This is a genomic window from Arthrobacter sp. HS15c (assembly GCF_040812005.1).
Classification (GTDB): Bacteria; Actinomycetota; Actinomycetes; order Actinomycetales; family Micrococcaceae; genus Arthrobacter.
This window is the reverse complement of the sequence record NZ_JBFOHM010000013.1, coordinates 115,343-170,380: the sequence shown is the minus strand read 5'-3', so window position 1 is coordinate 170,380 and position 55,038 is coordinate 115,343. Positions and strand designations below refer to the sequence as shown.

The window sequence follows — 55,038 nt, the reverse complement described above, 5'->3', positions numbered from 1 at the left end:
CTTCCAGCCGGCCACCCCCACGTTCCTGAACGCCGGCAAGCGCCAGCGCGGCGAACTGGTCTCCTGCTTCCTGCTCCGCATCGAAGACAACATGGAGTCGATCGGCCGTTCCATCAACTCCGCACTGCAGCTGTCCAAGCGCGGCGGCGGCGTGGCGTTCGCGCTGACCAACATCCGCGAAGTCGGCGCCCCGATCAAGCAGATCGAGAACCAGTCCTCCGGCGTCATCCCCGTGATGAAGCTCCTCGAGGACAGCTTCTCCTACGCCAACCAGCTCGGTGCCCGCCAGGGTGCCGGCGCGGTGTACCTGCACGCACACCACCCGGACATCTACCGCTTCCTGGACACCAAGCGCGAGAACGCGGACGAGAAAATCCGCATCAAGACCCTCTCGCTGGGTGTTGTCATCCCGGACATCACGTTCGAGCTGGCCAAGAAGGACGAGGACATGTACCTGTTCTCGCCGTACGACGTCGAACGCGTCTACGGCATGCCGTTCTCCGACGTCTCGGTCACCGAGAAGTACTACGAGATGGTGGACGATTCCCGGATCAAGAAGACCAAGATCAAGGCGCGCGAGTTCTTCCAGACCCTCGCCGAGATCCAGTTCGAATCCGGCTACCCGTACATCATGTTCGAGGACACCGTGAACCGGGCCAACCCGATCGACGGCAAGATCATCATGTCCAACCTGTGCTCCGAAATCCTCCAGGTTTCCCAGCCCACCACGTACCACGATGACCTGTCCTACGACGAGACCGGCAAGGACATTTCCTGCAACCTGGGCTCGCTGAACATCGCCAAGACCATGGACAGCCCGGACTTCGGCCTGACCATTGAGACGGCCATCCGCTCGCTCTCGGCGGTGTCGGACATGTCCAACATCACCTCGGTGCCGTCCATCGCCCGCGGCAACGACCAGAGCCACGCCATCGGCCTGGGCCAGATGAACCTGCACGGGTACCTGGCCCGCGAGCGGGTCCACTACGGCTCCGAAGAGGGCCTGGACTTCACCAACATCTACTTCTACTCGGTGGTGTTCCACGCGGTCCGCGCCTCCAACCTGCTGGCCATCCAGACCGGCCAGACCTTCGGCGGCTTCGAGAAGTCCAAGTACGCCTCGGGCGAGTTCTTCGACAAGTACACGGAGCAGGAATGGGTGCCGCAGACCGAGAAGGTTGCGGAGCTGTTCAAGAACATCCACATCCCCACGCAGGATGACTGGCGCGAGCTGAAGGCTTCCGTCATGGAGCACGGCATCTACAACCAGAACCTGCAGGCCGTCCCGCCGACGGGCTCGATCTCGTACATCAACAACTCCACCTCCTCGATCCACCCGGTGGCGTCCAAGATCGAGATCCGCAAGGAAGGCAAGCTGGGCCGCGTGTACTACCCGGCTCCGTACCTGACCAACGACAACCTGGAGTACTACCAGGATGCGTACGAGCTCGGTTACGAGAAGGTCATCGACACCTACGCCGCTGCAACCCAGCACGTGGACCAGGGCCTGTCCCTGACGCTGTTCTTCAAGGACACCGCCACCACGCGCGACATCAACCGGGCCCAGATCTACGCCTGGAAGAAGGGCATCAAGACCATCTACTACATCCGTCTCCGCCAGCTCGCGCTGGAAGGGACTGAGGTGGACGGCTGCGTCAGCTGCATGCTTTAATCTTCAACTAAATCTGGACAGTACGACGGCGGGCGCCCGCCCGCCGTCGTACGCTTAACTTCAAAGAACAACCCAACTTTTAGGGGATGACATGACCGAGAAGGTCAAGCTGCTTAGCCACGTCGAAGCGATCAACTGGAACCGCATCCAGGACGATAAGGACGTAGACGTCTGGAACCGTCTGGTCAACAACTTCTGGCTGCCCGAGAAGATCCCGCTCTCCAACGACGTGCAGTCGTGGGCCACGCTGACTCCGGACGAGCAGCAGCTCACCATGCGAGTGTTCACAGGCTTGACCCTGCTGGACACCATCCAGGGCACCGTTGGCGCCGTATCGCTGATCCCGGACGCGCTCACCCCGCACGAGGAAGCCGTTTACACGAACATCGCGTTCATGGAGTCCGTGCATGCCAAGAGCTACTCCTCGATCTTCTCAACGCTGGCCTCCACCAAGGAGATCGACGAGGCATTCCGCTGGTCCACCGAGAATCAGAACCTTCAGAAGAAGGCCCAGATTGTTATGGACTACTACCAGGGCGACGACCCCCTCAAGCGCAAGGTGGCCTCCACGCTGCTGGAGTCCTTCCTGTTCTACTCGGGCTTCTACCTGCCCATGTACTGGTCCTCACGGGCCAAGCTGACGAACACGGCCGACCTGATCCGCCTGATCATCCGCGACGAGGCCGTCCACGGCTACTACATCGGCTACAAGTTCCAGAAGGGCCTTGAGGGTCTCTCCGAGGAGCGCAAGCAGGAGATTAAGGACTACACGTTCGAGCTGCTGTTCGAGCTCTACGAGAACGAAGTCCAGTACACGCACGACCTCTACGATTCCGTTGGCCTGGCCGAGGACGTCAAGAAGTTCCTGCACTACAACGCCAACAAGGCGCTGATGAACCTGGGCTACGAGGCAATGTTCCCGGCTTCCGTCACCGACGTGAACCCGGCCATCCTCTCGGCACTGTCACCGAACGCTGACGAGAACCATGACTTCTTCTCTGGGTCAGGTTCCTCGTACGTGATCGGCAAGGCCGTTAACACTGAGGATGAGGACTGGGACTTCTAGACGTCGTCGTCGGCCCCGGCGCCCCCTGAGACTGTGGCTTCGCCGCATCCTTAACTCAACAGCCCCGTACGTAGTTTGTACGGGGCTGTTGCCGCATCATTCTGGCGTTGCCGGACGGAATAAGTGAGGTTGGAATCAGCCTTAGAACAGCGGCCAGGGCACCGCGGGCATCTCACCACTCGGAGCCGGAAACTGCCTTGCCGACCGCAACCGTGTGCAGCGTGCAGTGAGCGAAGCGATTTCGTCGGCGCTGAGCAGGTCCGCCAGGTTTCGGCCCAGCCCACCGTGCAGTCCTTCGATGACACGATCGATGCCGGCAAGTTCCTCGACGGTCAGAGCGTCTCCCAGCCACCCCCACAGCACCGTGCGCAGCTTGTGGTCACGGTGAAAGGTAAGCCCGTGGTCCACACCGTGCCGGTGTCCGTCCGTGATGGCAAGGATGTGATCGCCTTTACGGTCGGCGTTGTTCACGACGACGTCGAACACCGCCATGCGTCTGAGCGCCGGAGAGTCCTCGTGTATGAGGGCGACCATCCGTCCGTTCTCATCCTGACCCTCGAGGACATGTTTCCAGCCGGTCTCCGGTACGTCGTCCGACGCAACGAGGTCCACCGCGTTCTGGTCGGGGTCTGTCTCCTGCCACAGCTGCACCATCCCATCGCCGAACGGACCATCGCGCAGCCAGGTGCGCGGCACCACATTCCAGCCGAGGACCTCCGAAACCAGGTAGGCGGCAACCTCCCGGTGGGCAAGGCAGCCGTCGGGAAAATCCCACAGCGGTTTCTCCCCGGCTATCGGCTTATAGACGACTGCAGTGTCCCCGATGCTGCCCAGGAAGGTGGCGTTCGACGCCGTTGCAATGCGCCCAGTGAGCGTCAGCTCGGCCGTAAACAGGTCGGACGCCGGCATCAGACCCCGGGCACGGTGCAGACGTGCCCGTCGGCGTCCACGGGGTAACCGCAGAGCGGGCACGCGGGACGCCCGGCGCCCACTACCTCACGCGTGCGCTTAGCGAACGCGCGGGCGGTGCCAACCGGCATCCGCACCAGCAGCATTTCGGTCACGTCAGCGCCGTCCTCCGCCAGTGATTCGACGTCATCAGCATCGACTTCGGTGATTGGGTATGCCTCTATGACCACCTGCGCGGTCGTCGGGTCCCAACCTAAGGTCATGGCCCCGGTTCGAAATTGCTCCGTGACCGCCTCGAGCTGGTCATTGTCGACGAGTTCGATGGGAGTTCCTGTGGGAACACTGAAGGGGTTGCCTTCGACGGTGATGAGCTGATCGAGGATTTCGTCAATCTTCTCGGCGAGCTGAGCCGACTGCTGCTTCTCCAGTGCGATGCTCACGATTTGCTTACCTGCGCGAACCTGCAGGTAGAACGTGCGCGACCCCGGAACGCCGATGGTGCCGATGACGACCCGGTCAGGCCAGGCAAACTCATGAACAAGTGTGGGCATGTCAGTATTTTAGGCACATGAGGTTTACTGCGCCTTCTGCCCTGCGCCGCCGCCGACCTGCGCATCGCCGGAGTTGATGCCCTTCGACAGCCAGGACAGATCGCCCGCGTCGGTGTTCGTCGCATAGACGGTCGGCCGAACAGCACCATAGTGGACGATCGAAACGGAGGCAGGGCCAACGTTGATGCGCTGAAACAGATCGAGGTGCATACCGAGCGCGTCGGCGAGGATTGATTTGATGATGTCGCCGTGAGTCACTGCCACCCACACCGCTCCCGGCCCGTCCTCGGCTTCGAACGCTGCATCGTAGCGCCTGATTGCCGCTACCGACCGAGCCTGCATCGCCGCCATGGATTCACCGCCGGGGAAAACGACTGTGGAAGGCTGCGACTGCACAGCAGCCCACAGGTCTTCGGTGGCGAGCTCATTGAGCATGCGGCCCTGCCACTGGCCGTAATCGCACTCGGTGAGATCTGGTTCGGTCGGCGCAAAAGGATTACCAGCCTGGCGATCGAGAATGAGCCGGGCGGTTTCCTGACAGCGCTCGAGGGGGCTCGATACCACCCCAGCCAGGTGCACGACCGCGAGCCGGTTCCCGGTCAAAGCTGCCTGCTCGCGCCCGAGCTGGTCCAAACTGACGCCCGCCGCCCGACCCGCCAGCAGCCCGGCGGCATTGGCCGTGGTGCGGCCATGCCGCACGAGGATAACTGTTGCCATCCACCCAGCCTAACCAGCATCCTTCGCTGAACCCTGGCGACAGCACGGTTGATGCCCGGTCGACGGCTACCGGTGTAGGTGCTCTTGCCAGTCAGCCGGTACCTTTTCTGCCGGCGCAGGTGCCGGCTGCTCCGGTGGTCTGGACTGAGGATCCGGAAGCCGCGGGCCGCGGAAAAACTTCTTCGTGGTGTGCTCGTAGAACCAGTCCTCCCCAGGTTCAAAGGACCTCACGACGGGGTGACCAACGGTGCGCGCGTGGGCACTGGCATGCTGTGAGGGTGATGAATCGCAGCATCCGATGTGTCCGCATTGGGCGCAGCGGCGAAGATGTAGCCACCATCCCGGGCCGTCACCGCTGAGGCACTCCACACACCCTGTTCCACTCGGTGTGGCGGCGAGGCTGATTCCCGGAACAGGGCGATCCTCCATGGGGTCCTCCCTTTCCATCGCTCCGGTTCCGCTCAAGTCATCCCGCGTGCCCGCCGTCGGGAGCCATTCTGGCAGAATCTCCGTGCCCTTGTCCCCGATGTCCCAGCGCGAGTATTGTGAGCGCCACCGAACCATTGAACCGGAAAGACGGCGGCCATGGATCACTCGGTCCCGATCCTGCTGATTGCTACCACAGACCCGACCTCTCGGCGCATTCTTGGAGATGAGTTGCGTCGACGCTACGGTGCCGACTACGAGGTGGTGGCCTGCGCCGACCACGCCCACGGGCGGGCGGTGCTTGAGGGGCTCCGGCGCTGGAACCGCCAGGTCGCCCTCATACTCGGGTGCTACGGACCGGATGACCGCGGTGGACTCGATTTCCCGCGGCGTGCCTATGGCTTTCACCCGGCAGCCAAGCGTGGTGTTGTGGTGACCTGGGGTGACTTTGCCAGCGCCCCCACTGTATTCCGGGCGATCGCACGGGGGTACGCCGAACTGGTGATCATACGTCCCGAACGATTGCGCGATGAAGAATTCCATGGGGCGATTACCGATGCCCTCGATGACTGGCATCTGGCCCAGGGGGTCGGGTTCGAGGCGGTCCGGCTGATCGGGGAGGTAGGCGACGAAAGGACTCACGCATTGCGCGACTCCTTGAGCCGGAACCACATCCCGGTGGGCTTCCACCCTGTCGGGTCCGATACGGCAGAACGGACGCTGGAGAGCTTGGGTCTTCGCAACCCCGTGCTGCCGGTCATGGTGCTGGAGTTCACCGCTCCACCAGTTGTCCTCGAGAACCCCAGTGACCTGGAGATCGCCGAAGCGATGGGGGTGACGCGACCGCCGCCGGCGGACAAGATCTTCGATGTGGCGGTCGTGGGAGCCGGTCCGTCCGGTCTCGCGACCGCCGTGTACGCCTCCTCCGAGGGCCTCTCCACCATGGTGGTGGAAGGAGAGGCTGTGGGCGGCCAGGCAGGCACCAGCTCGTTGATCCGCAACTACCCCGGTTTCTCCCGCGGTGTGAGCGGCGCCCACCTGGCCTACCGCTCATTTCACCAGGCCTGGACCTTGGGCACGGACTTCCTGTTCCTCAGAAAGGTGGAGGGGCTCGGCACGGACGGAGCCTTGTACACCGTGTCGATTTCCGATGGCAGTGTCGTGCGGTGCCGCGCAGTGGTGGTGGCCACCGGCGTTGACTACCGTCGCCTCGGCATAACTCCGCTAGAGGATCTGGTCGGCAGAGGTGTCTTCTATGGAGCCACTGTCTCCGAGGCGCCGGCGATGGCCGGAAAGCACGTCTGTGTGGTGGGCGGCGGCAACTCGGCCGGACAGGCGGTCCTGCACCTTGCGAAGTACGCGAAGAACGTGACGCTGCTGGTGCGCGGTCCCACCCTGGCGGTCACTATGTCGGAGTACCTGATCTCCCAACTCGAGGCGACCCGAAACGTTGCGATCCGATATAGCACGGTGCTCGTGGGGGCTCGCGACCGGGACGGATTCCTTGCCGCCGTCGAAGTCGCCGCATCCGGAGCAGCCGACGCAACCCCGAGCGAGGAAATCGAAGCGGGCGGCCTGTTCGTGCTGATCGGTTCGGTGCCGCGGACTTCCTGGCTGCCCGACACTGTAGAGCGTGACCCGGCCGGTTTTCTGCGCACAGGCGCCAGCCGGGATGTCAGTGACGCCGGGTCCGTCAGGCCGGACAGGGCACCATTGGCGCTCGAAACCAGCATGCCCGGCATTTTCGCGATCGGCGATGTGCGGGCCGGTTCGATCAAAAGAGTGGCTACCGCAGTCGGGGACGGCGCCACCGTGGTCTCGATGCTTCACACCTACCTGGCCGAGAACCCCCTGGCTGCCTCGCCCCCTGCCCGCGGTGACGAAGGCGCACCCGAGGAACTGACCGGTGATGTCCGCTTCGACTGAGGTCACACCATTGATTCCGCCGATGCGGTGGCTGCTCTACGTCGCTGCATTCCTTGTGTTTCTTGCCGGGCTCGTGCTGTTCGTTTTTCCGCTCCGGACTGATGAATTCTTCGCGTGGACAGTCAATCCGCCCATGACCGCGGTCTTCCTCGGGGCGGCATATTGGTCGGCCGCCGGCCTGGAGGTGACGGGCGCACGCTCAGCGAGTTGGGATTCAGCGAGGCTGGCAGTCTGGCCCGTGTTCATCTTCACCACGTTGACCCTCGGAGTCACCCTCCTTCATCTCGGCCGCTTCCACCTGTCGTCAGACACCGCCCCCACTGCCCAAATAGCCACCTGGGCGTGGCTGGCAATCTATGCCATCGTGCCCGTGGCGATGCTCGTCATCAGCTGGATGCAGATCCGGTCCCGGCGTCCTGCCCCAAAGTCCGTCACGGCGGGACGGCCAGTGCTGCCCCCTGCGCTCCGGCTGCTCCTCGTGGGAATCGCCGCGATACTGCTGTCGCGATACTGCTGTTATATGGCGTGGCGCTCCTGGCAGTACCCATTCCTGCCGCGAAGTGGTGGCCGTGGCCGCTGTCCGAGCTCACAGCGAGGGCGATCGGAGCGTGGCTGGTCGGTCTTGGGTGGGCTGCCGCGCAGGGCCAATCGAGCTTCGACCTCCGCACTGTCCGCCCCGTGGCCCTAACCTCCGTTGCCTTTGTCATTCTGCAGGCGCTTGCCCTGCTGCGGTATGGCAACGCCCTGACCTGGCCGAGCGCACCGGCAATCGGCTTCGTCACCGTACTGCTTGCCATTGGAGTGGCCGGCGGATGGGCACTCGCACTATCCCGTTCGCCAGCAGCCCGGCCTGAAATCACGTGAGGGACCTTCCCGCATAGGCTTGATTCTCCGGACTGGTCGGGCTCCGACCGCCCAGCGCCAAGCACCGAGAGCCTTCTGGGTGAGGTCGATGTGGTGGTACCAGGCAATAGTGAAAGCGCCGCTTTCACAATTGCCTGCACGTGGCGACCAGTCTCTTGACAGCCCTTCGATCACGGGCTCTTATCGAGTATCTACGTGAATAGGAGAGGGAGTGGTGGCCATGCCTGCCATCCAAGCTACCCCGGGGAACCAGGCCCGCCTGCGGACGGGAGCTGCACTCATGGCGCTCGCCGGGCTTGCCTTCGTTGCGTACGCCGCAGTCTTCCTGGTGCTCAACTTCACGGGAGCCTTCCTCGAGCTGGGTATCGGCCCCGATCAAGTGGACAAGGGAATGGCGGAGGTCGAGGCGTTCAGTCCTCAGCTGCATCACTACATCAGCCATCTGCACATCGCGCTCAGCGGCTTCATCGCTGCGACCGGGCTGGCCATCGCATGCCTGTCCTGGTATGGGGTGCGCCGAGGAGAACGTTGGGCCTTCGCCACAGCCGTTGTGGTCCTCACTGTCGGACTCGCAGTGGCCGTCCCCGCACATTACCCGTGGGGTCTTGCCACGCTTGGGCACCTCGGCCCGGTCTACCTCGCAGTCGTGATTTTCCTGGCTGGGGTAGTGGTGGCCTACAGCGGAATGCGCAGCCCTGCGATGAAAGACGACGACTGAGATTCCGAGCTATGCCGCTGGCGGTTCATGATCGGCGGCCTGTTCCTCAAGCATCGCGCAGCGTTCGACAAGTATTCCGGAAGGATTCAGCGCAAGCCAGGATTACCATCGTCAAACGAACGCATTCAGATCTAGACTCTGGTCCATGCCCCACCAAATGGACCTGCCATGACCGCCGACCCTGCACAAATGCTCCTGGACGGTCGGGTACCCGCCCAGGCTGTGATCGAGGAACTGTTGGCGCGCCAGAGCTTCGTGCGGCCCCGAACCTGGATCCAACGGGTCTTCGGCGTCAGCCCGATCGGACCGGACAGCTGGCCCTGGTACAAAGGAGCTTTGGGTGAAATCGCCGTCGGCCGGATCCTTGAGGGGCTGGGCCCCGAGTGGCTGGTGCTGCATGCCATTCCCGTGGGAAAGGGCGATACGGACATCGACCACCTGCTGGTCGGCCCGGCCGGGGTCTTTACGCTCAACACGAAGAACCACTCCGGCCAATCCGTGTGGGTGGCCGGCCGGACTCTCATGGTGGCTGGAAAGAAGACGCGACACCTCTACAACGCTGCCTATGAAGCAGCAAGGGCGTCAAAGCTACTCAGCGCAGCAGTGGGATCCGCCGTGAACGTCACCGGCATGGTGGTGGTCGTGGATCCCAAGGGCATGACGATCAGGTCGCAGCCCGATCAGGTTGTAGTGCTCAGGGAGGTGCAGCTCCTTGGCTGGCTCAAACGCTGTAGGCGTGTGCTGGGACCGGCTGAGGTGGGCCAAATCGCCGCGGCGGCTACGCTGGCGCGGACCTGGCATCGGAATCCGGTCGCGCCGGGCAACGGGGATACGCTCCAGGTCCACTTCAACGCCCTGCGGCTGCTCGTGGAGCAGGCACGACGGCGGCGGGCAGCTTGGGTGCTGGGCGTGCCGGCAGCGGGGTTCCTGATGCTGGCTAACGGGGCCCAGACGCTGGCAGCTATTGCGCTGTCGCTCAGCGGGCGGTAAATAGCTGTGGAGAGCCAGACCTAGATGGGTTCCTTGGCCAGCGCCTTGGTCTTGGCCGGGGTTTCACGGCCGAGCCGCTGATCGAGCGTGACCCGCAACCTGGCTGCTGCCACCTGGACTCGATGCTCGGCCGGGGTGGGTTTCTTATTGGCCGGCGTTGCGGGCGTGGTCCGGGGAGTATGGACGAATCGGTGTTCAGATGACGCTGCGCTCATGGTCCAACCTCCTTGGATTTGTCCTCATCGGTCGTTCCATTGTCGCCCAAGTGTTCATCGGAGTCCACGGGCGCGATCTCCTCGCCGGAGTCGTCCTCCTGCTCGCTTTCGTAGCCGTTCTCATCACCTGAGACGTTTTTCCAGGCAATGTCGAACAACTCAAGCTCCTCTTCCCGGGCCAGTTCGCTGCGAGCCAGAACATCCAAGGTTGCCAGCCCCAAGGCCTTTGTTCCTTCGTCCTCGTCCAATGCCCGGTCCAGCGCCCACTGGGTCCGCCTCCACCATTCGGCCCGGCTGTCCGCTTCAGTTTTCTGCCTGAGGGCCTGGGCGTCCGCTTCCCTTTTCTGCTCCAGCGCAGTCTTGTCGGCCGCCGTGCGCTGCTTGAGGGTGCGCCAGTTGATGTAGAAGGCCAGGAGGGCCGCGGTGAGTACGGCCAATGGTCCTAGCCCGGCGAGGATTACCCACCAGTCGGCCGGCCCCGAATGGACTATGACGTCAAGGGGGCTGGGTGATGGGGCAGGAGTCACTCGACCAGCATAAACGGCGGCAAGGACGTCAGCGATACGGCCCCTCAGGCGGAAAGTGTGCGATCAGGGCATCGGTGCGGGTGGGAGGTTCTTGGCGGCTGGCCCTTGGATAACGGTGCCGTCGGTGGTGAACCGGGAGCCGTGGCAGGGGCAGTCCCAAGTGCCCTCGGCGGTGTTGAAACCGACGGTGCAGCCCAGATGGGTACAGGTGGCGGATACAGCGTGAACGTGCCCGTCTTCGTCTTTGTAGACGGCGGTGCTCCCGCCGTTAGCTTTGATTACCGTCCCCTCTCCCGGCAGCAGGTCCGCCTGGCCAGGCCGGCCGCGGACCTTACCGGCCACGACAGCCGCCAAGGTCCTGATGTTCTCCTTGACGAACCGTCCCGCGCTGGCTGCCGGAGTAATCCGGTTGCTGTTGAACACCGGGGCCCATGGGTTCTCCCGGCCGGTGAGGGTGCCAGCGAGAATGAGGGCGGCTGCAGTTCCGTTGGACAGGCCCCATTTGCGCAGACCGGTGATGACGTAAACGTGCTTGGCGGTGGGGGACATGAGCCCGGCGTAGGGGAGCCCGTCGAGCGGCATGCCGTCCTGTGTTGACCATCGGTAGGCGACCTTGTCCACGCCGAGGCGGTCATGGGCGAAGGCCGTGAGCCTGCGGTACCGCGCGGCTGTGTCGCCGGACTCGGATACGCGGTGGCCCTCGCCGCCGGTGAGCACATAACTTGTGCCGTTGACGCTGGCGGTCAGAATGGATCGCATCGGTCGGTCGGCACTGATGAACGTGGCGTCCAGCGGTGGCGTGTCCACACGCCCGGCCACGATGTACGAGCGGTGTGGATGAGACCGCAGGTAGAACAGGCCCTGGCCGCCCCACGGCACATTCGTGGCCACGATGATGTCGCGGGCCCGGACGGTGCCGTTTTCGGTATCGACGACGGCCGGGGAACCATCGTGGACGTTCTGGACCCGGGTCTCCTCGAAGACGAAGCTGCCATCACCCTGTACCGCGCGGCCGAGACCCTGGACGTATTTCACGGCATGGATTTGCGCCTGGCCGTCGAACCGGATGGCACCCCTGACCGGGAAGGGCAGCGGCACTTCGGCGGTGAACGTGGCGGGAAGGCCCAGGCGGGCAGCAAGGCTGGCTTCCGCGCGCACGAGTTCCAGCGCGTCATCACTTTCGGCGTAGGTGTAATTGGCGACGCGGCGGAAGTCGCAGTCGATGGCTTCGTCGGCCACCAGCTGCGCGACGTGTTCTACCGCGGCCTGGTTGGCCTGCCCGTACACGCGGGCAGTGCCCGTGCCGTGGCCGCGTGCAAGCCCGGTGTACGCGAGGCGGTGGAGGGAGGTGACCTTGCCGGTGGTGTGGCCCGTGACGCCGGTACCCACACGTGCGGTCTCCAGGACCGCGACGGTACGGCCGGCCCGTTTGAGGGCCAGCGCGGCGGTCATCCCGGCGATGCCCGCCCCGATGACCGCGACGTCGACCTCAAGATCCCCGCGCAGGGCGGGATAATCGGTGGTTCCGGCGGTGGCAACCCAAAGGGAGACGGGTTCACCTTCGGGCCGTCCACCGTTCGCTGCGGCATTCACCGCATCACCTCAGGATCCGGTTCTCCACTAACCGGTCGCTACATAGCGGTTCCCTTTTTCTCCATGGCATCCCGGCCGAGCCAGAGGCCCAGGCCCACCATGCCCACGCCGAGAACCAGATGCAGCCAGTTGTCGGCAATGTTGAACGGGACGAAGTTGGCGGCCGCGTTCATGTCGATGACCAGGCCGTAGATCCACAGCAGCAGGTACACAACGCCGCCGCCAAGGAGGAACCAGCGGGCCATCGGGTTTGTCCGGGCCATGGCAATGCCGGCCGCGCCAAACAGCAGATGCACGATGTTGTGCAGCACCGACACTTGGAAGACCCCAAGCAGCATGGCCCCGGACTCATGTCCGGCGAAGGTCATGGCGCCGTAATTGGTGGTGATTCCGGGGACGAATCCGAGGACTCCAACCAGCAGGAAAACCGCACCAATAATCAGGGCAGTGTTGTGAAGCGTCAACCCCATCATGTGGTGCTGGGCGGGGTGTGAGGCGGTAGTCATTGGTCTCCCTTTCACGCAAACTGCCGGGTCTTCAGGTGGAGAACCGGCGTGGCGGCGAGGAGTCGCAGGAATCCTGCCGACGGCCATATTTTACTCCCGAAAACCGCGTGTGGGCAGGGGAAACAGGCCCGTGACATGCTTGTGGAGTGACAACGCTTTCGACGCAACCACGCCGTACCGCGCTCACTTGGAAGCTCGTGCCGGCGGTCCTGCTCTCCGCATCCGGGGTGCTGCTCTTCGGCGTCGAGAATGACCCCGTTGGCTACAGCATGCTCGCCACGAGCCTGGTCACGGCGGCACTGATCGACCGCGCGTTCCTGCGGCACCTGATGCTGGTCGCGGCGGGAATGGTCATCATCAGCCTGGTTCCCCTCAACGCTGATTTGAGCATCACGCACATGACGCTCATGGGTGGAGCCCTTGCCTTGGCCGTGCTCGTGCCCTGGCTGGTGTCGCGGTTCGCCTACCGCGAGAACATCATCAGATTTCCGGTGAACACCGGCCGTAAATGGCCGTTGAGCGCGAAGCTGTACCTGATGGGTGTTGTCGCTCTTGGCTACTTCATTCTCCCGGTGTACCTGATCCGCACAGGGGTCTACCAGAACTGGCCGGATGCCTCAGACCCCACCATCTTCTGGCGGCTTTTCCTCGGGGTGAACGCTGTAGGCATCTGGGACGAGCTGTTCTTTATCTGCACCACTTTCACCCTGCTGCGGCAGCACTTTCCGGACTGGCTCGCCAACATCCTGCAAGCCGTTGTCTTCTCGTCCTTCCTGTGGGAGATCGGCTATATGGCATGGGGTCCGCTGCTGACGTTCCCCTTCGCGCTGCTGCAGGGCTACACCTTCAAACTGACAAAGTCGTTTACCTACGTTGTGTCAGTGCACCTGCTTTTCGACTTCGTTCTCTTCCTCGCGCTGGTGCACGCGCATAACCGCGACTGGCTGCCGATCTTCCTTTACTGAGCCCTGAAGCGCTCTGTTTGCTGGCCCAAACTTACGCCACCAGCCGCAGCGGACGCTCACCCAGTTGGACCGTGATTTCCTGGCCCCAGGACGCTGTGAGACGGTCGCCTTCCATGCCGTCGCCGAACACCACGAGCTGGTCAGAGCCAACACTTACGCGAAGCGTTTCGCCAGCCTCCAACAAACCCTCAGTCAATGAGGCTCCGGTGATGGGGGAGGGCCATGCTTCGCGGACGAACCAAGCCAGCCGGGAATCCGTCGGCCCCGGCAGGGGGCGTCCTCCGCGTTCGAGGGCAATCGATGCGCACCAGCCCGTGGCGCCGGTGCCGGTGGAGACGATCAGGCCGGAGGAGGACTGGCGCTCGGCCCGCCCGTCCGGCGCTGTCAGCCGGTACCGGGCCGACTGGTGTGAGGCGTGTCCGATAAAAATCTCGTTGAGTCCTGAGAGTTCCTGGCCGTCGTCGAGCCGCGCGGTCACCGTGGTGAGTTCATGGCACCGCAGCCGCTCCGCCGCCCCGGCCAGGGCCGCGTCCTGCAGGAGCCTGGCCGCAGCACGGGGCGAGTGCCGGACCAGGACCCCCGGGTTCATTCCAGGTTCAGGGTCGATGCCGATGACGGGCTGGCCCTTGAGATATTTCGCCGCGTTGGCTACCAGCCCGTCCTGGCCCACCACGGCGATGATGTCCTCCGGTGTGAGCAGGAAGCGGCTGAGGTCCGCGCGTTCCACTTCGGCGTGCCGCCATTCGGCGGGAACTGCGGCCCGGAGGGAGGCCAGGGCTGCGGTGAGCCTGTCGTGCCGCTCCTGAACGTCCTGGATGCTGCGGCCCCTGGTGCGGAGGAAGAATTCGGCCTGGCCGCGTGTGGCGTGCCGGTCCAGCAGCTCCTGGAGCTCGGTCCGCCGGTGGACGATGACTATGCGCGGGGTTGCCATGGTGCGTCCTTACTTGGCGATGGCGGTCGGCGTCACGGCTGACGGGGCCTCCCTGAACAGCCCGGCCAGCGCCCCGCTCAGGAGGTCCGGGGTGATGGTGAGGTTGCCGATGTTGGGCAGCGATCCTGCTGCCTCGCGCAGCGCCAGAGCCAGCAGCGTGGCTTGCTCCATGCCCCGGTAGACCTCCATGGTGGCTGCTTCGCGTGCCGCGGCCGCTTCGCCCACCAGCCGGATCTGGTTTGCTTCGGCCGAGGTGGTGATGCCTTGGCGTTCAGCCGAAGCCTGTGCCTCGATCAGGCCGGCGGCGGCCTTTTCCTCGGCCTGGCGCCGCGCGTTGGCGCCCTCCTGGGCGACCAGGTGTTCGCGCCGGGTGGCCAGTTCAATCTGGCTCGCCATTTCGTTTTCGGAGATGGTCCGTTCACGTTCGACGGCGACCGCCCGGCGTTCGTACACGGCCCGGTCCGCCTCGGACTGGAGTTGTTCGCGGACGGGTGTCTGGAGCGCCCGCTCGACGTCGGACTCCGGCCGGACCGCCAGGACCTGGACGCCGAGGATCTCGATGCCGGTGGACAGGAGCCGCGCGTCACTTCGGAGAGCTTCGGTGAGGACAGTGCGGAGTTGGCTGACGCCGCGCTCGAGGGCTTCGGCGAGTGTGGTGGTGGCGATCTGGTCGATCGCGTGGCTCTGGCACAGCTGGCCGATGATCGTGGCCACCTGTTCGCGTCCCGTGGCCGGAGCTGAACCGGCTGGCTGGAGGCCGAAGTCGAGCCGGCTGGACACTGACACTGGGTCAATGAAGCGGTAGGTCACGTTTGCCTGGATGCTCACGTCCTGGTGGTCACGGGTGATGGCGTGGAACAGTGTGGGCAGTTCCTGGTCATCCACGGGGACCTCGCTGAGCACGGAGTTCGCCGGCCGGAACCAGAATGCCTGGCCCACCCCCTGGTGCCTGACCTGGCCTTGCTGCAGGTGGACGACGTACCCCGTAGGGCTGCCCAGGAAGTGGCTGATCCAGGGGTAGCGCTTGATGCTTGCCATGAGCTTCTCCTTCAGTTTCTTTTCGTCATTCTGACGATAACTAGACTGTAGGATCACCGCGACTTATTGTCAAGGTGACGATAACTACCTAGGATTGCTTCATGACCGAACCTCACCCGCTGCCTGCGCGCTTCCCGGTGACCGTCGACGTCGTCGCCCTCACCGTTCGCGACGGCGCGCTGAACGTTTTGCTGATCACCCGCCTGATTGATCCCTTCCGCGGTCAGCTCGCCCTGCCGGGCGGTTTCGTCCTGGCCGGCGAGGAGTTGCTTACGGCCGCGAGCCGGGAGCTTGCGGAGGAGACCGGCGTCGGACATCTTCCAGGGCATTTGGAGCAGCTGGGCAGTTATGGCCCCAAAGGACGGGACCCGCGCGGGGACGTGCTCACCGTGGCCCACCTGCTGCTCGCTCCCGACTTTCCGGTTTTGGCGGCAGGGAGCGACGCCGCGCACGCGGCCTGGTACCCCGTCAGGCAGGTCATTAATGGCGAAATGCGGCTCGCCTTTGATCACGAGCAGATCCTCAGTGACGCCTTGGAGCGGGCGAAGTCAAAACTCGAATACTCGCCGTTGGGGGCGGCTTTTTGCGGGGTGGAGTTCACCATAGCCCAGCTCCGCGCCGTCTATGAGGCCGTGTGGGGCACCCGCCTTGACCCCCGCAACTTCCACCGCAAGGCCACAGGAACGCCTGATTTCCTGGAAGATACCGGGCGGACGACGGCCGGTGACGCCGGCCGTCCTGCCGCCCTTTACCGGCTGGCTGAGGCTGCCAGGCCGGCTGCGGGACAGCCGGCGCGTGCCGTACTCAATCCACCGCTGATGCGACCGCGTGACTGATTTTCGCCGGGGAAAGGGGCTGCCCGGGTCAGTACCAATTGTTTGCAGCGCGGAATTCCAGGGCTTTTGCCGGAGAGCCATAGCTTTCCTTGATGTAGCCCAACCCCCGGTCCACCTGGCTGGGGCGCCACTTTGTTGACGTGTCCCACAGCGCGTTCAGGGCATTCATCTGTTCCGCCCCCATCCATAGGACGCCAGGCGGCCGCTGGCATACGAGCGGGTTTCGACTGCTTCTTCGGTGGTGCCGTCCCCTTCATCGGAAGGTGCAGAGGTACCAGTGGGCGAGGGAGCGGGTGACGCGCCGACCGGTGTCGGTGTCGGTGTGGGTGTGGTCGCCGGAGGCGTCGTCGTGGGCGCCGGTGTGGCCGCCGCCGCAGACGCTGGCGGAGCAGGTGTCGCCGATGTAATAACCGGTGGCTGCAGGATCACGGTGGGCGTCGGTGAGGGCGGAACCGCGGCGGGGGAGTCAGCCAGGATTCCGGCCAGGGTAGGAGCGTCCACCGGCATGGGGAGGTCGGCGACGGCTGGCACGGAAGAGGCAGTGGGATCCGTAGCAGCGGGCACATTATCGGTGCCTGGGGCGGCCTGTGCCGGGGCAGCGCCCGGTGTGCCCGGGGCAGTGGTGGCGCCGGGCCGGGGAGTCACGCGTCCATTAGTGCCGGTGGGCTGTGTTCCCGACGTGGCGCCGGTCGTGTCCGTTGCACCGGGAGCATCCTGGGCGGACGACTCCTTGCCGAAGAAGGGCAGCTCGGTGGCTTGGCTGGCCGTGCCGACGGCAAGCAGCACGGCAAGGGAGCCTGCGACTATGGCCATCCGATGACCAACAACACGAACCGACGCGGCTCTCTTCAGGATGGCCCGGGCGTCGGAACTGAAGGCAGCGGCTACCTGGGGGCTCATGCCTGACGCTGGCTGGCTGCCTCGGCCTACAGCTCTCCGTGGGCTTCCCGGAGCGGAACCTATGGGGGCTATTGCCGGAAGGGCTTCGGTTGCAGGAGATGCAGTTTCCGAGGGACGTCCTGGTTCCGGGGCGGGGGGTATATCGAGGGACGGGCGCCTGTCCCTGCGTCGCCGCAGCGGGGCGGACGCCGGTTCGGTGGAACCATGCCCGGGATGAGGAACGTCTGCGTCGGAACTCGTGGGGGTGAGTGGAGTGGTGATGACAGGCGCAGCAGCTGCGCGGTGTCGCCCGGCCCGAAAAGGGCGCGACTGATCAAGCGAACGGGACATGATGGTTGCCTCTCAACGCCTGCGGAGTTAGCTGTCGGGTTCGGTGGAGGTCAACCGGCCGGCACGTTAAACGTGACGGCTTCACCCCAAGGACCGCTGGGCAGCGGCCCGAAGACTGTGGGTCCCCCGTCTCTGCCTTAATGTGTTGGGAGTCCGGGATGTGGCAGAGCTCGGCGTCAGCCCGGACGCAGCCCGATCCAGATGGGCCACCCCAAGACCGTACACGAACCCGTCCGTTAAGTCACGTTTAGGTAACAGGAATGACCCGGACCGCGAGTTACCTTGTGTCCGCCTGCGATTGCGCCTGCGTGCGGGCTGACCAACCCTGGCGCCGCGGTAAGCCCGCCGAGCCTTGGAGCACCAATGGCACGTAAGGTTTGATGGAAGGCACCCGGTCCGATGGGGGACGTCGCCGGGTTGTTTCAGCAATGCCGCGTCCCCCATGGCGCCGGGGTCCAAGGATCGGCGACAACCATGGCGATCTGACACATCAATAGGGGGAACTATGACAGTAATGCTGATCGGCGGGGGCGCACTTGCCCTCCTGCTCATCGCGGGATTCATCTTCTACACTTCGAGCATCCGGTTTGCTAAGCCGAATGAGGCCATGCTCATCACCGGCAAGAGCGATCCGAACACCACCGATGAAACCTCCGATGACCAGTCCCGTGTCATCATCAACAATCGGGCGTTCGTTAACCCGATCACCGAGCGCGTGAGCCACATCTCGCTGTCATCGCGTCAGGTTGAAGTCACCATCGAAGCGATCTCCAACAACGGCATCCAGCTCAAGCTGGCCGGCGTTGCCCAGGTAAAGGTCGGCGGCGACAAGATCTCTGTCCGCAAGGCAGCCCAGCGTTTCCTTGACCAGCAGGACGCCATTGATCACTACACGCAGGAGACCCTGTCGGGTTCACTGCGTTCCATCGTGGGCACCCTGAGCGTTGACGCGATCATCAAGGACCGCGCGCAGTTTGCGGCCTCCGTCAAGGAAGAAGCCGAGCATTCGATGACCAACCAGGGTCTGGTCATCGACACGTTCCAGATCAAGTCTGTGGACGACGCCGGCGGCTACCTGAAGAACCTTGGCCGCCCCGAGGCTGCCCTGGTGGCACGGAACGCCAGTATTGCTGAAGCGAACTCCCAGCGGGAAGCCGCGGAAGCGAAGGCGCTCGCGGACCAGAAAACGGCTGAAGCCGAGCAGAAGCTGGCCCTCCGGCGCGCTGAACTGAAGCAGGAAACGGATGCCCGCCAGGCAGAGGCTGACGCCGCGGGCCCCCTCGCCCATGCCGACCAGCAGCAAGCGATTATCCTAAAGAACCAGCAGGTTGTGGCACGCCAGGCAGAGCTTCGCGAAAAGGAACTCGACATCGAGGTCCGCAAACCCGCAGACGCTGCCAAGTACAAGGTTGAAACCGAAGCAGCTGCCGACCTCGCACGCCGTACCCGGATCTCGGAGGCTACGAAGGTTGAAGCCGCCGCTGAACTCGAAACCCGCAAGCTCAAGGCTGCCGGCAACGAGGTCGAAGCAAAGGCCCTGGCAGCAGCCAACACCGCCAAGGGCAACGCCGAGACCGAGATCAACAAGACCCGCGGCCTTGCCGAGGCCGAAGTGACCAAGACCAAAGGCATCGCCGAAGCTGATGTCATTGGCCTTCGTGGCACGGCTGAAGCAGGAGCCATCGAGGCCCAGGCCAAGGCGTACAGCGAGTTCAACGAGGCAGCAATCCTCAACAAGCTCCTGGAAGTGCTGCCTTCCATAGCCCGGGAAATCGCCGCGCCGATGAGCGCCATCAGCAATATGACCGTCATTTCCAACGACGGCGCAGGTCAGGTCAGCAAGAATGTTTCCTCGGGCGTGCAGCAGACTGCTCAGATGCTCAAGGACACTACCGGGTTTGACGTGATCGAAATGCTCAAAGGCTTCGGCAAATCAACCCCCGTCGCAGGCCCCAGGGCCTCCGGAAACGGCGCCGTCAAAGAAGAATCCGGAGCGCAGTGACCGTGCCGGCCTGAGGGACGCACCGGCCGGCTAAACTCCGGACAGAATCAACAAAACGCCGCGGAACCAGGACTGGTCCGCGGCGTTTTGGCGTCCACGCCGGGCGGCAAGACCTCCGCGCATCGGCCAACACAATGGGACACTCGATTCCATGCGTGAACTCGTCATCCTAGGCACTGCCTCCCAGGTGCCGACCCGCACCCGGAACCACAACGGCTACCTGCTGCGGTGGGACGGCGAGGGCCTGCTCTTTGACCCCGGTGAGGGAACGCAGCGCCAAATGCTCCACGCCGGGGTATCGGCCACCCAGATCACCCGCATCTGCCTCACCCACGTGCACGGTGACCACTGCTTTGGCCTGCCCGGAGTGCTGTCGCGGATGGCTTTGGACGGCGTGCCCCATCCGGTCCACCTGCACTATCCGGCGTCGGGGGAGGAGACGGTCCGCGCCCTGGTGGCCGTCAGTTCTCCCGGGATCGACCTGCGGCTTCACCCGCACGGCGCCGCCGGAACGGTCGCGCCTGGCCTGGAGGTGCACCCGCTGAAGCACCGCATCGAAACCTACGGCTACAGGCTCACCGAACCCGACGGCCACACCTTCCTTCCGGACCGGCTCGCCGCGGCGGGGATCACGGGAGCCGACGTCGGCCGCCTGCAGCGTGACGGCCGCCTGGGACGCGTCCGCGTTGAGGACGTGAGTACTCCCCGTCCCGGCCAGCGCTTCGCCTTTGTGATGGACACGGCACCCTGCGCCGGCGCGGAGGAACTGGCCGTCAGTGCGGATCTGCTCGTGGCGGAGTCAACGTTCAGCAACGACGACGCCGGACTGGCCGCGGAGTACCGGCACCTCACCGCCGGGCAGGCAGGGGAGCTGGCGGCCAGCGCCGCCGTCGGCACCCTTGTCCTCACGCACTTCTCCTCCCGATATGGCGACGACGTCACACCGCTCGCGGAGCAGGCACGCGAACGTGCCGGTACGGCGACGGTTGTGGCGGCCAATGACCTGGACCGGATCACCTTTCCCAAGCGACGGCCGCCGCGTTAAGCGAGACCAGGGAGGCCTTGCCCGGTCCAGGCCATCGGAGGAGGATGTTGGGCATCTTCAGGAGGCTCCCATGATCCAGCTTGGCAAGTTTGAGAAGTACCTGATCGAGGAATTCTTCGACGATTACCGCGCCGGCGACATGACCCACCGCACCTTTACCCGCCGGGTCGCATTCATCACCGGAAGCATGGCCGCGACCTCGGCCGCGATGCTGCTTGTCGGGTGTACCCCCGAAGAAGTCCCGCGCAGCAGCGACCCCATGCCCACGCCCGCCCCGTCGTCGTCGTCGACGGCGGGCAACGGCACCGCGGCGGCCGGTGCAGTCCCTGGCGCCAGGAGCCCCCTGTCCGTTCCCGAGGGCGCGGCGGGACTGACGACGTCGACAGTCACGTTCCCCTCCAACAGCACCGGGATCAGCGGCTACCTTGCCCGGCCGGGCGGGGGAGCGGCCGGTCCGGCGGTGCTGGTCTGCCATGAGAACCGCGGGCTCACCCCTCATATCCAGGACGTGGCACGGCGTTTCGCCAAAGCCGGATACAGCGCGCTGGCTCTGGACCTCCTGAGCAGGGAGGGCGGGACGGCAGCCTTGGATGCCGATGCCGTTCCGGGTGCGCTGACCAGTGCGGGGGCCGCACGGCATGTGGCCGATTTCGCTGCCGCCTTCGACTACCTCGCGGCACAGGACTTCGTGGACGCCGCCCGGATCGCCATGAACGGGTACTGCTTCGGCGGCGGGATCACCTGGCAGGCGGCGACGGAACTCAGCGGGCTCGCAGCAACGGCCGCTTTCTACGGACCGGCGCCGGACCTGAACAAGGTCCCGGCCATCAAGGCGGCCGTCTTTGGTGTCTACGCGGAGCTGGACCAGCGGATCACCGGGGCCATGCCGGCTCTGAAGGACGCGCTGGCGGCCAGCAACGTGACGCACCAGCTCACGGTGTACCCGGGCGTGGACCACGCCTTCCACAACGACACCGGCGGCCGCTACAACGAGGCCCAGGCCACGGCGGCCTGGAACGACACGCTGGCGTGGTTCAAGCAGCACGTCTGAGCGGTCAAGCGGGCGTCATCCGATGGGATGCCCGTGATCGCACGTGGTTTGCCCGTCCGGAATCTCGTGTCCCTGGATGCACGTCACAGTGGGCGGCTGGGGAAGGTCGTGGGCCAGGAAGAACAGGCTGCTCCGCCCGTGCTCAAACCCTGCGTCCTCCCGTTTCAGCCAGGACCGATGGCTTCGGTGAGCTGAATCAGCCGACCTTTCGTGTTCCTGCTGATGATGCCCGAAGGGATTCTTGACCATGGCGACCGCGACCTTTCCATGACCGTCACTGCCCTGGGCAGCGATGAACCGGTACCGAAATTTTACGCCGCCTGCGCCGCCGTCGGCACGGGTAGTCTTGAAACATGAGCACCACAACCCCAGCAACGCTCACCTTTGACGGCCGCTTCGCCCGGGAATTCGAGGAGCTTGCTGTTCCGTGGCAGGCCGAGGAGGCGCCGGCGCCGGAGCTCCTTGTCCTGAATGACGCCCTGGCCAGTGAGCTGGGCATGGATCCGTCGTACTTTCGGACGCCCGAGGGGACGCTGATGCTGATCGGCAACCGGATCCCGGAAGGCGCCACCCCGGTGGCCCAGGCCTACGCCGGGCACCAGTTCGGCGGGTACTCACCGCTGCTCGGCGACGGACGCGCCCTCCTGCTCGGCGAGGTCACCGACGTTCACGGGCGACTGCTCGATGTCCACCTCAAGGGCTCCGGCCGTACGCCGTTCGCCCGCGCCGGTGACGGCCTCGCCGTCGTCGGTCCGATGCTGCGCGAATACATTGTCAGTGAAGCCATGCACGCCATGGGCATCCCCACCACGCGTTCACTCGCCGTCGTGGCCACAGGACGCCCGGTCCGCCGCGAAACCATGCTTCCCGGGGCTGTGCTCACCCGCGTCGCGGGCAGCCACCTGCGCGTAGGCAGCTTCCAGTTCGCCCGCGTCAACGGTGACACCGAACTCCTCCGCCGCCTGGCCGACCACGCGATCAGCCGCCACCATCCGGACGCTGGGCAGGCAGAGCAGCCCTATCTGGCATTGTTCGATGCCGTCATCGCCGCCCAGGCGTCGCTGGTGGCACAGTGGATGCTCGTGGGATTCGTCCATGGGGTAATGAACACGGACAACATGACCATCTCAGGCGAGACCATCGACTACGGACCCTGCGCGTTCATGGATGCCTTCAACCCCGAAGCGGTCTACAGCTCCATCGACGCGGGCGGACGCTACGCTTACGCGAACCAGCCGCGCATTGCGGAATGGAACCTCACCCGGCTGGCCGAGGCGCTGCTGCCCCTGCTCCATGAGGACCAGGAGCAGGCCGTTGCGCTCGCAGTGGAGTCCCTGGGCGGGTTCCGGAAGCTATACAGCGCGGCATGGTCCGCCGGGATGACATCCAAACTTGGGCTGGACGCGGACGACGACGCAGTATCCCCGCTGGTGAACGACCTGCTGGGACTGCTTGAGGAGGGACAGGTTGATTACACCTCGTTCTTCCGGAGCCTCGGTTCGGCAGCCCGGGGCACGCCTGACGCTGTCCGGGCCATGTTCGCGGACCCGGGAGCATTCGATGCATGGGCCAAACGATGGCTCGCCCTGGAACCGGACGCGGGCATGATGGATCGGGTGAACCCCGCCTACATCCCCAGGAACCACCTGGTGGAAGAGGCCCTCGCCGCCGCTACTGCAGGCGACCTGGACCCGTTCCGCCGCCTGGTGGACGTCCTGGCGAACCCATACACCGAGCGTCCCGGCCTGGAACGCTACGCCGGTCCCGCCCCTGCTGACTTCGGGAGCTACCGGACCTTCTGCGGGACCTGAGCGAACACCAGGGATGGACGACGGCGGCGCGCGGCTGGGTGCCGCCCGCCGCCGTCGGGCATGGCCGGATCACGCTACGCGGACGAAGGATGCCCCCGCGAGCCAGCTGAGGGAGTGGACTTCGGTCTTGTAACCGTCCACGCCACCGCTGACGACCTGGCCGTTTCCGGCGTAGACGCCCACATGGCCGGCCGTGATGACCAGGTCACCGGCGGCAGGAGTACCCACCACCGTGCCGTACGCGAAGAACTGGGTTGGCGCCAGGTCTCCCACGCTCTTGCCAACCGAGCGAAGTGCCTTCTCCACCATGGCGGTGCAGTCCTGCTGGACGCCGAGCTGAGAATAGGCTGACCCGAGGATGGCCGCGCCGAGTGAGCCGGACGGGGCCTGGACTACCGGTGCGGACGTGGAGGCCAGCTGGACGCCTGTGTTGGCCGGAGCCGTGGGGGCTGCTGCTGCCTTCGCCACGGGAGCCGGTGCGGTGTAGCCTGCGCCCGGGATCTGGATCTGGTCGCCGGGATAGATGATGGTGGTCATCGTCAGGCCGTTGACCGACAGGACGTCGTTGAGGGCAACGCCGTAGGACGCGGAAATGGCGCCCAGGGTGTCGCCGGACACGACGGTGTAGACGGTTGCAGCCGCTGCCGGAGCAGGGGCCGCTGCAGGCGCAGCCACGGGAGCTGCTACCGGAGCGCTGGACTGGCCCTGAACATTGACGGTCCCGGAAGTGTCGGGTCCGTGGACGCCGGCCTGTGCGGGGGTGCCGACGCTGAAAAGCAGGCCGGATGCCGCAACAGCAACAAGTGCAGGCCGGCCGAACGCCAGTGCGCGGGCTTTGGCTGTTGAAGACGTGCCGACGAGGGCTGTGGGGCGGATAGCAGTCGCACGATGGCGTGCGGCAGTGAAGTTCTTGGACATGGATGATCGCCTCTCCCATGCCTGCGGGGTGAGCTGTCGGGTTCGGGTCGGAGACACCCGGCCGGTTACGGCTCCGCACGGGACGGAGCGATACCGACTTAACCCCAAGGCTTCGAAAGAAGCCGTGGAAACGTGGTTCCCCCGTCCCTGCCAGTGGAATGCGCTGGGGTCCCGGGTCAGTGGCAGGGCTCGGCATACTGACCGGAATGTCCCGGCTTGGGCCGGGGCACTGCACGACCATAACCAGCGCAGGATAGGAATGTCACATTCCGATAACGGAATGTAGAGTGCAAGGCCACCTGATGATTTCGCCGGTTCCAGCGGCTCGGGAGATAGGCGCCGCAGGTCAGGCTCGAATCCGTATATGCCGGAAGGGCTCATCCGGGTGTGTCGTGATTCACAAACAAAAAATAGGCTTGGGCGGTGATTGTGACGCAACAATTCGACGAAGCCGTGATATAGGACATTTCGAGCCTGCGTGCAGGGCCATGTTGATGACGCCCTGATACTTCCGGCTCACGGCCCGGTGAACCGGGATCTCTGCTGGGTAACAATGTTTGACCGTGAACGACTTATTGGGCGTTTTGCCCGGTAAGCTCACCAACTATGTCCCGGTTTGCTCACAGAATGAGGCTGCCCGCCCTCGCGGGGGTGCTGGCCGTCGCCCTGATGGGGTCGGCTGCCTTGCTTCCTTCATACGCCGCCGACGACGCACCGCCGGGTGGCTACCCCTCCTGGCAGGACGTGCAGAACGCCAAGCAAAGCGAGGCCGGCAAGGCCGCAGAGGTCACCAGGATCAACGATCTGCTGGGCGGGCTGCAGACACAGGCCGAAGCGCTGGGCAGCGCGGCCGTAACCTCCGCCGCCGAGTACGCCGTAGCGGAGGCTGCGCTCCAGTCAGCCAGTGCCAGGGTGGATGTCCTCACCGCCCAGACAGCACGGGCAACTGCCGAACTTGGACAGTACAAAAGGGAAATCGGTGCGCTGGCAGCGCAGTCGTACAAGACTGGCGGCACCAACATGGGATTCTTCGTTGCCTTGGATGCCGTCCAGACCAACAGCATCCAGGGCCTCAACATCGTCCAGATCGTCAGCGACAAGACAGCAGCCCTGGTCAACAAATCCGCGGCCGCCGAACGGGTCTCCAGCGCCTTGGCGGGTCAGGAGCAGGCAGCGAGGGCAGAACGCGAGCGACTGTCAGGGGAAGCAAAGGACAAGCTCGACGCCGCCCAGGCCGCCCAGCAGGCGATGTCGCGGCAGATTGCGGAGCAAGAGGAGCACAGCCAGGAACTGACCGCGCAGCTGGCGTCCCTCAAAGACACCACCGCCGCGGTCGAGGGTGAGTTCCGCCAGGGCCAGGCCGCCCTGGCCGCCTACGAGGCGGCGCAGGCCGCCAAACGCGCCGCTGCGCAGGAGCAGGCGCGCCAGCAGGCCGAGGCCGCAGCCAAGGCCGCGGCCCTCGCCGCCGCGCAAAAACCCCAAAACCCGGCCCCGGCCGCACCAGCTGCACCGGCGGCGCCCGCCCCGGCTCCTGCCCCGGTTCCGACGCCGACCCCGCCACCCGTCGTCGTCGTACCCATAGTTCCGGGCGGCGCGGTCAACGATCCAGCCGGTGCAAAGAGCTACGCTTCCGGCCGGTTGTCCGCCTATGGCTGGGGCCAGGACCAGTTCCAGTGCCTGGCGCAGCTGTGGACCAAGGAATCCAACTGGCTGACCACAGCCACCAACCCGTACTCCGGTGCGTACGGCATCGCCCAGGCACTGCCCGCCGGGAAGTACGCCAGCGCAGGCAGCGACTGGCTCACCAGCTTCAGGACCCAGATCGAGTGGGGGCTTGGCTACATCAGGGACCGCTACGGTTCACCCTGCGGAGCCTGGAACCACTCCATTCAGTACAACTGGTACTGACCGGCGTTGCCCGCAGCCGCCCAAACCCCGGGCTAGGCGGAGTCTTGCGGCGGTTTGGCGAATTCCGCGGCGCTGACAAACTCAATCCCGACGAAGGCCTGGTCGCCGTCAACCCAGGCATCATGTCCGGGCGGAATGGTGTAGGAATCGCCTGCGGAGATGCTGATGCTGTTTCCGTCGGTGGTTTCCACCGAGAGTGCACCGGAAACGCAGTATCCGATGTGGTTGACCTGGCATGACTCGGTGTGGACCACGGGCTTGATGCAGTCGGACCAGCGCCAGCCGGGCTCGAAAGTGAACCGTCCAACGGTGTAGTCGCCCAGATGGACGACGTCCACTTCGGTCTTGTCCGGACGGCGTTTTTCGTCCGGTGAATTGTGCGACTTGACCGCCAGCTGGGTAACAACATTTGTGGGCATGGCACGCGGGCTTTCTCTGCGGAATTCGGTGTCCGTCAGCTGTCTGTCCCTGGCCGCCAGACGGCATCTGAGGCGCTTACGAGTGCCAGCATCCTCCGTTGCGCGCGGCTTGTCGAGTCCCCCAGAGCAGCGGCGGCGTTAGGCTTTTCCCATGGCTGACTTTGAGCGGTTCCGGATCCTCCTGGAGGAAGAGCGGGCCCGGAAACTTGCCCTGCTCCCGGCGCTCCGGGCGGATATCTCGTCAGCCAGCGCTGCGCGGCTGGACTCCAACGTCGACGACGAGCACGACCCCGAAGGCGCCACCATAGCCTTTGAACTGTCCCAGGCCTCGGCCCTGCTGAACCAGAGCAGCGCCGGGCTTGCCGAGGTTGAAGCGGCACTGAAGCGGATCTCGGACGGCAGCTACGGAGCCTGCAGTGTGTGCGGCCGGCCCATTGCCGAAGGCCGCCTGGAGGCCCGGCCCTGGACGCCGTACTGCATTGAGCACGCCTCCACCGGCCGCGGCGGGCGGTAGGCCTGTGAACCAGACCGTACTGGACGCCGCCGCCTTCATCGACACCACCCTGCAGAACGAAGGCGCCTGGTACCGGGCGGACGATGTGGAGTCCCGGGTGGGCGGGACCATGAGCTCCTACGGGTCATCGGTAGGAGCAGTGCGGGGGACCGTCCGCGACGCCGGCAGGAAGTTCAAGGAGCTTGCCCACGACGACGTGACGGCCCTGGCATCCTTGCTCTGGGGCCAGCCGCATCCAGGCAGGAGACCGGTGTATGAACGGCGCCTCGCCGCCGTCGTGCTGCTGCAGTCCCGTGTTGGCCTGCTGCGGCACACCGACCTGACCCGGCTCGAGGGCTTCATCAGGTCCGCGCACTCACGTGAGCTGGTGGATCCGCTGATCAGCGACGTTGTGGTTCCGCTGCTGACTCTACTCGAGGGACAGGACCGGCAGCGCGCCGACGTCGTGATGACCCGTTGGCGGCTTGACCCCGACGATTGGATCCGCCGGGCCGCATCCCTGACCGCGGAAATAGGCGGCAACACCTGAAAGAAGGAGACTGACATGAGCGATCCCCACCACCTGGAACGGTTTGTTGAGGCCCAGGACAGCGGCGGCACGTACAGCCAGGCGCTTGCTGAACTGCAGCTCGGCCGGAAGACCGGCCACTGGATGTGGTTCGTCTTCCCGCAGATAGCCGGGCTTGGCAGCAGTCCGACGTCCGTCAGGTACGCCATCAGCACGCTGGCAGAAGCGCAGGCCTACCTCAAGCATGACGTCCTGGGGCCGCGGCTGCTCGAGTCCGCAGCAGCCATTGATACCCATGCCGGCCAGCCCGCCGTCGACATCCTGGGCGGCATCGACGCCAGGAAGCTCCAGTCGTCCATGACCTTGTTCCTGCGTGCCGCGCCGGGGGAGACCATCTTCAAAACAGTGCTGGCAGACTTTTTTGACGGCCAGCCGGATCCAGCCACTGACTCGCTGCTCGCGGCGGACAGGGACTGACTGACGTGCGGATGATCAACCAGCAACAGCTCTGGGACCACGAGGCTGCGCAGCAGTACGACACGCCCGGCGAGGGAATGTTCTCTCCCGAGGTACTGGCGCCCACTGTAGAGGCACTGTCGGAGCTCGCGGGCGACGGTCCGGCGGTTGAGTTCGCCATTGGCACGGGCCGGGTCGCCATCCCGCTCTCAGAGGCCGGGGTCCAGGTCAGCGGCATTGAGCTGTCCCACGCGATGATCTCCCGGCTGCGGGAGAAAGTGGGAGAGGACCGCGTTCCCGTCGTCCAGGGCGACATGTGCGAGGCCGTGGCGGGGGAGAACTTTTCGCTGGCGTTCCTGGTATTCAACACCATCGCCAACCTCCTGACGCAGGACGAACAGGTCCGGTGTTTCCAAAACGCTGCCCGTCACCTGGCGCCGGGCGGGCGCTTTGTCGTTGAGCTGTGGGTGCCGCAACTGCGGTCGCTGCCACCCGGACATGGCGGAACCGTGGAGGTGAGCCGGCCTGGTTACCTCCTGGTCGATACCTATGACGTGCTGCACCAGCACGTCATCTCCCATCACGTACAGTTCGGTCCGGACCTGGCGGATGGGCGGGAGGCGCGGATCGGGCGGACACCCCACCGGTACATCTGGCCCAGCGAACTCGACCTGATGGCGCGGCTTGCCGGGTTTGAGCTGGAATCCAGGTGGGCGGACTGGGACCGCAGCGAATTCACCGAAGATTCCCGCAGCCACGTTTCCGTGTACCGGTTCACGGCAGTGTGAGCCGGCAGGCCAAGCAGGGCACGAAATACGCGCCGGACAACTCTGCTCAACGGCACCCTGTTGCCGCCTGCCGTTGAGTCGTACTCTGGGGCTGGGAGGTGGTTGCCATGGAGGCAGCGCAGGGTGACAGGATCATCGTCAGGGGAAGGACCGTCGGTTCAACCGACCGGCACGGGGTGATCCTGGAAGTGAAAGGACAGGAAGGCCACCCGCCATACCTTGTCCGCTTTGACGACGGCCACGAGACCGTTATGTATCCCGGCGGTGATTTCGCCGTCGACAAGACGCACGGCGGCTGAGGCCGTCTTATATTGCGTGCCGCCAGCGGGGCACCTGTCAGACTGGAGCCATGGATCATTCCGTGACCGCGAGGCAGGCCGACGCCGGGAGCTCCCGCCAGCCCGCGCAAGACCCCTACCTTCAGCACCCTCCTGCCAGGACGGGCCCACGGGATCCCGGCGATGCCTGGGTGGAAGGGGACCGGGGGCGTTTCTGGGGCAGGTTCGGCGCAGCCGGAGTGCTTGCCTACGACCCGGCGAGGGGCGTGCTCCTGCAGCACCGCGCGGAGTGGAGCCACAACGGCGGAACCTGGGGCCTCCCCGGCGGAGCCCTGCACCAGGGCGAGGACGCAGTGACGGGCGCGCTGCGGGAAGCCCATGAAGAAGCCGCGGTGCCGGGCGAGAGCGTCAGCGTCCTGTTCACCTCTGTCCTGGACTTCGGCTACTGGTCCTACACCACCGTGGTCCTACTGGTCACTGATCCCTTTGAGCCGGTGATCAGCGACCCCGAAAGTATCGAACTCCTGTGGGTGCCGCTGGCCGACGTCGACGCCAGGGAACTGCACCCGGGGTTTGCCGCCGCCTGGCCCGGACTGCGGACCCGCATGCTGTCGCTGGCGGAAGCCAGCCGTTAGCGGCACCTGCCGGGGAAACGGCCCTCAGGTGTCCTGACCGTATTCCGCGGTGACAAGGATGGGAAGGTGGTCGGACTTGCCGCGGGGCAGCGTTTCTACACTTTCAATGTCCAGGCCCAGGGACGTGGCGAAATCGAAGTGTCCCTTGAAGACTTTGTAGCGGGTGTAGGTGCGCCGGTCGCTGAGGGACAGGGCATAACCGGAGTCCTTCATGTGTGCGTGCAGGTTCTTGGTGAAGAACGGGTAGTTGAAGTCACCCACCATCAGCGTCATAAGCCCGCTGCCCATGCTCAGAAGCTCGGCGTGGGCGGCATGGATCTGCGTCCGGCGCAGCGAGTTGGACGCGGTGAGCGGTGCGGCATGGAAGGAGCCGATCACCAGTTCGTGCTGGGTTTCGTTATCCACCACCCGGGTGCCGATCAGGCGCTCATGGGCAGGCGCCAGCACCCGGTCATGCATGGACTTCTTCAGCGCGAACGATTGGGTGTTCACGGCCGTAAAGCGGCTGCTCCGGTAATAGATGGCCAGACCCAGCCTGTTGCCTTTGGTGGAGTCTGCCAGGTGCAGCGGCCCGAGGGTTTCCGGCAGATCGGCCGAATCCACCTCCTGCAGGCACAGCGCATCGATGTCAAAGTTCCGGGCGAGGGCAAGGAGTTCTCCGCTCGCCTTGTGCTTCCGCAGGTTGTAACTAATGACGCGCATCGGACACCTCTTTTCGAGGGTTGCTGACAGGACCAGTTCCTGAGTCTAGCCGGATCGCCTTCCTCCGGCGCCAACATTTCGCCGCGTCGGGGCAAAGCGTCGTGGCCAAGCCGATAGAGTTAGTGGCGATTCACCCAAAACCACGGGAAGGGCCAACGTTGACCAGAGATCTGCCCGAACTTGCCGACGGCAACTTCTATTACCAGGCATTGGGTGGCGGCCGATTCCGCTCCACCATCCACGCCCAGGGGGCCTGGAACGAGCACGAGCAGCACATGGCCCCAGCCTCCGGGCTCATGGCCGACAGCCTGGAACGGCACTCGCCCCGGGCGGACATGCGGATGGCCCGCCTCAGCTACGAAATCCTGGGGCTGATTCCCGGCGGTGAATTCCAGATCGAGACCACTACGCTCCGGCCGGGCAGGACCATCGAGCTGCTCCAGGCCGAGCTCATCGCCAACGGCCGCGTGGCCATCCGCGCCACGGCCTGGCGGCTGGTCACCAGCGACACCAGCGCCGTCGCAGCCGTCGAGGACACCGCCATCCCCGCGCCGGACGAATGCAAGCCGTACGACGGCGCCAGCGTCTGGCCGGGCGGGTATATCCGTTCCCTGGAGATGCGGGTCGCCGAGGGCCACCGGCCGGGCGCCGGCACGGTCTGGCTGCGGACCGGGCACCCGTTGACCGACGCTGCCGACAGCGGCGACCTGGCCCGGCTGATGGGGCTCGTGGATACCGCAAACGGGATCGCGGCCCGCGTCCCTCCGGGCAAGGACAGCTACGCCTTCCCGAACCTGGACCTGCAGATCCACATGTACCGGCGGCCGGAGGGTGAATGGCTGGGCCTGGACAATGCGGTGTCATTCGGGGCGGACGGAATTGGCCTCACCTCCACGGTGCTGCACGACCTTGCCGGCCCCTTCGGGCGTGCAGAACAGATCCTGACGCTGCGGAAGTCCTGACCGCGGCCGGGAGCTGCGCCTGCTACGCGGTGGCCGCGTTCGCCTTGTAGGCGCCCACGGCGGCGTCGATCGTGGGGTAGAAGTGGTCCGGCGTGAACCGTGCACTGGCTCCGAACCGGACCAGCCGGTCCTTGATGGGGCCCTTCAGCTCGGCAAAGACCAGGCTGGTGCCACCCCGGGCCAGTTCGTCGTCGAGCTGGGCAACCTCATCCAGTGCCGTCGTATCGAGATCAGTTATGGGTTCGGCGGCGATGATGACCCAATTGACGGGCCAGGGGGCGCCGTCAACGACGCTGCGGACATGGTCTGCGAACACTTCGCCGTTGGCAAAGAACAGCGGCGCATCGAAGCGCACAATCACCAGCCCTTCGACCCGCTGGCCTTCGGGATGCCGGTCAAGGTCGTGGAAGCCCGGAACGCCCTCAACGCTGGCGAGCTCCGTGCGGTAGGGATCCCAGGCGCGCCGGACGAACGCCATCAGGGACAGTCCGATCGCCACCACGATTCCCTCCAGCACTCCGACGAAGGCGACGCCGAGGAACGCGACCACGAGGAGGAGGGCCTCCGTCCGGCTCGTCCCCATGAGCCGGAAAAGCGTCTTCACGTCCACCAGCGATGCCGCCGCCACGATCACCACGGCGGCGAGCGTGGCCGTGGGAAGGAAAGCCGTCAGCCCCGGAACGGCAACCATAAACAGGATCACAAGCAAGGCTGCCACCACGGCGCTGAGCTGCGTCCGCGCCCCTGCGTCGAGCACTATCGGAGTGCGTGAGGAGCTCCCGGACACGGGAAAGCCGCCGAACATGCCGGTCGCGACGTTGGCGATGCCCAGCGCACCCATTTCCTCATTGCCGTTGACCCGGTCCCCGCGGCGCGCTGCCAGGCTCTTGGACAACGTGGAAGTATCCGCAAAAGCAATCAGCGCAATACCGGCTGCGGGGCCGGCGAGCGACAGGACATCGCCCACGCCGATGCCTCCCAGCGCAGGGGCCGGAAGTCCTTGGGGCAGGGATCCGACCACCGGCAACTCCCCGGCCAGGTCCAGTGCCGCCACAACGGCAATGGACCCGGCCACGGCAAACAGGACGCTGGGGACGTTCCACGGCAGAAAGCGTCCCGCAATAATGACGGCCAGGCTTCCTGCGCCCACGGCGAGGGCAGCAGGATTGATGCCGCCGCTGACGACTGCGTCAGCCAGGGACGCGAGCCGCTCCACGAGGCTGTCGCCAGAGACGGAGATCCCGAGCAGCCGCGGAAGCTGGCTGACAGTGACGGCCAGCGCAATGCCGTTCAGGTAACCCACACGGATGGGGCGGGACAGCAGTCCCGTCACAAATCCCAGCTTGAAGACGCGCCCGGCTATCAGGAATAGACCGATCAGGATGGCCAATACGCCGGCCATGGGCACCGCCTGCTCCGGGTCCCGCCCGGCCAGCGGAAGAATGGCGGCAGCGATCATGGGAGCCAGAGACGAATCCGGCCCCACGATGACCACCCGGGAAGGCCCAAAAATGGCGTAGAAGATCATCGGCACTACCGAGGCGTACAGGCCGTTGACTGCGGGAAGCCCGCTGGCTTCGGCATAAGCCATTCCGGCCGGCACCAGTGCGGCGCTCAATGCCACCCCGGCAACGATGTCTGCTTTCAGCCAGGAGCGCCGGTAGCTCCGCGCGGCGCCGAGTCCCGGCACGGCCTTCAGGATCCAGTCGCGGCGCATTTTTTCCTCCGGTAGCAACGGTCAGGATGGGGAAAATCGGAGCACCCAGCGGACACCCCCGCGTCAGCTGGTCCGGAACACCAGCCAGCCAGCCAATGTGGCGAGGCCTGTCAGCACGGCTCCCCAAAGCATGTCCACCACGATCAGCTGCAGCGGCCAGGTCTTGAGGGTCGCGGCGTTGGTCAGGTCATAGGTGGCATAGGCGAAGGCGCCCAGCGCCGCGCCGTAGCCGACGGCAGTCAGCCAGGTGCCGCCGTCGAGCGCCGGACGCAGCGCGAAGAAGACAATTCCCGCGATGTAAATGACATAGAAGGCCACGGCGTACCCTAGGTGTGGTTTGTTCGCCAGCAGCTCGCCGATGTTGCTCCGGTAGAACGGGTTCATCAGCTTTAGCCACACGGCGTCGATGACTGCGAACGCGGCGGCGACAACGAGGAATTGCAATATGACCATAAGGGAGCTTAGCAACATGCAGGATGCCGGAACGGGAGGGCGGGAGCTCACCGTGGTGCGCCAGGAACGGTCGCTGGGAGCCGCAGAAGACCTGGATCTTGCGCTGGAACTGCTGGCCAGGGCCAAGACGGGCCGGATCGGGCCCACCCTCCGGCTGTACCGTCCCGCCCCCACGGTGGCCTTCGGCCAGCGGGACACCCGCCTGCCCGGATTCGAGGCGGCCGCGCAGGCATGCCGCGACCGGGGGTTCGAACCCCTCGTGCGGAAGGCGGGAGGGCGTGCCGCAGCGTACCACCAGGGCACCCTCGTGGTGGACCACATCGAGCCCCATGCCGACGCCATCGCAGGATCCAAGACCCGGTTCGGTTTCTTCGGGGAACTGCTGGCGCAGGCCCTGCGGGGCGCTGGCGTGCAGGCGGCCGTGGGCGAAATTCCGGGGGAGTACTGCCCCGGCGAATACAGCGTGCACGGCACTGACCCTGCCGACCCGGCCCACCAGGTCAAGCTCGTGGGCACGGCCCAGCGCGTGGTGTCCGGCGGCTGGCTCTTCAGCTCCGTGATTGTGGTGGAGGATTCCGCCCCGATCCGGGGCGTGCTGACGGACAGCTATGCCGCGCTGGGGCTCGAGTGGGATCCGGCGACTGCCGGTGCTGCCAACGACCTCGTTCCGGGACTCGACGTCCAGGCGGTCGAGGACGCCCTGCTTTCCACGTATGCGGGCTACGCGTCCCTCAGCTTTGCCGACTTCGGCAGCTATGCCGGGTTGGACGGCGGAAAGGCGTAGCCCGCAAGGGTTAGCCGTGGCTCAGTGGCCCCGGGCGATCCATTCGTCCAGGTGCGGCGCCTCGGCGCCGATGGTGGTGGAGTCGCCATGGCCGGTCCGCACCACTGTCGCCTCCGGCAGCGGCAGCAGCCACGACCGGATGGAATCGATGATGGTGGGGAAGTCGCTGTAGGACCTGCCCGTTGCGCCGGGACCGCCCTGGAACAGTGTGTCGCCGGTGAAGACAGTGCCTTCGCCGTCGGGCCCGTCCGCCAGGTAGAACGACACCGATCCCGGCGAGTGCCCGGGCGTGTGGAGGGCCTTCAGCTTCGCCCCGCCCACCTCGAAGACGTCGCCGTGGCTGATGTCGACGTCGGGATCCACCTCCGGGTAGACGCTCCGCCAGAGCATCCAATCGCCCTGGTGGAGGTGGATGGGCGCCTGCACCAGGTCCCAGAAGTCACCGACCGACCCGATGTGGTCATCATGGCCGTGGGTGAGCAGGATGGCCTTCAGCGTCCGTCCGCCCACTGCGGCGGCTACTGCCTTGGCGTCGTGGGCCGGGTCGATGACGATGCATTCCTCGTCATTGCCCACAATCCAGACGTTGTTGTCCACGTCCCACGTGCCGCCGTCGAGCGAAAACGTCCCGGACGTCACCAGGCGGTCGATCCGGAGGCTCACAGCTCCACCACCGAACGCAGGACCGAACCGGCGTGCATTTTGTCGAAGGCTTCCTCCACCTGGTCGATGGTGATGCGCTCGGTGACGAAGGCGTCCAGGTCCAGCTTGCCCTGCTTGTAGAGGCTGATAAGCATGGGGAAGTCGCGGGAGGGCAAGCAGTCGCCGTACCAGGAGGACTTCAGGGAGCCGCCGCGGCCGAAGACGTCGAGCAGGGGCAGTTCCAGCGTCATGTCCGGGGTGGGCACGCCCACCAGGACAACGGTGCCGGCGAGGTCCCGGGCGTAGAACGCCTGCTTGTAGGTTTCGGGGCGGCCGACGGCGTCAATCACCACGTCTGCGCCGAAGCCGCCGGTAAGCTCGCGGATTCTCTCCACGGGATCGGTTTCCGACGAATCAACAGTGTGGGTGGCGCCGAGCTCTTTGGCGCGCTCCAGCTTCTTCGCGTCGATGTCGACGGCGATGACCGTGGTGGCACCGGCGAGCGCCGCTCCTGCGATGGCAGCCACGCCCACTCCGCCGCAGCCGATCACGGCTACCGAGTCGCCGCGCTTGACGCCGCCGGTGTTGATCGCGGCGCCCAGCCCCGCCATCACGCCGCAGCCGAGCAGGCCGATGGCGGCAGCATCGGCGTCGGGATCAACCTTGGTGCACTGCCCGGCGGCAACCAGGGTCTTTTCGGTGAAAGCGCCGATGCCCAGGGCGGCGGACAGTTCAGTGCCGTCCTCCAGGGTCATTTTCTGGGTGGCGTTGTGCGTGTTGAAACAGTACTGAGCCTCGCCGCGGTTGCAGGCGCGGCAGTTGCCGCAGACGGCACGCCAGTTCAGCACCACCCGGTCTCCGGGTGCCACATCAGTAACGTCCGGGCCGACGGCGCTGACCACCCCGGTGGCCTCGTGGCCCAGGAGGAACGGGAAGTCGTCGCTGATGCCGCCGAGCTTGTAATGCAGGTCGGTGTGGCAGACGCCGCTGGTCAGGATGTCCACCAGGGCCTCGCCCGGCCCCGGATCCGGGACCAGGATGGTCTCCAGCGTGACGGGGGCGCCCTTGGAACGGGCTACAACACCTTTGACTTTATGGACCACGGAAGGCTCCCTTAATGCAGATAGACAGAACGGGACCAACAGCGAATGTTGGTCCCGTTCTGTTTATCACATGGGTCCGGAGGCCCGGTCCGGGTGTTATGCGGCCAGGCGGCTCTTGACCTCGGCTGCTGAGGGGTTGGTGGCTGCGGTGCCGTCCGGGAACAGCACGGTGGGGACGGTGCGGTTGCCGCCGTTGAGCTGCTCCACGAGTTCGGCCGTGCCATCAACCTCTTCGATGTTGATTTCCGTGTAGCCGATGCCCTGCGCGTCCAGCTGCTTCTTCAGCCGGTTGCAGTAGCCGCACCAGGTGGTGGAAAACATGGTGATGGTGCCGTTCTCGGGGGTAAAGTCCACGGAGCTCTCCTAAATCAGTGGGGGGGTTCGTTCCCATCAACGGTAACCCGCGGCCCGCTATTCCCCGGAGCCGGTGGCCCCGGATGACACTGCATAACAGGGATGGCATGCTGGTGCCATGTGTGGACGCTATGTGATGGCACGTGCCGTGGGGGACCTGCTGGCCGAATTCGATGCCCAGCTCGAGGAGAACGTGGAGCTGCCGCCGTCGTGGAACGTTGCGCCCACCGATGACGTGCCCATAGTCCTGGAACGCCTGATTGACGACTCCGCCGTCCGTCAGTTGCACGTGGCCCGCTGGGGCCTGGTGCCGTCCTGGGCCAAGGATCCCGGCATCGGATCCAAAATGATCAACGCCCGGAGCGAGACGGTCCTGGAGAAGCCCGCCTTCCGCAAGGCCATCCAGTCGCGCCGCTGTGCCGTGCCGGCGGACGGCTATTACGAGTGGAAACAGGGGACGGGAAAGGCGAGGCAGCCCTACTACGTCCACCCCGGCGAAGGCAGCGGCCTGGTTTTCGCCGGCGTGTACGAATGGTGGAAGGACCCGTCCAAGGCGGAGGGCGAGCCTGGCCGGTGGCTGCTCTCCACCTCCATCCTGACGGCCGACACGCCGCCGCCTGGATCGGAGTCAACTGTCTTCGGCAAGCTCACCGCCCTGCACGACCGGGTACCGCTGCCCATGGACCGGGCCACGATGGAGTCCTGGATCGACCCGCAGATCGACGACGCCGCCTTCCTGGTGGACCTGGTCCGCGCCCACGTGAAGGATGTTGCAGCGGACTGGCACGTGGATTCCGTGGGCCGGGAGGTGGGAAACGTGCGCAACAATTCCCCCGAGCTCATCCGCCCCGTGGAGGCGCTGTTCTGAGGCGTTTCATCCGCTGACCCGGGCGACTGAGGAGGTGCCTGACCCCTAAACGGTGACCTCGCCGGCGTCGTCCACTGCCCACGTGGGGTTGTAGGCAATCTCCCAGCGGAAGCCGTCCGGGTCCGCGAAATAGCCGGTGTATCCGCCCCACGGCTGGGTGACCGGCTCTGCAACTACTTTTGCCCCGGCTGCGGCGGCTTCGGCCATGACCCGGTCCACGTCCGCTGTGCTGGGGAGGTTGTGGCTGAGCGTGATGCAGGGGACTTGTCCCGGCGCATCAACTCCGGCTTCGGCCTGCATCTGGCCGGCGTTCCACAGGGAGAGGATCAGCCCGTGGTTGACCTGGATGAACACCACGTCGTCGGGGAATTCCTTGTGGACGGGCCAGCCGAGGCCCTCTGCGTAGAAGCGGCGGGAGGCCGCTACGCTGCGTACACCTAGTGAGATGAAGTCGACTCTGGGCTGCATGCTTCGATACTGTCAGATGATGGCGACAATTCAAGGAAACGACAGGGACGCGCTGGCCGACAAGGAACAGCTCGCCGCCGTGCGGATTGCAGTCGACGAGGTTGATGACCAGATCGTCACCCTCATTGCCCGGCGTGAGCGGCTGATCCGGATCGCCGGAACCCTGAAGGGTGACGACGCCGAAGTCCGGGCCCCGGGCCGGGTGGAGCGGGTCATTGAGCACGTCCGCTCCGCGGCGGAGAAGAAGGACATCGATCCGGACATCGTGGAATCCACGTACCGGGCCATGATCTCGGGCTTTATCGAACTCGAGCTGAAAGTCCACAAAGAAAACAGCTGAGGCTGTTCGACATCCATACCAAGGCGCCCTGCAGCCGGACACGTATCCGGCTTCAGGGCGCCTTTTTTGGTACGCCTGGTTACAGTGCTTCGTCGACGGTGATGCCGGACTGAAATTCCCGGCCGTCAGCCTCGCTGAACGCCGACATGATGTGACCCTTGCCGAGCCCGTGGATGGCGGCCAAAGGGAAGTTTCCTGTGATGGAGTTGCCGGAGTGCGAGACTCCGCTGAGGTCGAAGTTTTCCTCAGTGCCCTGTTCGTGGCTGAACGAGTAGAAGGCGATTGCCTCCCCGTTCATGAATTCAATGCCCAACCGTCTTTGTGATGAGTAGTCAGGGCTGGCCGCGACGAGCCCCACTACGTACGCACCCGCTCCCGGGATGTTGCCGTCGATATCAAAGGTTGCCACGAGCGTTGTGTCCTGGGCCTTGATGCTTACGTGCTTGAGGAGTGCGTCATTGGTGCTCATGCCACAATCCTGCTCCCTGCCGTCCCTTCCGTCCACCCCTGTCTAGGTTTTGTGTTGGCTCCGGCGTAGACTGGATTCATTCGAACATGTATTCGAATAAGCGTGTTCGAAACCCCGGGATGGACCTTCCTGGGCCACAGTTCCAGTTCAGTTCCGGGAGGCGCCCATGGGCATGTTCAGCGAATCCGTTGACGTCGCCTGCAGCGCTGCCGGCCAGCCAGTGGCCCTCCAATGGGCCGGGCGGCATTACACCGTATGCGCTGAACCGGTGCGGTGGTTTGAACGCAGGCAGTGGTGGGCCGAGGAAAGCCGCGCACCGCTGGGAAGCGGGCCCGGGCTCGTTGACCACGAAATCTGGCGGGTCCAGGTGCAGGCAGACCCGCAGGACGAACCCCTCACCCTGGACCTGAGCCGGCACCTCGGAAGCGGCCGCTGGCGGCTGCTCCGGATCCATGACGCCCTCCAACCCAGAACAGCATGACTTTCACGCATCTCCACGCTTCCACTGCCTTCAGCGCCCACTATGGGGTGTCCTGGCCGGACGAGCTCGCCCAGGTTGCCGCCGCTGACGGTGCCACCGCGCTCGCCTGCACTGACCGGGACGGCCTGTACGGCACGGTCAAGCATCTCAAGGCCTGCATGGCCTCCGGTATTGACCCCATCGTGGGGGTTGACCTTGCGGTGTTCGACGACGACGGCGACCACCGCACCCAACTCGCTGGACGCGTGGTGGTCCTCGCCCGCGGCCATAACAGCGGCGCGGGCTACCGTGCCCTGTGCAGGCTGGTGTCAGATGCCCATGCCAGGACCTCCGGCAAAGCCGGGGGAGCCGTGCCGGTGGCAGTCACCCGCGCCGAACTCGCCTCCCGGACACTTGACCCGAAAACCCTGAAGCCGGTCCTGATGGTCCTGATCGGACCAGATTCCGACGTCGGACGGGCCATGGGCGGGCGGCGGTACCTGCGACCCCGCACCCTCTTCAAACGCTGGCTGGATGCCATGCCGCAGGGGACCATGGTGGCCGAAGTGGTTTCCCAGCTCAGCTCACCAGGCTCACCGCTGAGCACCGCCCACGCAGTGCGGATGCTCAAACTCGCGGAGGAACACCAGGTCCCTGCCGTGCTCACCAACGCTGTCCGGTACTGCGCCGAGGACGGAGCCGCCACGGCAGACGTCCTGGATTCGGCCCGCACGCTGAAGTCCCTGCCCGAACTCGCCGCCGAACCCCTGCTCCAGCCCAACGGCCAGGCCTGGCTGAAATCGTCAGCACAGATGCTCCAGCTGGGCAAGGAAATCATCGGCACTGCAGGATACGGGGCGGCGGACCTCAAACAGCTCATGGCCCAGACCGAGGCGCTCGCCGACCTCTGCCGGATCGACCCCGTCACTGACATGGGATGGAAGCAGCCGGTGGTCCCCGAAGCCTCAGTCATCGGCATCAGCCAGGACCCGCACGTGGAGCTGGTCCAGCGCTGCGAAGCCGGGATCGGCAGGAGGTTCCCTGGCATCACCGGCGCCGCCGAAAAGGAAATGCGCTCGCGGCTGGAGCACGAACTGGGGATCATCATGAACCTCGGGTTCTCCTCCTACTTCCTGACAGTCGCCGAAGTGTCCCGGATGATCCTGGACATGGGGGTCCGCGCCGCCGCCCGGGGGTCCGGAGCGTCCAGCCTGGTCAACTACCTCATCGACGTCAGCCAGGTAAACCCCCTGCAGCATGACCTGATCTTCGAACGGTTCCTGTCCCAGGACCGGGCCACCCTGCCGGACATTGACATCGATGTTGAAAGCGCTGAACGGCACAATGTCTACCGGCGGATCTTTGACCGTTTCGGTGCCGAACGCGTGACGCTCATGAGCATGCAGAACGGATACCGGGCGCGTGGCGCCGTCAGGGACGCAGGCATGGCCCTGGGCATGGACGACGGCGACGTCGGCGAGATCGCCAAGCAGCTGTGGCGCTTTTCGGCCCGCAAGTTCCGGGAGGCGCTGGTGGAGAAACCCGAACTGCGCGAGTTCGCCGACCGGGTGGAGCGCAGTGACTTTGCCGAAAACCAGCAGCTTGATCTTCTGGTGGACCTCACGGAACGGCTGGACCGGCTTCCCCGGCATATTTCCATGCACCCCTGCGGGGTGATCCTGGGCGATGCCACACTGCTGGACCGCACCCCCGTACAGCCCAGCGGCCTGGGATTGCCCATGAGCCAGTTCGACAAACACGACATGGATCCCATGGGGATGCTGAAGCTCGACGTCCTGGGTGTCAGGATGCAGAGCGCCATGGCCTTCGCCGTCCGCGAGGTCATCCGGCTCCACCCTTCCAAGGCCGAAGTGGTGGCTGCGGGGGCGCACCCCCAGGGTGAGGACGGGACAGGCCCGGACTACATCGCCGACAACGGCCACATCGACCTCAACGCCGTTCCGCTGGACGACGAACCAACCTATGAGCTGATCCGAAGCACCCACACCCTGGGCTGCTTCCAGATCGAGTCGCCGGGCCAGCGGGAGCTGATCGGCAAAATGGCGCCGCGCGAATTCAATGACCTCATCATCGACATTTCGCTGTTCCGGCCGGGGCCGATGAAATCAGACATGGTGCGGCCGTTCCTGGAGCACAGGCACGGCTTCGCGCCTGAGGTGTACCCCCACCCGGACCTTAAGCCGGTGCTGCAGGAAACCCACGGGGTCACCGTCTTCCACGAACAGATCCTGAAAACCTTTGATGTGATGACCGGCTGCGGCCTTGCCCGCGCGGACGAATTCCGGCGCGCCCTGGGCAACGAGCTGCTCGAACCGAAGGTGGAGGAGTTCTTCCGGAAGGAAGCCAGGGCCAGAAACTATTCACCGGACGTGGTGGACAAGGTGTGGGGAACCCTGAAGGCCTTTGGCAGCTTCGGTTTCTGCAAGGCCCACGGCGCCGCTTTTGCCGTGCCCACGTACCAGTCGGCTTGGCTGAAGGCGCACCACCCTGAGGCGTTCCTGGCCGGGCTGTGGGAACACGATCCCGGCATGTACCCCAAGCGGCTCCTGGTGGCTGAAGCCCGCAGGCTGGGCATCCCCATCCTTCCCCTGGACATCAACCGCAGCCATGCCGAATACCGGGTTGAGCCGGTGGAGCACGGGCCGGACCGCGGAAAACTGGGGATCAGGCTGAGCCTGAAGGGCATCTACGGGCTGTCCGGCGCAGAGCTTAAGCGCATCGTGGCCGGGCAGCCTTATGACTCGCTGGCTGATCTTCGGGCGCGGTCCCGGCTGAGCAAACCCAACATCAAACGGCTGGCCCAGCTGGGTGCCTTTGATTCACTGCACCAGGAGTCGGGCGGGGCCGCCAACCGGGCAGACCTCGTCCAGCACCTGCAAAGAATGCAGTCGGCAGGAAGCGCGCGGAAGGGTATCGAGGTCATTGAAGGGCAGCTTTCCCTGCCCCTGGGCGACGTGGAACTTCGGAACGTCAAACCCGGACTGCCAGCGCCCACGCTGGTGGAAAATGTCCGGGCTGAACTGGATTTGATGGCCATTGATGTCAGCGGGCACCTGATGGACAGCCACCGTCCCATGCTCGACAGGCTCGGCGTCACCACGGCGGACAAGCTGCTGGGCCTGCGCAACGGCTCTGAAGTGCTGGTGGCCGGGGTGCGCATCGCCACCCAGACCCCTCCCATGCGTGGCGGGCGCCGCGTGGTGTTCATCAGCATCGACGACGGCACCGGATGCATCGACTCTGTCTTCTTCCACGAAGCGCAGGAGCAGGCCGGGCTGCTGCTGTTCGGCACCAGGCTTTTGCTCATCCGGGGCACCACCCGGCGGACGGGGCCCAGGGGCATCAGCCTGAGCGCCAGCATGGCGTGGGACCTGAGCCGGGTGGAGACCCTGCCGTTCCCGGCGTCCCGGCCCGAAACCACCGACATTCCGCATCCCCTGGACGGAATCAGCCGCAGCCTGGCCATCACCGGAATGGGTGGCTGAACCCCGCCATCCCGGCCAGATCTGGCCTCCGGGGCCCGCGGGTCCCGTTGGTCGGCCTCCTGGGAAACCGATAGCATTGACGATGGCTGGCTGTGGTCCCCGTACGCCACAAGCTATGAAGCCTTAACTTTGAATAGGAGACACCCGTGTCAGATGCCCAGCAGATCACCCTCATCGTCGATGGCGAAGAGACCAAGGTGACTACCGGGACAACCGGTGCGGAACTCTTCTTTGAGCGCCGCGATGTTGTTGTTGCCCGCGTCAATGGCGAGCTGAAGGACCTGGACCAGGAACTGCCGGAGGGCGCCGACGTCGAAGGCGTCACCATCGAGTCCCCGGACGGACTCAACGTCCTCCGCCACTCCACCGCCCACGTCATGGCCCAGGCCGTGCAGCAGCTCCGCCCGGACGCCAAGCTGGGCATTGGCCCCTACATCACCGACGGCTTCTACTTCGACTTCGACGTCGCCGAACCGTTCACCCCCGAGGACCTCAAGACCCTCGAAAAGATGATGCTCAAGATCATCAACCAGAACCAGAAATTCGTCCGCCGCGTCGTCTCCGAAGACGAGGCCCGCGAAGCCATGAAGGACGAGCCCTACAAGCTCGAACTGCTGGGCAAAAAGAACGACGCCGCCGAAGCCGGTGAAGGCGTCAACGTCGAGGTGGGCGCCGGCGACATCACCATCTACGACAACGTCGAGCGCAAGGAAGGGACCACCGTCTGGTGCGACCTCTGCCGTGGCCCGCACCTGCCCAACACCAAGCTCATCTCCAACGCCTTCGCGCTCACCCGGTCCTCCTCTGCATACTGGCTGGGCAACCAGAAGAACCAGCAGCTGCAGCGCATCTACGGCACCGCCTGGCCCACCAAGGACGCCCTGAAGGCCTACCAGGAGCGCATCGCCGAAGCCGAACGGCGCGACCACCGCAAGCTCGGCGTCGAACTTGACCTCTTCTCGTTCCCGGACGAGCTGGGCTCCGGCCTGCCCGTGTTCCACCCCAAGGGCGGCATCATCCGCAAGGAGATGGAGGACTACTCGCGGCAGCGCCACGTCGACGCCGGTTACGAGTTCGTCTACACCCCGCACATCACCAAGGGCCACCTGTACGAAGTCTCGGGCCACCTGGACTGGTACAAGGAGGGCATGTTCCCGGCGATGCACGTGGACGCCGAACTCAACGAGGACGGCACTGTCCGCAAGCCCGGCCAGGACTACTACCTGAAGCCGATGAACTGCCCCATGCATAACCTGATCTTCCGCTCCCGCGGACGGTCCTACCGCGAACTGCCGCTGCGGCTGTTCGAATTCGGTTCCGTGTACCGCTACGAGAAGTCCGGCGTGGTCCACGGGCTGACCCGCGTCCGTGGCATGACCCAGGACGACGCCCACATCTACTGCACCCGCGAGCAGATGAAGGACGAACTCACCAAGACCCTGACGTTCGTGCTGGACCTGCTCAAGGACTACGGCCTGAACGACTTCTACCTGGAGCTCTCCACCAAGGACCCGGAGAAGTACGTCGGCGAGGACGCCGCCTGGGAAGAAGCCACCCGGACCCTCGCCGAAGTGGCAGAGGAATCCGGCCTGGAACTGGTTGCGGATCCGGGTGGAGCGGCCTTCTACGGCCCGAAGATCTCCGTCCAGGCCAAGGACGCCCTCGGCCGCACCTGGCAGATGTCCACCATCCAGCTGGACTTCAACCTGCCCGAACGCTTCGAGCTGGAATTCCAGGCCGCCGACGGCACCCGCCAGCGGCCCGTAATGATCCACCGCGCCCTCTTCGGTTCCATTGAGCGGTTCATGGGTGTGCTCACCGAGCACTACGCCGGCGCCTTCCCGGCATGGCTTTCCCCGGTGCAGGTGGTGGGCATCCCCGTCGCCGAAACGTTCAACGAATACATGTTCGACGTCGTTGACCAGCTCAAGGCGGCGGGCATCCGCGCCGAGGTGGATACGTCGTCGGACCGGTTCCCCAAGAAGATCCGCACAGCCAGCAAGGACAAGATCCCGTTTGTCCTCATTGCCGGCGGCGACGACGCCGAGGCCGGCGCGGTGTCCTTCCGCTTCCGGGACGGCAGCCAGGACAACGGAGTGCCCGTGGCCGAGGCCGTCAAGCGGATCACCGAAGCCGTCCGTAGCCGGACCAGCTAGCGAAACGGACAAGAAACGGTGCAGGAGAACACAGGCGCAGGATATCCAGGCGATGCCGGCGTGACCGACGACTTTGACCTCGCCGGTGTCCCGGATGCCTTCCAGCGCCTGTGGACTCCGCACCGGATGGCCTACATCAAGGGCGGCCAGCACCAGTTCAAGAATGAGAACGACTGCCCGTTCTGCGTGGGTCCCGGCAGGACCGATGAGGAGGCACTCATCGTTTACCGGGGGAAGACCTGCTACGTGGTGCTGAACCTGTTCCCGTACAACCCGGGCCATCTGCTCGTCTGCCCCTACCGGCACGTGCCGGACTACACCGACCTGACCCTGGAGGAGACCGCCGAGTTCGCCGATCTGACGCAGACCGCCATGAAGGTGCTGCGCAAAGTGTCGAACCCGGGTGGCTTCAACCTGGGCATGAACCAGGGCGTGGTAGGCGGCGCGGGAATCGCGGCGCACCTGCACCAGCACATTGTTCCGCGGTGGGGCGGCGACGGTAATTTCTTCCCGATCATCGCGCAGACCAAAGCCATCACCCAGACCCTCGACGAGGTCCGCCGCCAGGTGGCCGAGGCGTGGCCCGGGGAGACGGATGCTGAATAGGCACGCGCGCGGTTTCTTCACCGCGCTGTTTACCCCGCTTGCCCGCTGGCTCCTGAAAATCGGTATTTCGCCCGACGCCGTCACGGTAGTCGGGACCCTTGGCGTCGTAGCCGGCGCCCTGGTCTTCTACCCGCTGGGCCAGCTGTGGTGGGGAACGCTGTTCATTACTGCCTTCATCTTTTCCGATGTGCTGGACGGCATCATGGCCAGGATGCGGGACACCGGCGGCCGGTGGGGGAACTTCCTGGACTCCACGCTGGACCGGGTCGCCGACGGCGCACTCTTTGCGGGCCTCGCCATCTGGTTCTTCGCCGGCGGCGACGACGTGGTGATCGCGGTTGGCGCGATGGTCTGCCTGGTCTTGGGCATGGTGGTCTCCTACGCGCGGGCCAAAGCGGAATCCCTCGGCTTCACCGCCAACGTGGGAATTGCCGAGCGTGCCGAACGGCTGGTCTCGGTGCTCGTGGTTACCGGATTCACCGGCCTGGGACTGCCCCATATCGTCCTCCAGGTGACGCTCGCGCTCCTGGCCACGGCCAGCCTGGTCACGATTATCCAGCGTGTGGCCACCGTGCGCCGCCAGTCCCTGGCGGAGTCCGCAGCCTCTGATTAAGGCTGATTAAGCCCGCCGCCTGCCGTGGGACTAGTATTGTGACTGCCCGGTCAATGGACCCGGCAACCCGGTGCGTGTACTTTCGGCTCCGTGCCGCCCTCACGCCCGGCGAAGATCATCTATCTACCCATAGGGGTTTTTGTGTCTACACCTGATGTAAGCAGCGAAGCCGGTTCGTCCGCGAACAGCGTCACGGGCAGCAACCGCGTCAAGCGCGGCATGGCTGAGATGCTCAAGGGCGGCGTCATCATGGACGTCGTCAACGTCGAACAGGCCCGCATCGCCGAAGACGCCGGTGCCGTGGCCGTCATGGCGCTGGAACGCGTTCCGGCCGATATCCGTGCCCAGGGCGGCGTGTCCCGCATGTCGGACCCGGACATGATCGACAAGATCATCGAAGCCGTATCCGTGCCGGTCATGGCCAAGGCCCGGATCGGCCACTTCGTTGAGGCCCAGGTCCTGCAGTCCCTGGGCGTGGACTACATTGACGAGTCCGAGGTCCTGACCCCGGCCGACTATGTCAACCACATCGATAAGTGGAACTTCAAGGTTCCCTTCGTCTGTGGCGCCACCAACCTGGGTGAGGCGCTGCGCCGCATCAACGAGGGCGCGGCGATGATCCGGTCCAAGGGCGAGGCCGGCACCGGCGATGTCTCCAACGCCACCGGCCACATGCGCCAGATCCGTTCCGAGATCGCCAAGCTTGCCGCCCTGCCCGAGGATGAGCTCTACGTCGCGGCCAAGGAACTGCAGGCCCCGTACGAGCTGGTCAAGGAAGTTGCCGCGGCCGGCAAGCTTCCGGTGGTGCTGTTCACCGCCGGTGGCATCGCCACCCCGGCGGACGCTGCGATGATGATGCAGCTCGGCGCCGACGGCGTGTTCGTCGGTTCCGGCATCTTCAAGTCCGGCAACCCGGCCCAGCGTGCCGCCGCCGTCGTGAAGGCCACCACCTTCTTCGATGACCCCGATGTCATCGCCAAGGCCTCCCGCGGTCTGGGTGAAGCCATGGTGGGCATCAACGTGGACGAGATCCCGCAGCCGCACCGCCTTGCTGAGCGCGGCTGGTAGTCCTCTGCCTCTAGGCAGGTACTGGGGGCGGCGCCTGACGGCGCGATCCTCTGCGTGCTATTCCCCTCGCCCTGCTAGGCCGCTTCGCGGCGAGCTGGGCGCGGGGCCCCTTTTACGCACGCTGCCGGACCGCTCCGCCCGTCGCCTTGCGCTTCTGTCTTACGACGCCGGTTCCTCACCTTTCTTGGGTGGGGGACCGGCGTCGTTGTTTAAGAGGTGGAGTTGGTTACTCGAGGCCGCGGCGTTTCAGGAGGGGTTCCAGTTGGGCGTCGCGGCCGCGGAGGGTGCGGAACGATTCCAGCGGGTCCCGGCTGTTGCCGCGGGCGAGCAGCTCCTGGCGGAACCGTTCGCCGTTGGCACGGGTCAAGCCGCCGTTCTCGGTGAACCAGTCCACCGTCTCGGCGTCCAGCACCTCGCTCCAGATGTAGGAGTAGTAGCCGGCGGCGTAGCCTGCCCCGGCGAAGATGTGCTGGAAATAGCCGGTGCGGTAGCGCGGCGGGATCAGTGCGTGGGCCACTCCGGCGGCCGCGAGGGACTTCGCCTCGAAGGCCAGGACGTCGTCGGGGATTCCTGTTTCGTCCAGCACATGCCACGCCAGGTCAAGCAGAGCGGCACCCAGGTACTCGGTGGTGGCGAACCCCTCGCCCCACAGCCGTGACCCGTTGAGCCTGTCCACAACGTCCTGGGGGAGCGGCTCGCCGGTGGCGTGGTGCCGCGCGTAGTTGGCCAGCACCTCCGGCCACAGGATCCACATCTCGTTGACCTGCGACGGGTACTCCACGAAGTCGCGCGGCACGGCCGTGCCGGCGAACCGCGGGTACGTCACGTTGGAGAACAGCCCGTGCAGCGCGTGGCCGAATTCATGGAACGTGGTGCGCAGCTCATCCAAAGTCAGGAGGGTGGGTTCCCCGGCCGGCGGCTTGGTGATGTTCAGGTTGTTGATCACCACGGCCTTGGTCCCCAGCAGGGCGGACTGCTCCACCAGGGAGTTCATCCACGCCCCTCCACGTTTGGACTCGCGGGTGTAGTAGTCGCCCAGGAACAGTCCCAGGCCGCTGCCGTCTTCGTTCCGGACCTCCCACACGCGGACGTCCGGATGGTAGCCGGCCAGGTCCGTCCGTTCGTGGAAGGTGATCCCAAAAAGCGCCGTGGCTGCGTGGAACACCCCGTCCTTGAGCACCCTGTCCAGCTCGAAGTAGGGACGGAGCGCCTGCTCGTCAACGGAGTACTTCTCGCGCCGGACCCTGGCAGAATAGAATGCCCAGTCCCAGGCCTCCAGCGGATGGCCGGCAACGTCAGCCAGCGCCGCGGCCTCTGCATCCGCGTTCCGCACCGCGGCCGGCGCAAGCCGGTTCAGCATGGCCTGGATGGCCTCGAAATCGGGCGCAGTCTGCCGGTCCACCACCAATTCGGCGTAGTTCGCGAAGCCAAGAAGCCTTGCCTTTTCGGCGCGCAGCGTGGCCATCGAACGCACGAGTTCCCGGACGTCCAGGCTGCCGCCGTCGCTGCCGCGGCCAAGGGAAGCTTCAAACAGCCGACGGCGGACGTCCCGGTTTTCGAGGACGGCCATAGCCGGCTGGTTGCTCGGCTGGATCAGGGTCAGCAGGAACTTGCCTTCGTGCCCCGCCGTGCGGGCTGCTTCGGCCGCGCCGGCGACGTCGTCGGCGGGCATACCGGCCAGTTCCTCCTCGTCGTCCAGCAGGAGGGCTGCCGACTTCATGGCTTCCTTGACCCGCTGGCCGAAGTCCGTGCCGAGCCGGGAGAGTTCGGCGTTGACGGCCCTCAGCCGCTCCTGGTCCGCAGCATCCAGCTGGATTCCCGACTGCCGGAACTCCTTCAGGTATTCCTCCACGAGCCGAACAGCCTCGGGGTCCAGTCCCGCGGTGTCGATGGCGGCGAAGCGGTCGAACAGGGCGCGGTTCAGGTAGACCTCGTCCTGATGTGCGGTGAGCAGCGGCGTCAGCTCCGTTTCGAGGTCGCGGATCTCGTCCGAGGCGTCGGCTGAAACCAGGGTGAAGAAGGACGCAGCTGCCCGTTCCAGCAGCCGGCCCGCCTGCTCCATGGCGACGGCGGTGTTCGCAAACGACGCAGGCCCGGTGTTGTCCACGATGGTTTGGATTTCGGCCAGATGCCCGGCCAGGCCTGCATGGACGGCCTCCGCGTAGTGGGGGACCGAGATCCCGGCAAACGGCGGCAACTCGTAGGGCAACGGACTGGGGCTGAAGAGCGGATTGGTCATGAAGTAAAGCTTTCACATCCCGGCGCTGTTCTCAATGAGCCAAATGCGCGATTCCGATCGCATCGAAACCTAGAATTACGCCCATGGGGAACAGAAGTGGCGGCATTGCCGTCCGCGCCGGCGCAGCCATGGCTGCAGCCATACTTGTGAGCGCCATCGCCGGCTGTGGCCTGATAGCCGAACAGGCCAGCCGGCCGGCCAGCGCCGGGACCACTCCGGGGCCCGGGGCGGGCCAGCCGAGTGCCACGCCGACGCCCACCCCTACCCCCACGCCCACCCCGGGTGCCGGGCCGGCGTGCCCGACCCTGCGCTGTACCTCTGTCCTGGTCACCGGCGACATGCTGGTCCACACCCAGCTCTGGCAGCAGGCCCAGCAGGATGCCGTCGCGGCGGGGAAACCCGGACTGGACTTCACGCCACTCCTTGAAGGCCAGCGCCGTTACATCCAGGCCAGCGACCTCGCCATCTGCCACCAGGAGACACCCGTGGCCGGCCCGGAGGGGCCCTTCTCGGCCTACCCCTCGTTCAATGTCCCGCCGCAGATCATCACAGCATCCAAGGCGGTCGGATACCAGGCCTGCACCACCGCCAGCAACCACACGATCGACCGGAGCACGGACGGTCTGCTGCGGACCTTGGACGCCCTGGACGCTGCAGGGCTGAAGCACACCGGCTCCTACCGCACAGAAGCTGAGTCCCAGGGCATCCTGATCCTGCAGACACCTGCCGCCAGGATCGCCATCATCCAGGGGACCTACGGCCTCAACGGCCAATACCCCGAATACCCCTGGCAGGTCGACATGCTGGACGCACCGTCCATGATCGCCAAAGCCGTCAAGGCGCGGGCACTCGGGGCAGACATCGTGCTGGGCGCCATGCATGCCGGGGACGAGTACGCCAGTGAAGCCAACGCGCAGCAGCAGGAGGTGGCCCACGCCCTCGTGGACAGCGGCCAGTTCTCCATGATCTATGGCCACCACACGCACTCCGTGCTGCCGATCGAGAATTACAAGGGCACCTGGATCGTCTACGGGCTGGGCAACGGCGTCACCGAGCTTTCACCCTGGTATGTCGTTAACAATGAGGGCCTGCTGGTGCGGGCCCAGTTCAGCCAGGACGCGTCCGGCAAATGGTCCCCCTCAGACCTCGCCTGGGCACCATCGGTCATCGTCCGAGATCCCTACCGCTGGTGCTCCGTGGCAACGGACGCACCCCAGGGTGTGTGCGCCACGCCCGAGGCGGACGCCGCCACCCGGCTGCGGACTGTCTCCGTAGTGGAATCCATGGGCGCCGCCGCGGCGGGCGCGCACGAACTCCTCATCACGAAGCAGCCCTGACCCGCCACTGCAGTCAGGCTTTGCGGGCAGCAGGTCAGCGCGGGCGCCGCGCGGCGTGTTCCCGGGCCAGGGCTGCGTAGCTGTCATCCGGGTTACCGGGAACAAAAACCCCGAACTTGCGCTCGGCGGCGGTGCGGATGAGGAAGTCTGCGATGGCGGGGTTCTTGGGCAGCAGGGATCCGTGCAGGTAGCTGGCCACGATGTTCTTGTAGCGTGCCCCTTCCTGGCCGTCGGTGCTGTTGTTGCCGGTTCCCTTGGCAACGGTACCCAGCGGGCGGACGCCGTCGCCCAGCGTTGTCTGGCCGCTGTGGTTCTCGTAGCCCAGGACGTCGCCGAATTCGGCTGTGGCCACCTTGACGTTGCCGATCAGGCGTTCCTCGGTGCCGTGGGTTTCCACGTCCAGGATGCCGATGCCCGGAATGACCGAGCCGGAGCGGGTTTTGAAGAACCGGCCGAACAGCTGGTACAGGCCGCAGATGACCAGCATCGGGGCGCCGTCCTCGGCCAGCCCCGTGAGGACGCCGGCCCGCGACTGCAGGTCATCCTGGATGACCAGCTGCCCGCTGTCCTGCCCGCCGCCGCCCACAATAAGGTCCACGCCGTCCGGAAAGTCGTCGCCGACGTTGTACTCGAGCAGTTCGGGCGTGTAGCCGTGCCAGCTGATCCGCTGCTTGAGGACCAGGGCATTGCCCCAGTCGCCGTAGATGTTCATGTCCCGCGGGTAGAGCTGCAGCACGCGGATGGTGCCCTTGCTTCCCTGCAGGTCCTGGGTGTCCGGGCTCATGAGACCACCTCGACTGTGGTGATTTTGGACAGCTCGCGGCGGATGGCCAGCATCGCTGTGTAAGTGCAGAAAATCCTCTTTGGCTTGCCCTTGGCATCGCGGATGAACGCGGCCAGCGCTGGCGTAATGTCCGGCTGGACGGCGCCAATGCGGACGTCGTCGTACTGCAGGCGCAGTGCCATGTCGTAGGCGCGGGACCCCGTGAGCTGGTCCACGCCGCCCTCGCGGAGCGAATCGAACTCCACGTCCCAGAGCCAGGACATGTCCCGGCCGTCGGCGTAGTTGTCGTTGATGGCGATCATGGTGGCGTAGCCGCCCGCCGGGAAAGACTTTAGCCCCAGCCGGAAACCGCTGGGGTTCTTGACCAGCACCAGATCCAGGGGCTGGCCATCGACCGTCAGGCTTTCACCGCGCCCAAATGCGGGCGCCACCTGCGACAAGGCGGTGAGGAGGGTGCCGTGGTCCGCCGTCGCCGCGCCGCCGCCGCAGATACTGCGGGCCAGTGTCAGCGCCGCCGCGGCATTAAAGATGTTATAGACACCACGAAGCTTCATCCCGGTGGTGACCGTGACGCCGTCGTACTCAAAGTCCGCGGTGTCCGGCCCCACTTTCCGGAGGACGACGTCGGCCGGCGGCTTCTGGGGAAGGGCTGCGGGCGCGGGGCTGCCGGGCGCAGCCCGCATGTCGTCGTCGTTGGGAAAGGTGCTGAGGAGGGAGTCGTCCAGGCCGAAGTACTGGACGTCCTGGCCGGTGAGGGTGTCGGCAATCCGGGCCACCCGCGGGTCCTCCCGATTGAGGACCACCGTGCCGGTGGTTTTCGCGGCGATGTGCTGCAGGAGCTGTGCCGTCTTGTCGATCTCGCCGAAACGGTCCAGCTGGTCCCGCAGGACATTAAGGAGGAGGCTGTAGCGCGGCGGCACCCGGTTCACGAAGTGCACGGCGTGGGCTTCGTCCAGCTCCAGGACGGCGACGTCGGCGGTGAGCCGGCCGCGCCAGTCCACCTCGCCCAGCAGCGCGGCGGCCACACCCCGCGTGAAGTTGCTGCCGGTGCGGTTGGTGAAAACCTTCAGGCCCTGGCTTTCCAGGAGTTCCACCACCATTTTGGTGGTGGTGGTCTTGCCGTTGGTTCCGCTCACGACGGCAACGCCGTGGGGGAGGGTGGCGAGCGTCCGCTGCATAAAGCCGGGGTCGATTTTCTCGACCACCAGCCCGGGCAGGGCGGACCCGCCACCCCTAAGCCGGGACACCCGGCGGACCAGCTTGCCGAGCGGAACACTGATGTAAAGCATGCTCTGTAATATATCCCAGCAACGGCATAGAACCCCGCCCGGGACGGGCTCCGGGCGGCGGCCCGGGCAGTTCGCGCATTATGCTGAATGGATGACAAACCCCCTTTCGGCAGCTTCTGCACGCGTGGGCTCGGGCCTGCGGATCGGCGTCCTGGCGCTCCAGGGCGACTTCCGCGAGCACCTGAAGGCCGTGGAGGCCGCCGGTGCCGCCGGAATCGGAATCCGCCGGCCCAAAGAACTGGACGGCCTGGACGGCCTCATCATTCCCGGCGGCGAATCCACCGCCATCGACAAGCTGGCCCGCGCCTTCGAACTCGCCGGGCCGATCAAGGACCGCATCGGCGAGGGCCTGCCGGTCTACGGCTCCTGCGCCGGCATGATCCTGTTGGCCGACGAGATCGCCGACCCGGCCACCGACCTGGCCGGAAACCCGCAGCAGACCTTCGGCGGCCTGGACATCACCGTGCGGCGCAACGCCTTCGGGCGCCAGCGCGAATCGTTTGAAACGGACCTGGACTTCAAGGGCCTGGAGTTCAGCGCCACGGAATCCGGCGTGGCCCCCGTGCACGCCGTATTTATCCGCGGCCCCTGGGTGGAACGCGTCGGCGCCGGCGTCGAGGTCCTCGCCCAGGTGGAGCCCGCAGACCCCGAACACGCATCCCACGCGGCAAGCCTGCCCGGGACAGCTAGAATTGTTGCAGTGCGTTCAGGCCACCTGCTGGCCACCTCCTTCCACCCGGAAGTGACTGGGGAGAAACGCGTACACGAACTTTTTATCCGCATGATCAGAGGAGAAGCGTAAAGCATGTCAGGCCACTCCAAATGGGCAACGACCAAGCACAAGAAGGCCATCCTCGATAGCCGCCGCGCAAAATCGTTCGCCAAGCTGATCAAGAACATCGAAGTCGCCGCACGCATGGGCGGCCCGGACCTCGCCGGCAACCCGAGCCTCGAACTCGCAGTCACCAAGGCCAAGAAGACCTCCGTTCCCGCGGACAACATCGACCGCGCCATCAAGCGCGGCGCCGGCCTCACCGGTGAAGTGGTCGACTACACCGAGATCATGTACGAATGCCGCGGCCCGCAGGGCTCGGCCCTGCTCATCGAGTGCCTCACGGACAACAAGAACCGCGCCGCCTCGGAAGTCCGCCTCGCCATTTCCCGCAACGGCGGCACCATCGCCGATCCGGGTTCGGTCAGCTACCTCTTCAGCCGCAAGGGTGTGGTCACGCTGCCCAAGAACGGGCTCACCGAGGACGACGTCCTGATGGCCGTACTCGACGCCGGCGCCGAGGAAGTCAAGGACAACGGCGACACCTTCGAGATCCACTCGGACCCGAAGGACCTCCAGGCAGTCCGGGACGCCCTCAAGGAGGCCGGCATCGAGTACGACACCGATGAAGCCGAGTTTGTGCCTTCCATGGAGGTTTCCCTCGACCTCGAAGCCGCCAAGAAGTTCATGAAGCTCGTTGACGCCCTGGAAGACCTCGACGACGTCCAGAACGTCTACAGCAACGCCGACCTCAGCGACGAAGTCCAGGCCGCCCTGGAATCCGAGTGACCCACCGCGTTGCGGCCTAAGGCGGTTGTCCCGGGGTGACGCTGCGCGTACTGGGCGTTGACCCTGGACTTACCCGCTGCGGCATCGGCGTCGTTGACGTCGAGCGGAACCGGCGGGCCACGATGGTGGCCGTCGGGGTGGTGGGCACCTCCCCGGAGGAAACCCTGGACCAGCGGCTGCTGGTCATTGCCCTGGCCATCGACGAGTGGCTGGACCGCTACGAACCGCACGTCCTCGCCGTCGAGCGCGTCTTCTCGCAGCTGAACGTCAGCACGGTGATGGGCGTGGCACAGGCGTCCGGCGTGGTGATCGCCGCCGCAGCCAGGCGCGGGATTCCGGTGGCCCTGCACACGCCGTCGGAAGTCAAAGCCGCCGTCACCGGCAGCGGAAACTCCAACAAGGAGGCCGTGACTAAGCTGGTCACGAAGATCCTCCGGCTGGATGCGCCGCCGCGCCCGGCGGACGCAGCTGATGCCCTGGCGCTGGCCATCACCCACGCCTGGCGGGCAGGCAGCGGCGCCGCCGTAGCCACCACCGGTCCCGG

The 55,038-nt window shown here is 65.4% G+C and carries 58 protein-coding genes and 2 riboswitches (2 of these 60 only partly in view); of the genes, 34 read left to right on the top strand and 24 right to left on the bottom strand.

Going from position 1 to position 55,038, the window contains the following annotated elements; translation table 11 throughout:
- Positions 1-1,672 carry the 3' portion of a class 1b ribonucleoside-diphosphate reductase subunit alpha gene (gene nrdE, locus ABV518_RS20720; protein ID WP_367771087.1) on the top strand. The gene continues 449 nt to the left of window position 1, outside the view, so the window shows 1,672 of its 2,121 coding nt (coding positions 450-2,121); the start codon falls outside the window, past its left edge; it ends in the stop codon at positions 1,670-1,672.
- A 91-nt stretch (positions 1,673-1,763) separates the two neighbouring features.
- Positions 1,764-2,738, top strand: a complete 975-nt coding sequence (nrdF, locus tag ABV518_RS20715; RefSeq protein ID WP_310163541.1) for a class 1b ribonucleoside-diphosphate reductase subunit beta — start codon at positions 1,764-1,766, stop codon at positions 2,736-2,738.
- A 141-nt stretch (positions 2,739-2,879) separates the two neighbouring features.
- On the opposite strand, the gene ABV518_RS20710 is transcribed toward nrdF, so the two are convergent.
- The 4 genes from ABV518_RS20710 to ABV518_RS20695 form a co-directional block, all read right to left on the bottom strand.
- Entirely contained in the window at positions 2,880-3,647 is a 768-nt protein-coding gene (locus tag ABV518_RS20710) for an SCO1664 family protein (protein WP_367770988.1), read from the bottom strand.
- A complete protein-coding gene (locus ABV518_RS20705; protein ID WP_367770985.1) occupies positions 3,647-4,198 on the bottom strand; it encodes a DUF3090 domain-containing protein in 552 nt (183 codons plus the stop codon). The genes ABV518_RS20710 and ABV518_RS20705 overlap by 1 nt, the downstream gene beginning before the upstream one ends.
- A 24-nt stretch (positions 4,199-4,222) precedes the next feature.
- Positions 4,223-4,915, bottom strand: a complete 693-nt coding sequence (locus tag ABV518_RS20700) for an MSMEG_4193 family putative phosphomutase (RefSeq protein WP_367770983.1) — start codon at positions 4,913-4,915, stop codon at positions 4,223-4,225.
- A gap of 66 nt (positions 4,916-4,981) precedes the next feature.
- The gene (locus ABV518_RS20695) at positions 4,982-5,344 is read right to left on the bottom strand and encodes a UBP-type zinc finger domain-containing protein (protein ID WP_367770981.1); all 363 of its coding nucleotides are present in this window, start codon (positions 5,342-5,344) and stop codon (positions 4,982-4,984) included.
- A 156-nt stretch (positions 5,345-5,500) separates the two neighbouring features.
- Between ABV518_RS20695 and ABV518_RS20690 the strand changes: the two genes are divergently transcribed.
- From ABV518_RS20690 to ABV518_RS20675, 4 genes are all read left to right on the top strand, one after another.
- Complete coding sequence (locus tag ABV518_RS20690; RefSeq protein WP_367770978.1) at positions 5,501-7,267, top strand: FAD-dependent oxidoreductase; 1,767 nt, start codon at positions 5,501-5,503, stop codon at positions 7,265-7,267.
- Positions 7,268-7,792: 525 nt separating this feature from the next.
- The gene (locus tag ABV518_RS20685) at positions 7,793-8,131 is read left to right on the top strand and encodes a hypothetical protein (protein ID WP_367770976.1); all 339 of its coding nucleotides are present in this window, start codon (positions 7,793-7,795) and stop codon (positions 8,129-8,131) included.
- A gap of 220 nt (positions 8,132-8,351) precedes the next feature.
- A complete protein-coding gene (locus ABV518_RS20680; protein ID WP_367770974.1) occupies positions 8,352-8,849 on the top strand; it encodes a hypothetical protein in 498 nt (165 codons plus the stop codon).
- A 168-nt stretch (positions 8,850-9,017) separates the two neighbouring features.
- Positions 9,018-9,839, top strand: a complete 822-nt coding sequence (locus ABV518_RS20675) for a nuclease-related domain-containing protein (protein WP_367770971.1) — start codon at positions 9,018-9,020, stop codon at positions 9,837-9,839.
- A gap of 20 nt (positions 9,840-9,859) precedes the next feature.
- Here the strand turns inward: ABV518_RS20675 and ABV518_RS20670 are convergent, their stop codons facing one another.
- The 4 genes from ABV518_RS20670 to ABV518_RS20655 all read right to left on the bottom strand — a co-directional run bounded on the left by ABV518_RS20670 (position 9,860) and on the right by ABV518_RS20655 (position 12,680).
- Positions 9,860-10,054 (bottom strand): hypothetical protein, encoded by a 195-nt coding sequence (locus ABV518_RS20670; RefSeq protein WP_367770969.1) that lies wholly within the window; start codon positions 10,052-10,054, stop codon positions 9,860-9,862.
- Complete coding sequence (locus tag ABV518_RS20665) at positions 10,051-10,581, bottom strand: hypothetical protein (RefSeq protein WP_367770966.1); 531 nt, start codon at positions 10,579-10,581, stop codon at positions 10,051-10,053. Before ABV518_RS20665 ends, ABV518_RS20670 begins: the two co-directional genes overlap by 4 nt.
- Before the next feature lie 63 nt (positions 10,582-10,644).
- Positions 10,645-12,174, bottom strand: a complete 1,530-nt coding sequence (locus ABV518_RS20660; protein WP_367770963.1) for an FAD-dependent oxidoreductase — start codon at positions 12,172-12,174, stop codon at positions 10,645-10,647.
- Between the two features lie 38 nt (positions 12,175-12,212).
- Entirely contained in the window at positions 12,213-12,680 is a 468-nt protein-coding gene (locus tag ABV518_RS20655) for a DUF4383 domain-containing protein (protein WP_367770961.1), read from the bottom strand.
- Positions 12,681-12,826: 146 nt separating this feature from the next.
- Here ABV518_RS20655 and ABV518_RS20650 point away from each other — a divergent pair, with 146 nt between their 5' ends.
- Positions 12,827-13,645 (top strand): CPBP family intramembrane glutamic endopeptidase, encoded by an 819-nt coding sequence (locus tag ABV518_RS20650; protein ID WP_367770958.1) that lies wholly within the window; start codon positions 12,827-12,829, stop codon positions 13,643-13,645.
- Between the two features lie 31 nt (positions 13,646-13,676).
- On the opposite strand, the gene ABV518_RS20645 is transcribed toward ABV518_RS20650, so the two are convergent.
- Together ABV518_RS20645 and ABV518_RS20640 are read right to left on the bottom strand one after the other, a co-directional pair.
- Complete coding sequence (locus tag ABV518_RS20645) at positions 13,677-14,576, bottom strand: hypothetical protein (RefSeq protein ID WP_367770956.1); 900 nt, start codon at positions 14,574-14,576, stop codon at positions 13,677-13,679.
- A 9-nt stretch (positions 14,577-14,585) separates the two neighbouring features.
- Complete coding sequence (locus tag ABV518_RS20640) at positions 14,586-15,614, bottom strand: SPFH domain-containing protein (protein WP_367770953.1); 1,029 nt, start codon at positions 15,612-15,614, stop codon at positions 14,586-14,588.
- A 101-nt stretch (positions 15,615-15,715) separates the two neighbouring features.
- Between ABV518_RS20640 and ABV518_RS20635 the strand changes: the two genes are divergently transcribed.
- The gene (locus tag ABV518_RS20635; RefSeq protein ID WP_367770950.1) at positions 15,716-16,450 is read left to right on the top strand and encodes an NUDIX domain-containing protein; all 735 of its coding nucleotides are present in this window, start codon (positions 15,716-15,718) and stop codon (positions 16,448-16,450) included.
- A gap of 165 nt (positions 16,451-16,615) precedes the next feature.
- On the opposite strand, the gene ABV518_RS20630 is transcribed toward ABV518_RS20635, so the two are convergent.
- Positions 16,616-17,350, bottom strand: coding sequence for a hypothetical protein (locus tag ABV518_RS20630; protein WP_367770947.1), 735 nt, complete (start codon positions 17,348-17,350; stop codon positions 16,616-16,618).
- A gap of 332 nt (positions 17,351-17,682) precedes the next feature.
- Positions 17,683-17,866, bottom strand: a riboswitch (cyclic di-AMP (ydaO/yuaA leader).
- Between the two features lie 319 nt (positions 17,867-18,185).
- Here ABV518_RS20630 and ABV518_RS20625 point away from each other — a divergent pair.
- The 5 genes from ABV518_RS20625 (at position 18,186) to ABV518_RS20605 (ending at position 23,589) form a co-directional block, all read left to right on the top strand.
- Entirely contained in the window at positions 18,186-19,682 is a 1,497-nt protein-coding gene (locus tag ABV518_RS20625; RefSeq protein ID WP_367770944.1) for a flotillin family protein, read from the top strand.
- 151 nt (positions 19,683-19,833) lie between these two features.
- On the top strand, positions 19,834-20,727 hold the full coding sequence (locus tag ABV518_RS20620) for a ribonuclease Z (RefSeq protein WP_367770940.1): 894 nt from the start codon (positions 19,834-19,836) through the stop codon (positions 20,725-20,727).
- A gap of 70 nt (positions 20,728-20,797) precedes the next feature.
- Positions 20,798-21,778: a dienelactone hydrolase family protein gene (locus tag ABV518_RS20615; RefSeq protein ID WP_367770937.1), complete on the top strand. Its 981-nt coding sequence runs from the start codon at positions 20,798-20,800 to the stop codon at positions 21,776-21,778.
- Positions 21,779-21,988: 210 nt separating this feature from the next.
- Positions 21,989-22,135, top strand: coding sequence for a hypothetical protein (locus ABV518_RS20610; RefSeq protein ID WP_367770934.1), 147 nt, complete (start codon positions 21,989-21,991; stop codon positions 22,133-22,135).
- Entirely contained in the window at positions 22,132-23,589 is a 1,458-nt protein-coding gene (locus tag ABV518_RS20605; protein ID WP_367770931.1) for a YdiU family protein, read from the top strand. Before ABV518_RS20610 ends, ABV518_RS20605 begins: the two co-directional genes overlap by 4 nt.
- A 69-nt stretch (positions 23,590-23,658) precedes the next feature.
- On the opposite strand, the gene ABV518_RS20600 is transcribed toward ABV518_RS20605, so the two are convergent.
- Entirely contained in the window at positions 23,659-24,507 is an 849-nt protein-coding gene (locus tag ABV518_RS20600; RefSeq protein WP_367770929.1) for a LysM peptidoglycan-binding domain-containing protein, read from the bottom strand.
- 3 nt (positions 24,508-24,510) lie between these two features.
- Positions 24,511-24,712, bottom strand: a riboswitch (cyclic di-AMP (ydaO/yuaA leader).
- 422 nt (positions 24,713-25,134) lie between these two features.
- On the opposite strand from ABV518_RS20600, the gene ABV518_RS20595 reads away from it, so the two are divergent.
- Positions 25,135-26,415: a coiled-coil domain-containing protein gene (locus ABV518_RS20595; protein ID WP_367770926.1), complete on the top strand. Its 1,281-nt coding sequence runs from the start codon at positions 25,135-25,137 to the stop codon at positions 26,413-26,415.
- Between the two features lie 32 nt (positions 26,416-26,447).
- Here the strand turns inward: ABV518_RS20595 and ABV518_RS20590 are convergent, their stop codons facing one another.
- Positions 26,448-26,834: a cupin domain-containing protein gene (locus ABV518_RS20590; protein ID WP_367770924.1), complete on the bottom strand. Its 387-nt coding sequence runs from the start codon at positions 26,832-26,834 to the stop codon at positions 26,448-26,450.
- Between the two features lie 151 nt (positions 26,835-26,985).
- On the opposite strand from ABV518_RS20590, the gene ABV518_RS20585 reads away from it, so the two are divergent.
- From ABV518_RS20585 to ABV518_RS20560, 6 genes are all read left to right on the top strand, one after another.
- Positions 26,986-27,348, top strand: a complete 363-nt coding sequence (locus tag ABV518_RS20585) for a TraR/DksA family transcriptional regulator (protein WP_367770921.1) — start codon at positions 26,986-26,988, stop codon at positions 27,346-27,348.
- A gap of 4 nt (positions 27,349-27,352) precedes the next feature.
- The gene (locus tag ABV518_RS20580; RefSeq protein ID WP_367770919.1) at positions 27,353-27,877 is read left to right on the top strand and encodes a DNA alkylation repair protein; all 525 of its coding nucleotides are present in this window, start codon (positions 27,353-27,355) and stop codon (positions 27,875-27,877) included.
- A gap of 15 nt (positions 27,878-27,892) precedes the next feature.
- Positions 27,893-28,333 (top strand): DUF1810 domain-containing protein, encoded by a 441-nt coding sequence (locus tag ABV518_RS20575; RefSeq protein WP_367770917.1) that lies wholly within the window; start codon positions 27,893-27,895, stop codon positions 28,331-28,333.
- Between the two features lie 11 nt (positions 28,334-28,344).
- Positions 28,345-29,100, top strand: coding sequence for a class I SAM-dependent methyltransferase (locus ABV518_RS20570; protein ID WP_367770914.1), 756 nt, complete (start codon positions 28,345-28,347; stop codon positions 29,098-29,100).
- A gap of 107 nt (positions 29,101-29,207) precedes the next feature.
- Entirely contained in the window at positions 29,208-29,399 is a 192-nt protein-coding gene (locus ABV518_RS20565) for a DUF1918 domain-containing protein (RefSeq protein ID WP_131133135.1), read from the top strand.
- 50 nt (positions 29,400-29,449) lie between these two features.
- Complete coding sequence (locus ABV518_RS20560) at positions 29,450-30,013, top strand: NUDIX domain-containing protein (protein ID WP_367770911.1); 564 nt, start codon at positions 29,450-29,452, stop codon at positions 30,011-30,013.
- A 24-nt stretch (positions 30,014-30,037) separates the two neighbouring features.
- On the opposite strand, the gene ABV518_RS20555 is transcribed toward ABV518_RS20560, so the two are convergent.
- Positions 30,038-30,715 (bottom strand): endonuclease/exonuclease/phosphatase family protein, encoded by a 678-nt coding sequence (locus tag ABV518_RS20555; protein WP_367770909.1) that lies wholly within the window; start codon positions 30,713-30,715, stop codon positions 30,038-30,040.
- Between the two features lie 158 nt (positions 30,716-30,873).
- On the opposite strand from ABV518_RS20555, the gene ABV518_RS20550 reads away from it, so the two are divergent.
- Entirely contained in the window at positions 30,874-31,677 is an 804-nt protein-coding gene (locus tag ABV518_RS20550; RefSeq protein WP_367770906.1) for a thioesterase family protein, read from the top strand.
- A 22-nt stretch (positions 31,678-31,699) separates the two neighbouring features.
- On the opposite strand, the gene ABV518_RS20545 is transcribed toward ABV518_RS20550, so the two are convergent.
- Both ABV518_RS20545 and ABV518_RS20540 read right to left on the bottom strand, forming a co-directional pair.
- Positions 31,700-33,394 (bottom strand): SulP family inorganic anion transporter, encoded by a 1,695-nt coding sequence (locus ABV518_RS20545; RefSeq protein ID WP_367770903.1) that lies wholly within the window; start codon positions 33,392-33,394, stop codon positions 31,700-31,702.
- Positions 33,395-33,457: 63 nt separating this feature from the next.
- On the bottom strand, positions 33,458-33,847 hold the full coding sequence (locus ABV518_RS20540) for a DUF2177 family protein (RefSeq protein ID WP_367770900.1): 390 nt from the start codon (positions 33,845-33,847) through the stop codon (positions 33,458-33,460).
- 16 nt (positions 33,848-33,863) lie between these two features.
- On the opposite strand from ABV518_RS20540, the gene ABV518_RS20535 reads away from it, so the two are divergent.
- Positions 33,864-34,631 carry a biotin/lipoate A/B protein ligase family protein gene (locus ABV518_RS20535; protein WP_367771085.1) on the top strand — a complete coding sequence of 256 codons (768 nt, stop codon included), beginning with the start codon at positions 33,864-33,866 and terminating at the stop codon, positions 34,629-34,631.
- A gap of 21 nt (positions 34,632-34,652) precedes the next feature.
- Here ABV518_RS20535 and ABV518_RS20530 read toward each other — a convergent pair whose 3' ends face one another.
- The 3 genes from ABV518_RS20530 to ABV518_RS20520 all read right to left on the bottom strand — a co-directional run bounded on the left by ABV518_RS20530 (position 34,653) and on the right by ABV518_RS20520 (position 36,730).
- Positions 34,653-35,294 (bottom strand): MBL fold metallo-hydrolase, encoded by a 642-nt coding sequence (locus ABV518_RS20530; protein WP_367770897.1) that lies wholly within the window; start codon positions 35,292-35,294, stop codon positions 34,653-34,655.
- The gene (locus tag ABV518_RS20525; protein ID WP_367770893.1) at positions 35,291-36,376 is read right to left on the bottom strand and encodes an S-(hydroxymethyl)mycothiol dehydrogenase; all 1,086 of its coding nucleotides are present in this window, start codon (positions 36,374-36,376) and stop codon (positions 35,291-35,293) included. Before ABV518_RS20525 ends, ABV518_RS20530 begins: the two co-directional genes overlap by 4 nt.
- A gap of 96 nt (positions 36,377-36,472) precedes the next feature.
- Complete coding sequence (locus ABV518_RS20520) at positions 36,473-36,730, bottom strand: mycoredoxin (protein ID WP_310163639.1); 258 nt, start codon at positions 36,728-36,730, stop codon at positions 36,473-36,475.
- Positions 36,731-36,848: 118 nt separating this feature from the next.
- On the opposite strand from ABV518_RS20520, the gene ABV518_RS20515 reads away from it, so the two are divergent.
- Positions 36,849-37,598 carry an SOS response-associated peptidase gene (locus tag ABV518_RS20515; protein WP_367770889.1) on the top strand — a complete coding sequence of 250 codons (750 nt, stop codon included), beginning with the start codon at positions 36,849-36,851 and terminating at the stop codon, positions 37,596-37,598.
- A gap of 45 nt (positions 37,599-37,643) precedes the next feature.
- On the opposite strand, the gene ABV518_RS20510 is transcribed toward ABV518_RS20515, so the two are convergent.
- The gene (locus ABV518_RS20510; RefSeq protein ID WP_367770887.1) at positions 37,644-38,066 is read right to left on the bottom strand and encodes a VOC family protein; all 423 of its coding nucleotides are present in this window, start codon (positions 38,064-38,066) and stop codon (positions 37,644-37,646) included.
- Between the two features lie 16 nt (positions 38,067-38,082).
- On the opposite strand from ABV518_RS20510, the gene ABV518_RS20505 reads away from it, so the two are divergent.
- On the top strand, positions 38,083-38,406 hold the full coding sequence (locus tag ABV518_RS20505; RefSeq protein ID WP_310163645.1) for a chorismate mutase: 324 nt from the start codon (positions 38,083-38,085) through the stop codon (positions 38,404-38,406).
- A gap of 79 nt (positions 38,407-38,485) precedes the next feature.
- Here the strand turns inward: ABV518_RS20505 and ABV518_RS20500 are convergent, their stop codons facing one another.
- The gene (locus tag ABV518_RS20500; protein ID WP_367770885.1) at positions 38,486-38,875 is read right to left on the bottom strand and encodes a hypothetical protein; all 390 of its coding nucleotides are present in this window, start codon (positions 38,873-38,875) and stop codon (positions 38,486-38,488) included.
- A 166-nt stretch (positions 38,876-39,041) separates the two neighbouring features.
- Between ABV518_RS20500 and ABV518_RS20495 the strand changes: the two genes are divergently transcribed.
- From ABV518_RS20495 to pdxS, 6 genes are all read left to right on the top strand, one after another.
- Positions 39,042-39,356: a DUF6504 family protein gene (locus tag ABV518_RS20495; protein WP_367770882.1), complete on the top strand. Its 315-nt coding sequence runs from the start codon at positions 39,042-39,044 to the stop codon at positions 39,354-39,356.
- Entirely contained in the window at positions 39,353-42,841 is a 3,489-nt protein-coding gene (locus tag ABV518_RS20490) for a DNA polymerase III subunit alpha (RefSeq protein WP_367770879.1), read from the top strand. Before ABV518_RS20495 ends, ABV518_RS20490 begins: the two co-directional genes overlap by 4 nt.
- Positions 42,842-42,987: 146 nt before the next feature.
- The gene (thrS, locus tag ABV518_RS20485) at positions 42,988-44,997 is read left to right on the top strand and encodes a threonine--tRNA ligase (protein WP_367770876.1); all 2,010 of its coding nucleotides are present in this window, start codon (positions 42,988-42,990) and stop codon (positions 44,995-44,997) included.
- 18 nt (positions 44,998-45,015) lie between these two features.
- Positions 45,016-45,603: an HIT domain-containing protein gene (locus ABV518_RS20480; RefSeq protein WP_131133120.1), complete on the top strand. Its 588-nt coding sequence runs from the start codon at positions 45,016-45,018 to the stop codon at positions 45,601-45,603.
- The gene (pgsA, locus tag ABV518_RS20475) at positions 45,593-46,216 is read left to right on the top strand and encodes a phosphatidylinositol phosphate synthase (protein WP_310163654.1); all 624 of its coding nucleotides are present in this window, start codon (positions 45,593-45,595) and stop codon (positions 46,214-46,216) included. Before ABV518_RS20480 ends, pgsA begins: the two co-directional genes overlap by 11 nt.
- Positions 46,217-46,357: 141 nt before the next feature.
- The gene (gene pdxS, locus ABV518_RS20470; RefSeq protein ID WP_011692158.1) at positions 46,358-47,284 is read left to right on the top strand and encodes a pyridoxal 5'-phosphate synthase lyase subunit PdxS; all 927 of its coding nucleotides are present in this window, start codon (positions 46,358-46,360) and stop codon (positions 47,282-47,284) included.
- A gap of 226 nt (positions 47,285-47,510) precedes the next feature.
- Here pdxS and ABV518_RS20465 read toward each other — a convergent pair whose 3' ends face one another.
- Positions 47,511-49,523, bottom strand: coding sequence for a M3 family metallopeptidase (locus ABV518_RS20465; RefSeq protein WP_367770872.1), 2,013 nt, complete (start codon positions 49,521-49,523; stop codon positions 47,511-47,513).
- 83 nt (positions 49,524-49,606) lie between these two features.
- Between ABV518_RS20465 and ABV518_RS20460 the strand changes: the two genes are divergently transcribed.
- Positions 49,607-50,860, top strand: a complete 1,254-nt coding sequence (locus tag ABV518_RS20460) for a CapA family protein (RefSeq protein ID WP_367770869.1) — start codon at positions 49,607-49,609, stop codon at positions 50,858-50,860.
- A gap of 34 nt (positions 50,861-50,894) precedes the next feature.
- On the opposite strand, the gene ABV518_RS20455 is transcribed toward ABV518_RS20460, so the two are convergent.
- Positions 50,895-51,644 (bottom strand): type 1 glutamine amidotransferase, encoded by a 750-nt coding sequence (locus tag ABV518_RS20455; RefSeq protein ID WP_367770866.1) that lies wholly within the window; start codon positions 51,642-51,644, stop codon positions 50,895-50,897.
- Positions 51,641-52,933 carry a MurT ligase domain-containing protein gene (locus ABV518_RS20450; RefSeq protein WP_367770863.1) on the bottom strand — a complete coding sequence of 431 codons (1,293 nt, stop codon included), beginning with the start codon at positions 52,931-52,933 and terminating at the stop codon, positions 51,641-51,643. The genes ABV518_RS20455 and ABV518_RS20450 overlap by 4 nt, the downstream gene beginning before the upstream one ends.
- Before the next feature lie 91 nt (positions 52,934-53,024).
- Between ABV518_RS20450 and pdxT the strand changes: the two genes are divergently transcribed.
- The 3 genes in view from pdxT to ruvC are tightly spaced (at most 35 nt apart) and all read left to right on the top strand, a layout consistent with a single transcriptional unit that may run on beyond the window.
- A complete protein-coding gene (gene pdxT / locus ABV518_RS20445; protein WP_367770860.1) occupies positions 53,025-53,735 on the top strand; it encodes a pyridoxal 5'-phosphate synthase glutaminase subunit PdxT in 711 nt (236 codons plus the stop codon).
- Positions 53,736-53,738: 3 nt separating this feature from the next.
- A complete protein-coding gene (locus ABV518_RS20440) occupies positions 53,739-54,494 on the top strand; it encodes a YebC/PmpR family DNA-binding transcriptional regulator (protein WP_367770857.1) in 756 nt (251 codons plus the stop codon).
- 35 nt (positions 54,495-54,529) lie between these two features.
- Positions 54,530-55,038, top strand: partial view of a crossover junction endodeoxyribonuclease RuvC gene (gene ruvC / locus ABV518_RS20435; protein WP_131133111.1) — the 5' portion only. It continues 70 nt past the right edge of the window; 509 of the gene's 579 nt are visible here — the first part of the coding sequence; the start codon lies at positions 54,530-54,532; its stop codon lies off the right edge, out of view.

Coding starts and splice junctions, on each gene's coding strand:
- ABV518_RS20510 (WP_367770887.1), bottom strand. CDS start 38,066: ATGCAGCCCAGAGTCGACTTCATCTCACTAGGTGTACGCAGCGTAGCG.
- ABV518_RS20545 (WP_367770903.1), bottom strand. CDS start 33,394: ATGCGCCGCGACTGGATCCTGAAGGCCGTGCCGGGACTCGGCGCCGCG.
- ABV518_RS20710 (WP_367770988.1), bottom strand. CDS start 3,647: ATGCCGGCGTCCGACCTGTTTACGGCCGAGCTGACGCTCACTGGGCGC.
- ABV518_RS20555 (WP_367770909.1), bottom strand. CDS start 30,715: ATGCGCGTCATTAGTTACAACCTGCGGAAGCACAAGGCGAGCGGAGAA.
- ABV518_RS20495 (WP_367770882.1), top strand. CDS start 39,042: ATGGGCATGTTCAGCGAATCCGTTGACGTCGCCTGCAGCGCTGCCGGC.
- ABV518_RS20500 (WP_367770885.1), bottom strand. CDS start 38,875: ATGAGCACCAATGACGCACTCCTCAAGCACGTAAGCATCAAGGCCCAG.
- ABV518_RS20705 (WP_367770985.1), bottom strand. CDS start 4,198: ATGCCCACACTTGTTCATGAGTTTGCCTGGCCTGACCGGGTCGTCATC.
- ABV518_RS20490 (WP_367770879.1), top strand. CDS start 39,353: ATGACTTTCACGCATCTCCACGCTTCCACTGCCTTCAGCGCCCACTAT.
- ABV518_RS20625 (WP_367770944.1), top strand. CDS start 18,186: ATGACAGTAATGCTGATCGGCGGGGGCGCACTTGCCCTCCTGCTCATC.
- ABV518_RS20565 (WP_131133135.1), top strand. CDS start 29,208: ATGGAGGCAGCGCAGGGTGACAGGATCATCGTCAGGGGAAGGACCGTC.
- ABV518_RS20605 (WP_367770931.1), top strand. CDS start 22,132: ATGAGCACCACAACCCCAGCAACGCTCACCTTTGACGGCCGCTTCGCC.
- ABV518_RS20590 (WP_367770924.1), bottom strand. CDS start 26,834: ATGCCCACAAATGTTGTTACCCAGCTGGCGGTCAAGTCGCACAATTCA.
- ABV518_RS20680 (WP_367770974.1), top strand. CDS start 8,352: ATGCCTGCCATCCAAGCTACCCCGGGGAACCAGGCCCGCCTGCGGACG.
- ABV518_RS20535 (WP_367771085.1), top strand. CDS start 33,864: ATGCAGGATGCCGGAACGGGAGGGCGGGAGCTCACCGTGGTGCGCCAG.
- ABV518_RS20635 (WP_367770950.1), top strand. CDS start 15,716: ATGACCGAACCTCACCCGCTGCCTGCGCGCTTCCCGGTGACCGTCGAC.
- ABV518_RS20645 (WP_367770956.1), bottom strand. CDS start 14,576: ATGGCAACCCCGCGCATAGTCATCGTCCACCGGCGGACCGAGCTCCAG.
- ABV518_RS20515 (WP_367770889.1), top strand. CDS start 36,849: ATGTGTGGACGCTATGTGATGGCACGTGCCGTGGGGGACCTGCTGGCC.
- ABV518_RS20630 (WP_367770947.1), bottom strand. CDS start 17,350: ATGAGCCCCCAGGTAGCCGCTGCCTTCAGTTCCGACGCCCGGGCCATC.
- pdxT (WP_367770860.1), top strand. CDS start 53,025: ATGACAAACCCCCTTTCGGCAGCTTCTGCACGCGTGGGCTCGGGCCTG.
- ABV518_RS20465 (WP_367770872.1), bottom strand. CDS start 49,523: ATGACCAATCCGCTCTTCAGCCCCAGTCCGTTGCCCTACGAGTTGCCG.
- nrdF (WP_310163541.1), top strand. CDS start 1,764: ATGACCGAGAAGGTCAAGCTGCTTAGCCACGTCGAAGCGATCAACTGG.
- ABV518_RS20670 (WP_367770969.1), bottom strand. CDS start 10,054: ATGAGCGCAGCGTCATCTGAACACCGATTCGTCCATACTCCCCGGACC.
- ABV518_RS20600 (WP_367770929.1), bottom strand. CDS start 24,507: ATGTCCAAGAACTTCACTGCCGCACGCCATCGTGCGACTGCTATCCGC.
- pgsA (WP_310163654.1), top strand. CDS start 45,593: ATGCTGAATAGGCACGCGCGCGGTTTCTTCACCGCGCTGTTTACCCCG.
- ABV518_RS20640 (WP_367770953.1), bottom strand. CDS start 15,614: ATGGCAAGCATCAAGCGCTACCCCTGGATCAGCCACTTCCTGGGCAGC.
- ABV518_RS20460 (WP_367770869.1), top strand. CDS start 49,607: ATGGGGAACAGAAGTGGCGGCATTGCCGTCCGCGCCGGCGCAGCCATG.
- ABV518_RS20690 (WP_367770978.1), top strand. CDS start 5,501: ATGGATCACTCGGTCCCGATCCTGCTGATTGCTACCACAGACCCGACC.
- ABV518_RS20570 (WP_367770914.1), top strand. CDS start 28,345: ATGATCAACCAGCAACAGCTCTGGGACCACGAGGCTGCGCAGCAGTAC.
- ABV518_RS20450 (WP_367770863.1), bottom strand. CDS start 52,933: ATGCTTTACATCAGTGTTCCGCTCGGCAAGCTGGTCCGCCGGGTGTCC.
- ABV518_RS20560 (WP_367770911.1), top strand. CDS start 29,450: ATGGATCATTCCGTGACCGCGAGGCAGGCCGACGCCGGGAGCTCCCGC.
- ABV518_RS20655 (WP_367770961.1), bottom strand. CDS start 12,680: ATGACTACCGCCTCACACCCCGCCCAGCACCACATGATGGGGTTGACG.
- ABV518_RS20620 (WP_367770940.1), top strand. CDS start 19,834: ATGCGTGAACTCGTCATCCTAGGCACTGCCTCCCAGGTGCCGACCCGC.
- ABV518_RS20440 (WP_367770857.1), top strand. CDS start 53,739: ATGTCAGGCCACTCCAAATGGGCAACGACCAAGCACAAGAAGGCCATC.
- ABV518_RS20540 (WP_367770900.1), bottom strand. CDS start 33,847: ATGGTCATATTGCAATTCCTCGTTGTCGCCGCCGCGTTCGCAGTCATC.
- ABV518_RS20575 (WP_367770917.1), top strand. CDS start 27,893: ATGAGCGATCCCCACCACCTGGAACGGTTTGTTGAGGCCCAGGACAGC.
- ABV518_RS20695 (WP_367770981.1), bottom strand. CDS start 5,344: ATGGAGGATCGCCCTGTTCCGGGAATCAGCCTCGCCGCCACACCGAGT.
- ABV518_RS20455 (WP_367770866.1), bottom strand. CDS start 51,644: ATGAGCCCGGACACCCAGGACCTGCAGGGAAGCAAGGGCACCATCCGC.
- ABV518_RS20595 (WP_367770926.1), top strand. CDS start 25,135: ATGAGGCTGCCCGCCCTCGCGGGGGTGCTGGCCGTCGCCCTGATGGGG.
- ABV518_RS20700 (WP_367770983.1), bottom strand. CDS start 4,915: ATGGCAACAGTTATCCTCGTGCGGCATGGCCGCACCACGGCCAATGCC.
- ABV518_RS20615 (WP_367770937.1), top strand. CDS start 20,798: ATGATCCAGCTTGGCAAGTTTGAGAAGTACCTGATCGAGGAATTCTTC.
- ABV518_RS20585 (WP_367770921.1), top strand. CDS start 26,986: ATGGCTGACTTTGAGCGGTTCCGGATCCTCCTGGAGGAAGAGCGGGCC.
- ABV518_RS20675 (WP_367770971.1), top strand. CDS start 9,018: ATGACCGCCGACCCTGCACAAATGCTCCTGGACGGTCGGGTACCCGCC.
- ABV518_RS20505 (WP_310163645.1), top strand. CDS start 38,083: ATGATGGCGACAATTCAAGGAAACGACAGGGACGCGCTGGCCGACAAG.